At 61.3% G+C, this 57,671-nt stretch carries 39 protein-coding genes and 1 pseudogene (1 of these 40 running past the window's edge); 22 read left to right on the top strand and 18 right to left on the bottom strand.

Features of this window, described 5'->3' with window-relative positions:
- The first annotated feature begins 1,619 nt into the window (after positions 1–1,619).
- Positions 1,620–2,351 carry a GNAT family N-acetyltransferase gene (locus tag ACFRFQ_RS09275; protein ID WP_378655968.1) on the top strand — a complete coding sequence of 244 codons (732 nt, stop codon included), beginning with the start codon at positions 1,620–1,622 and terminating at the stop codon, positions 2,349–2,351.
- 96 nt (positions 2,352–2,447) lie between these two features.
- Here ACFRFQ_RS09275 and ACFRFQ_RS09270 read toward each other — a convergent pair whose 3' ends face one another.
- Positions 2,448–3,206, bottom strand: coding sequence for a hypothetical protein (locus ACFRFQ_RS09270; RefSeq protein WP_378655965.1), 759 nt, complete (start codon positions 3,204–3,206; stop codon positions 2,448–2,450).
- Positions 3,207–3,647: 441 nt separating this feature from the next.
- A complete protein-coding gene (locus ACFRFQ_RS09265) occupies positions 3,648–4,532 on the bottom strand; it encodes a LysR family transcriptional regulator (protein WP_378655963.1) in 885 nt (294 codons plus the stop codon).
- Between the two features lie 130 nt (positions 4,533–4,662).
- On the opposite strand from ACFRFQ_RS09265, the gene ACFRFQ_RS09260 reads away from it, so the two are divergent.
- Together ACFRFQ_RS09260 and ACFRFQ_RS09255 are read left to right on the top strand one after the other, a co-directional pair.
- On the top strand, positions 4,663–5,517 hold the full coding sequence (locus tag ACFRFQ_RS09260) for an amidohydrolase family protein (RefSeq protein WP_378655961.1): 855 nt from the start codon (positions 4,663–4,665) through the stop codon (positions 5,515–5,517).
- 113 nt (positions 5,518–5,630) lie between these two features.
- Complete coding sequence (locus ACFRFQ_RS09255) at positions 5,631–6,464, top strand: mycofactocin-coupled SDR family oxidoreductase (protein WP_378655958.1); 834 nt, start codon at positions 5,631–5,633, stop codon at positions 6,462–6,464.
- A 232-nt stretch (positions 6,465–6,696) separates the two neighbouring features.
- Here ACFRFQ_RS09255 and ACFRFQ_RS09250 read toward each other — a convergent pair whose 3' ends face one another.
- Positions 6,697–7,326, bottom strand: coding sequence for an NAD(P)-dependent oxidoreductase (locus ACFRFQ_RS09250; protein ID WP_378655956.1), 630 nt, complete (start codon positions 7,324–7,326; stop codon positions 6,697–6,699).
- Positions 7,327–7,438: 112 nt separating this feature from the next.
- Between ACFRFQ_RS09250 and ACFRFQ_RS09245 the strand changes: the two genes are divergently transcribed.
- Positions 7,439–7,825, top strand: coding sequence for a winged helix-turn-helix transcriptional regulator (locus ACFRFQ_RS09245; RefSeq protein ID WP_378655953.1), 387 nt, complete (start codon positions 7,439–7,441; stop codon positions 7,823–7,825).
- Between the two features lie 249 nt (positions 7,826–8,074).
- Here ACFRFQ_RS09245 and ACFRFQ_RS09240 read toward each other — a convergent pair whose 3' ends face one another.
- From ACFRFQ_RS09240 to ACFRFQ_RS09225, 4 genes are all read right to left on the bottom strand, one after another.
- A complete protein-coding gene (locus tag ACFRFQ_RS09240; RefSeq protein WP_378655951.1) occupies positions 8,075–8,872 on the bottom strand; it encodes a DUF5984 family protein in 798 nt (265 codons plus the stop codon).
- Positions 8,873–8,959: 87 nt separating this feature from the next.
- Entirely contained in the window at positions 8,960–9,814 is an 855-nt protein-coding gene (locus ACFRFQ_RS09235) for a DUF1206 domain-containing protein (RefSeq protein WP_378655948.1), read from the bottom strand.
- A gap of 72 nt (positions 9,815–9,886) precedes the next feature.
- Positions 9,887–13,111 carry an HAD-IA family hydrolase gene (locus tag ACFRFQ_RS09230; protein WP_378655945.1) on the bottom strand — a complete coding sequence of 1,075 codons (3,225 nt, stop codon included), beginning with the start codon at positions 13,109–13,111 and terminating at the stop codon, positions 9,887–9,889.
- A gap of 831 nt (positions 13,112–13,942) precedes the next feature.
- A complete protein-coding gene (locus tag ACFRFQ_RS09225; protein ID WP_378655941.1) occupies positions 13,943–14,296 on the bottom strand; it encodes a carboxymuconolactone decarboxylase family protein in 354 nt (117 codons plus the stop codon).
- A gap of 149 nt (positions 14,297–14,445) precedes the next feature.
- Here ACFRFQ_RS09225 and ACFRFQ_RS09220 point away from each other — a divergent pair, with 149 nt between their 5' ends.
- Positions 14,446–15,000: a hypothetical protein gene (locus tag ACFRFQ_RS09220; RefSeq protein ID WP_378655939.1), complete on the top strand. Its 555-nt coding sequence runs from the start codon at positions 14,446–14,448 to the stop codon at positions 14,998–15,000.
- Between the two features lie 7 nt (positions 15,001–15,007).
- Here the strand turns inward: ACFRFQ_RS09220 and ACFRFQ_RS09215 are convergent, their stop codons facing one another.
- Complete coding sequence (locus tag ACFRFQ_RS09215; protein ID WP_378655936.1) at positions 15,008–15,880, bottom strand: TIGR03620 family F420-dependent LLM class oxidoreductase; 873 nt, start codon at positions 15,878–15,880, stop codon at positions 15,008–15,010.
- A 734-nt stretch (positions 15,881–16,614) separates the two neighbouring features.
- Here ACFRFQ_RS09215 and ACFRFQ_RS09210 point away from each other — a divergent pair.
- The 3 genes from ACFRFQ_RS09210 to ACFRFQ_RS09200 all read left to right on the top strand — a co-directional run bounded on the left by ACFRFQ_RS09210 (position 16,615) and on the right by ACFRFQ_RS09200 (position 19,808).
- Positions 16,615–17,541: a hypothetical protein gene (locus ACFRFQ_RS09210; protein WP_378655933.1), complete on the top strand. Its 927-nt coding sequence runs from the start codon at positions 16,615–16,617 to the stop codon at positions 17,539–17,541.
- Positions 17,542–17,682: 141 nt separating this feature from the next.
- The gene (locus tag ACFRFQ_RS09205) at positions 17,683–19,176 is read left to right on the top strand and encodes a hypothetical protein (protein WP_378655931.1); all 1,494 of its coding nucleotides are present in this window, start codon (positions 17,683–17,685) and stop codon (positions 19,174–19,176) included.
- A 131-nt stretch (positions 19,177–19,307) separates the two neighbouring features.
- Positions 19,308–19,808, top strand: a complete 501-nt coding sequence (locus ACFRFQ_RS09200; RefSeq protein ID WP_378655928.1) for a hypothetical protein — start codon at positions 19,308–19,310, stop codon at positions 19,806–19,808.
- Positions 19,809–20,122: 314 nt separating this feature from the next.
- On the opposite strand, the gene ACFRFQ_RS09195 is transcribed toward ACFRFQ_RS09200, so the two are convergent.
- Genes ACFRFQ_RS09195 through ACFRFQ_RS09185 form a run of 3 tightly spaced genes read right to left on the bottom strand, consistent with a single transcriptional unit; the run spans position 20,123 to position 23,752 of the window.
- The gene (locus ACFRFQ_RS09195; RefSeq protein WP_378655926.1) at positions 20,123–21,484 is read right to left on the bottom strand and encodes a metallopeptidase TldD-related protein; all 1,362 of its coding nucleotides are present in this window, start codon (positions 21,482–21,484) and stop codon (positions 20,123–20,125) included.
- Positions 21,481–23,007, bottom strand: a complete 1,527-nt coding sequence (locus ACFRFQ_RS09190) for a TldD/PmbA family protein (RefSeq protein ID WP_378655923.1) — start codon at positions 23,005–23,007, stop codon at positions 21,481–21,483. The genes ACFRFQ_RS09195 and ACFRFQ_RS09190 overlap by 4 nt, the downstream gene beginning before the upstream one ends.
- Before the next feature lie 4 nt (positions 23,008–23,011).
- Positions 23,012–23,752 carry a TSUP family transporter gene (locus tag ACFRFQ_RS09185; RefSeq protein ID WP_378656322.1) on the bottom strand — a complete coding sequence of 247 codons (741 nt, stop codon included), beginning with the start codon at positions 23,750–23,752 and terminating at the stop codon, positions 23,012–23,014.
- An 87-nt stretch (positions 23,753–23,839) separates the two neighbouring features.
- Between ACFRFQ_RS09185 and ACFRFQ_RS09180 the strand changes: the two genes are divergently transcribed.
- Positions 23,840–25,003 (top strand): sensor histidine kinase, encoded by a 1,164-nt coding sequence (locus ACFRFQ_RS09180; protein WP_378655920.1) that lies wholly within the window; start codon positions 23,840–23,842, stop codon positions 25,001–25,003.
- A 78-nt stretch (positions 25,004–25,081) separates the two neighbouring features.
- Here ACFRFQ_RS09180 and ACFRFQ_RS09175 read toward each other — a convergent pair whose 3' ends face one another.
- Positions 25,082–26,476: an MFS transporter gene (locus ACFRFQ_RS09175; RefSeq protein WP_378655918.1), complete on the bottom strand. Its 1,395-nt coding sequence runs from the start codon at positions 26,474–26,476 to the stop codon at positions 25,082–25,084.
- Between the two features lie 119 nt (positions 26,477–26,595).
- Between ACFRFQ_RS09175 and ACFRFQ_RS09170 the strand changes: the two genes are divergently transcribed.
- Positions 26,596–27,261, top strand: coding sequence for a TetR/AcrR family transcriptional regulator (locus ACFRFQ_RS09170; RefSeq protein WP_378655915.1), 666 nt, complete (start codon positions 26,596–26,598; stop codon positions 27,259–27,261).
- A gap of 152 nt (positions 27,262–27,413) precedes the next feature.
- On the opposite strand, the pseudogene ACFRFQ_RS09165 reads toward ACFRFQ_RS09170, so the two are convergent.
- A pseudogene (locus ACFRFQ_RS09165) lies at positions 27,414–27,740 on the bottom strand (transglycosylase family protein); the annotation flags it as partial.
- 804 nt (positions 27,741–28,544) lie between these two features.
- Here ACFRFQ_RS09165 and ACFRFQ_RS09160 point away from each other — a divergent pair.
- The 3 genes from ACFRFQ_RS09160 to ACFRFQ_RS09150 all read left to right on the top strand — a co-directional run bounded on the left by ACFRFQ_RS09160 (position 28,545) and on the right by ACFRFQ_RS09150 (position 30,850).
- A complete protein-coding gene (locus ACFRFQ_RS09160) occupies positions 28,545–29,231 on the top strand; it encodes a TetR/AcrR family transcriptional regulator (RefSeq protein WP_378655913.1) in 687 nt (228 codons plus the stop codon).
- A complete protein-coding gene (locus tag ACFRFQ_RS09155; protein WP_378655910.1) occupies positions 29,228–29,917 on the top strand; it encodes a hypothetical protein in 690 nt (229 codons plus the stop codon). The genes ACFRFQ_RS09160 and ACFRFQ_RS09155 overlap by 4 nt, the downstream gene beginning before the upstream one ends.
- Before the next feature lie 447 nt (positions 29,918–30,364).
- A complete protein-coding gene (locus tag ACFRFQ_RS09150; protein WP_378655907.1) occupies positions 30,365–30,850 on the top strand; it encodes an acetyltransferase in 486 nt (161 codons plus the stop codon).
- A gap of 53 nt (positions 30,851–30,903) precedes the next feature.
- Here the strand turns inward: ACFRFQ_RS09150 and ACFRFQ_RS09145 are convergent, their stop codons facing one another.
- The 3 genes from ACFRFQ_RS09145 to ACFRFQ_RS09135 form a co-directional block, all read right to left on the bottom strand.
- On the bottom strand, positions 30,904–31,917 hold the full coding sequence (locus tag ACFRFQ_RS09145; RefSeq protein WP_378655905.1) for a hemolysin family protein: 1,014 nt from the start codon (positions 31,915–31,917) through the stop codon (positions 30,904–30,906).
- Positions 31,917–33,302: a hemolysin family protein gene (locus ACFRFQ_RS09140; RefSeq protein WP_378655902.1), complete on the bottom strand. Its 1,386-nt coding sequence runs from the start codon at positions 33,300–33,302 to the stop codon at positions 31,917–31,919. The genes ACFRFQ_RS09145 and ACFRFQ_RS09140 overlap by 1 nt, the downstream gene beginning before the upstream one ends.
- Before the next feature lie 137 nt (positions 33,303–33,439).
- The gene (locus ACFRFQ_RS09135; protein ID WP_378655899.1) at positions 33,440–34,063 is read right to left on the bottom strand and encodes a class I SAM-dependent methyltransferase; all 624 of its coding nucleotides are present in this window, start codon (positions 34,061–34,063) and stop codon (positions 33,440–33,442) included.
- A 162-nt stretch (positions 34,064–34,225) separates the two neighbouring features.
- Between ACFRFQ_RS09135 and ACFRFQ_RS09130 the strand changes: the two genes are divergently transcribed.
- A complete protein-coding gene (locus ACFRFQ_RS09130) occupies positions 34,226–34,948 on the top strand; it encodes a hypothetical protein (RefSeq protein ID WP_378655897.1) in 723 nt (240 codons plus the stop codon).
- Positions 34,949–34,984: 36 nt separating this feature from the next.
- Positions 34,985–35,644, top strand: a complete 660-nt coding sequence (locus tag ACFRFQ_RS09125; protein ID WP_378655894.1) for a response regulator — start codon at positions 34,985–34,987, stop codon at positions 35,642–35,644.
- Between the two features lie 38 nt (positions 35,645–35,682).
- On the opposite strand, the gene ACFRFQ_RS09120 is transcribed toward ACFRFQ_RS09125, so the two are convergent.
- Positions 35,683–36,372: a hypothetical protein gene (locus ACFRFQ_RS09120; RefSeq protein ID WP_378655892.1), complete on the bottom strand. Its 690-nt coding sequence runs from the start codon at positions 36,370–36,372 to the stop codon at positions 35,683–35,685.
- A gap of 231 nt (positions 36,373–36,603) precedes the next feature.
- On the opposite strand from ACFRFQ_RS09120, the gene ACFRFQ_RS09115 reads away from it, so the two are divergent.
- From ACFRFQ_RS09115 to ACFRFQ_RS09095, 5 genes are all read left to right on the top strand, one after another.
- The gene (locus ACFRFQ_RS09115; protein ID WP_138868606.1) at positions 36,604–37,167 is read left to right on the top strand and encodes an FxsA family protein; all 564 of its coding nucleotides are present in this window, start codon (positions 36,604–36,606) and stop codon (positions 37,165–37,167) included.
- Positions 37,168–37,185: 18 nt separating this feature from the next.
- Positions 37,186–38,784, top strand: a complete 1,599-nt coding sequence (locus tag ACFRFQ_RS09110) for an amidohydrolase (protein ID WP_378655889.1) — start codon at positions 37,186–37,188, stop codon at positions 38,782–38,784.
- Positions 38,774–40,375 (top strand): apolipoprotein N-acyltransferase, encoded by a 1,602-nt coding sequence (gene lnt / locus ACFRFQ_RS09105; protein ID WP_378655886.1) that lies wholly within the window; start codon positions 38,774–38,776, stop codon positions 40,373–40,375. Before ACFRFQ_RS09110 ends, lnt begins: the two co-directional genes overlap by 11 nt.
- A complete protein-coding gene (locus ACFRFQ_RS09100) occupies positions 40,368–41,675 on the top strand; it encodes a TerD family protein (protein ID WP_378655883.1) in 1,308 nt (435 codons plus the stop codon). Before lnt ends, ACFRFQ_RS09100 begins: the two co-directional genes overlap by 8 nt.
- A gap of 66 nt (positions 41,676–41,741) precedes the next feature.
- Positions 41,742–42,539 (top strand): hypothetical protein, encoded by a 798-nt coding sequence (locus ACFRFQ_RS09095; protein ID WP_378655882.1) that lies wholly within the window; start codon positions 41,742–41,744, stop codon positions 42,537–42,539.
- Between the two features lie 404 nt (positions 42,540–42,943).
- Here the strand turns inward: ACFRFQ_RS09095 and ACFRFQ_RS09090 are convergent, their stop codons facing one another.
- Complete coding sequence (locus ACFRFQ_RS09090; protein WP_033232034.1) at positions 42,944–43,282, bottom strand: RNA polymerase-binding protein RbpA; 339 nt, start codon at positions 43,280–43,282, stop codon at positions 42,944–42,946.
- A 201-nt stretch (positions 43,283–43,483) separates the two neighbouring features.
- Between ACFRFQ_RS09090 and ACFRFQ_RS09085 the strand changes: the two genes are divergently transcribed.
- Together ACFRFQ_RS09085 and ACFRFQ_RS09080 are read left to right on the top strand one after the other, a co-directional pair.
- The gene (locus tag ACFRFQ_RS09085; RefSeq protein WP_378655878.1) at positions 43,484–43,825 is read left to right on the top strand and encodes a hypothetical protein; all 342 of its coding nucleotides are present in this window, start codon (positions 43,484–43,486) and stop codon (positions 43,823–43,825) included.
- A gap of 341 nt (positions 43,826–44,166) precedes the next feature.
- Positions 44,167–57,671: the 5' portion of a non-ribosomal peptide synthase/polyketide synthase gene (locus tag ACFRFQ_RS09080; protein ID WP_378655875.1), read on the top strand. Its footprint extends 13,081 nt past the window's final position; only the first 13,505 of its 26,586 coding nucleotides appear in the window; its start codon is at positions 44,167–44,169; the stop codon falls past the right edge of the window.

The following is a 57,671-nucleotide window of genomic DNA, read 5'->3' as shown; positions in this document are numbered from 1 at the left end:
GAGCGTTCTGGGCTCCATGTGAATGCCGCTAGGCAGAGGCGACTGGTCGCTGGCGTTCAGGACAGGCTATTCGGTGTGTTCAATCAGAAATTAGTGGAACGGTTCGAAGGCGTCTGTTTGGTTCGATTTTCTCGAGGATGATCCCGCTCCAATCAAAATCTGGGAGAGTCGCTATCGGACCGTGCTCTCTGTCTACAAGGACGGGGAAGCTTCGCCTTTTCCTCGGGCGTCCGACCGGTCCCTCGACTTTATAGGCATGATTGCAGAACTCTGGCCCGAGAACCGCTCGGGCCCAGCCTTCTGCTTCGTTTTCGGGGAGCGCAACTGTCTGCCCATTGATAGCGTTGTAACCGATGATCACTGCTTGGAATATTAGTACTCTATTGGACATTCCGAGAGTTCCGTGGCGACCTGCGTAAGCGTAAGCAAATTCAAAACGGACAGAGGCGTCTGGAAGTGTGATCGCCGGGCGGAGTCGTCCACCTTCTCGATTCAAATCGACTCGTTGCGCGTGTTGTTGACCAGTAGCGATGATGTAAGAAATTTCTTCATGCCGTTCGTTCAGTTCGCTCGGGTATCTTTCATGCACCATCTCCGCTATACGTTCGGCTGTAACTTCTGGCGTCACCGGCATCTCCCGATTATGGATTACCCGCCTATCCTCGCGGCACGACACCCGAGCTGCGACTACGCCACCTCAGCGAATATCCAAAACGCAGTTCGTTGCGATGGAGGAACAGATGCCGACCGGATGCATGGAACAGATGGATGCTCTGGATGGACGACGACGGGCGTCTACCTAGCGCGTTTGGCATTGTGGTGCAACAGAATTGGGGGAGTTGGCCAATCGGCAATTATGCACAACTGGAGTCTCTCATCACACCATTTCAGAGTAGTTGCATTCGCGTCGGGTAAGCTGTTCAGCGTAGCGACGGATTCAATGCCGACCAAGTTCCGAGCGCGAGACGGTCTTCGGCCGACTGCAGTACCCGCAGACTTGTCACCCTTGAAGACTTTCAACTTCAGGAACCGCGGTTGGCGATGCTTCCGGTGTTTGCGATTGAGGCAATGCGGGCGAGGTCTTCATCGGTGAGCGTCACGTCGGCGGCTTCGATGTTCTGGGCCATCGGCGCTTGTGTGCTTCGATCTCGCCCTGACTACCTGGGCAGAGTCCGATGACAACACGCGCCCTGTCGACTTCCTCAATTTGGCGTTCGCGACGCTCAGATCGACCTGACTCCGCGGGATTCGAAGCCACAGCCTGTCGATCGACGCCGTACCCCCTTTGCGTCTTCCACCCTCTGGCCGCGCCGCACCCTCTGGCCGCGCTGCGTCAACCGCTGAGGCCCATCGCTGACCTCTCCCGCATTTCGGCACCGGACCTACGGCTAAGTCGCCGTCAATTTTGGAGTGATTCCCACCGCGCGAGGCATCGCGATCAGGAGGATGCTCGTTCCGCTTCTCGACGACTTCAGGACCGGCGCACTAGATTTCGACTGCCTTCAAAAGCTAGGAGCCGAAATCATCTTGATTTTATCCGGCGACATCGACATCATCTGTTTCTAACGTGGTTACGAAGGCAAACGCCGTTAACCCCATGCACGGCAGGAAGAGGTTCGATGACCACGGAGGCGACCTTCGCGTCATTTGTCGAGACTGCCGACGTGGCAGCGGATTCTCATCCACTGGATGACCCGGTGCGGCAGAGTCTTCGCGGCCACCACGCCAAATTCGCCCAGTGGGCAGGCAGAGTCGCGCGATACGCCCCCACAGTGGCCCCTTTCGTTGGTCATCCACCCGAGTTGGAAGGAAAAGACTGGGAGGACTTGCGTCGACTGGTCGGTCCGGGCGGCACCGTGGGATTGCGAGGATTCGATCACCAGCCTCCGAGTGGGTGGACTGTGGTTGATCAGTTCGGATCGGTACAGATGGATGGTTCTGCGCTCGAGGTATCCGTCGATGCCTCCGTCGAACTTCTCGGAACACGTGATGTTCCCGAGATTCTGGCGCTGATCGAACGTACTAAACCCGGACCCTTTCTTCCTCGTACGGTCGAGATGGGGAGCTACTACGGTATCCGTGTCGACGGCAGACTTGTGGCCATGGCGGGAGAGCGACTGCATCCTCCGGGATGGACGGAAATCAGTGCCGTCTGCACCGACGGAGATTTTCGTGGGCGAGGATTTGGTACGACGCTGATCCGAGCAGTTGCGGCCGGAATTCGTGAGCGCGGCGAATTGCCGTTTCTTCATGCGGTGCAATCGAATACGAATGCGATCAGGCTGTACGAATCACTGGGATTCGTCATACGGAAGAGATCTCTGTTGACGGCGCTGCAAGCGCCGGCCTGATCGAGGTCGCCGCTGACTCTGCACGCGAGACAGGTAAACAAGAGCGGTTCCGGGTCAACCGTTACCGACCCGGAGCTGGACCAGGCCCACTGTCTCTCAGTCGGCGAAGTTCTCGGTATAGCCGAGGAAGAGTGTCCGCCTGCGAGTCAGGGTGTTCACGAGGCGAGCCCATCCAAGCGCGTCAATACTGCCGTAGATGGGCTTCAACTCCTCGATGAGCTCGTTCGCCTGAATGAGGGACAACGGCGTATTCCGTTCGAATCCAATCCAGGAAGCGCCGATACCAAGTGGGCGATATCCGTAGGCGTCGGCGAGATGACGGGTGACGGTGTAGTTCTGGAACGTGTCCCAGTCGACGCTGAAGTACCCATTCGGGAAGCCTGCGATTGCCGCCAAGCTGTCGCGGACCGGCACATGGAGAACGCGGATTTCGTCGTCGAGAATAGTGGACGGTGCGTCGTTGACTTCGGCCATTCGGTCGATGCAGTCGGGAGGGCATTCTCGAGTGCCGTGTAGCTCGCCCCAGCTCGGTATCAGTTCGCTCTTGGTGAGCTGAGCCGCCACATGAGCAACCTGCCGGAGTTCGAAGCGCCGTTGAGCGTCTATGTCGTTCAGAAAATCGAGATCGTCTGTCGCGACTTCGAGATCATCGGCCTCGCCGGCGTGCATGCTCGTATACGACGCTTGGGCAAGATCGTCGAGGGTGATGAAGACTCTGGCGTCGAGATGTGCGGCTCGTTCTGCGGACACCAGCGTCAGAATGTCATCGATGTCCTGAACGTCACTTAGTCGAGCACGAGTCAAGACGCTCATACGGGGGTTTTGGGCTCCGGCGGGAATTCGGTCGATCTTCATCGACCCATGCTAGGTTGTACGGCCCGTCGCTACTATTACCGCCGCAGCGAGACTGGCACAGCTGAACACACTGATTGTAGATTCCGAGTCACCTGGCCTTTCGGATTCGGTGTCGCTTGCGAATTCCGGTGAGTCTCGGATTCTTCGATTAATCGGTGGCCTCTGAGACGAATGAAACTCGCGTTTATGCGCGGACACCGAACAGGCAGAATATGCAGCTTCGGATAGATGCGAACCCGCGCCGCCTGCGAACGCGGCGGCAGTATAGTTGCCGAGTCTGTGTAGCTTGGCGCGCGATCCGCCCGCCGGCCGGATTCGTCACGGACGATCTCTACATATCTCATTGCGAGACAACAGAAACAACGCAAACTCGGCCCGCGATACCGACCAGAGTATTTCTTCAAACAGTCTCGGAATCGTGCTCTCTCTTCGTTGGGACTGTCATTGCTCGTGGCCGGCGAGTTCGGTGGTGACGGTTTCGATTATCCGATCCGTGGTTGTGTCATCCCGTCCGTTGATGTACCAGTCGGTGCTGAGGGTTGGGGTTATCGGTCGCCATAATCGGTGAGATGGTTGTACGGTCGCCATGGATTCGACGCAGACGAGAACGGTGCGGTTGTCGTCTACAGTGTCTGCGCCGGTCGCCGCACCAAAGGTTGTGGTGCGGCTCCATGTAAGTGCAACGCCCGCGGATTCGAAGGCCCTTTCAACGAGAGTGTTCCATCGGCTGAGTGTGTCGTCGATTGACACGATCGGGTAAGTAGCGAGATCGGATAGGTTGATTACGCTCTTGAGTGCAAGCGGATGTTCGGCGGCGAGGATCGCTCCGACGAATTCACGTGCGAGCAGTTTCGTTTGTATGCCCGGAGCACGTACGACTTCTCCGACCGAGAGTGTCAGTGAGCCGTTGACGAGCCCTTCACGGACTTGGCTGTGTGGCTGAGTTGTTTGCCGGATCGCTTGATCGGGAAAGGCCGTACGCAGTAGAGCGAGAACCTCGCGGGGAATTTTCAATGAAGGTTCTGAGACATGCACATGCAACACCGGCGGTGGAGCACCTCCTGCGCGCCGGGTGGCGGCGAGGGCATCGGTGACTTCTATGAGTATCTGCTGTGCGCGGGCGGCCAGGAGCGCACCTGCGGAAGTCGGGGAGACTGTGCGACTTGTTCGGTCGAAGAGTGTGACTCCGAGTCGGCGTTCGATTCGCAGGATCGCTTGGCTGAATGCGGGCTGGGCAATGTGCACGCGTTGAGCTGCGCGAGTGAAGTTGCGTTCGGTCTCCAGCGCTGCGACGTATTCGAGGTCACGCAGGCTCACATCTAGCATGTGAACAGACTAGATGTAGGCGGGCAAAGTGTTGGCGTATCTCGTTGAATCAGCTCACTATTGCTGTGTCGAGTTCATCGAACAATGCTCTACGAGGTGAACGGTTTACACAATCATTGGGAGCTGAGTTATGACGTTTGATGTCGTCGATGCGCATATGCATTTGTGGTCCGTGACGGACCATGCGTGGTATCCGGCCCTTAGCCGGCTGGCTGAGCAACTTGATCGCACGGATCTGTTCCGAGACTTCGCAGTATCCGACTACACCGAAGCTGCTGGCGAGTTCACTGTGGGCGGTTTCGTTCACGTGTCTGCTACGACGGCCGAGCGCGCCTACCTCGAGGAGCAGCGATGGGTCGAGACTCTCGCCGAGCAGGCCGGGTTGAATCTCGTGACGATTGGAACTGTCGACTCCACCCTGTCGTCGGCTGAGCTCGTCGCCGACCTCGAGGAGCAGGCGCAGAGCCCCAGGTTTCGTGGGGTGCGGGTGCTGTACGACTTCGAACCAGACAGCTCTGCTGCGGATACGGTCCTGCGGTGGCTCGATGAAGGAGGGTATGTGTTCGATCTCGTCGCCCAACCGCGGGGTATGGCAGGGTGGCTCGCGGCGTTGAAACGCCACCCGGATCTAACGGTGGTGTTAGAACATTGCGGTTGGCCGCAGTCCACCGCAGCTGCCGATTTCGCACTGTGGAACGAGGCGATCCGTGCATGTGCGGAGCAGACGAATGCGCTGTGCAAGATCTCGGGCCTAGGCATGGTCACCGGCGATCTGTCGGAACCAACGTTGCGCCCATGGATAGAAGCTGCGATCGATCAATTCGGCTGGAAACGAGTAGCTTTCGGTTCCAACATGCCGATCGAGACGATGGGCGGATCCTTTCGGCAGCTCATCGAATCTTTCGAGCAGATCATCGGCGAGGCATCGAATGCAGATCAGAAGGCGTTCTACGCGGACAATGCACGCCGTTTCTACAAACTCTGACCACCCGCTCGACGAGCCCCGAAAGAATCACGCCTCGCAGTACGCAACACGCCGGATCCACACGCCAGGAGATTCGGTTCACACAAGACAATTGGGGAAGGACGATAATTTCTATGTCTGAGTTCACCGAAAAGATCGCCCTGATCACGGGCGCCGCTCGCGGTCAGGGCCGCGCACATGCACTGGCCCTAGCGGAAAGAGGTGCGACGGTCATCGCACTCGACAGCTGCACGGACGCCGAGACCATCCCGTATCCACTCGCTCGAGGCGAGGACCTGAAGGATACTCAGCGACTGGTCGAGGCAACTGGATCCAGATGCCTGACCTTCGAAGTCGATACCCGCGACAGCGAAAGCCTGAAATCCGTAGTGGCCCAGTGCCTGGACGACTTCGGCCGACTGGACATCTGCATTGCCAACGCCGGTGTCGTCAGCTTTGGAAAAGTGTGGGAACTGACCGACCGTCAGTGGGCGACGATGATTGACATCAACCTCACCGGCACCTTCAACACTCTCCGCGCCGTCGCGCCGCCGATGATCGAACAAGCCTCAGGACGCATCATCACCGTCGCTTCCGCGGCCGGGCGTGGCGGCGCCTCGAATCTCGGCCACTATTCGGCCTCGAAATGGGGCGTGATCGGATTGACGAAAACCTTGGCACTCGAAACAGCAGGAACAGGAGTGACCGCCAATACCGTGTGTCCAGGAACTGTATCGACAGACATGGTGCACAACGAAGCGATGTACTCGCTTTTCGCTCCCGACCTCACAAACCCCACCCGCGACCAGGTACAAAGTCGATACGCGAGTCTCAACCCGATGCGGGTGCCGTGGAGCGAAACTTCCGACATCACTGCCGCTGTGCTGTACCTCGCATCCGAGCAGGCCCGGCACGTCTCGGGAATCACCCTCGAAATCAATGCCGGAGTCTCCGCTCGGAACCCGTAGAGCATCGCGCATTCGGTGAGGGGCTACTGCTGGGGTCTCGTATCATCCCAATCCACGCAGTCCACCGGAAATTGCGGTGAGTGTGCGTGCACCGACATCGATAGACAGGACCGTGCTGCATACCGTCGATACATTGCCTGTCCCTTTCCACCGCTGACTCCTTCTCGGCGCGAAGACGACCTGAGTATCGCCCCTTCGGCCACAGCGCGAGGCCGGCGAACTGGACTCACTCTCAGCGTCTGATCACGGCGATCTGTGTTCGGTGGTGTGTCGCGTTGTCGATTTCGTCAACAGTCGCGACGGCGAGGTCGGTGTAGGTGAAGGTTGGGTCGGATGAAACCAAAAGTTCCGGACCGGCATTGACCAGAAGCGCGCCACCGGTTTCGGCGTGCTCGGCCAGGACCACCGGAGGCGGCGTGACTACCACCCAATCGAGTTCGCCCGGGCTCTGCTGTAGGAGTTCGAGTTCGAGGGCGTGGCCTACGGTGAACGGCTTCGCTTCATCGGGAAAATCAGGCGTGTCGATCAGCCGTATCCCCGGTGTCGGTTCGAGAGTTGTTCCGATCCCGATCACGAGTAAGCGCCCAGCCTGCAGCCCTTCGATCAATGCACGAGTGGATGCGGCGAAGAACTGGTCCGGCGATGTGTCGATGCGAGCGCTGGCGTTGATCACCACATCTGCCCCTGCCGTGAGCCGACGTACGTCGGCGACATTGGTGACGTCACCGGCGACACCACCGATGTCGGGGTGTGTAGCTGGGTTGCGCAGCACCGCAACCACGTCGTGGCCGCGGGAACGGGCCTGTTGCCAGATTTGGCGACCGGCTCGCCCTCCGGCTCCGAACAACACAATCCGGCTCATTAATTTCTCCGTTCGACTGCGTCACCGAGGTGGCGACGGGACTCGTTCACGGTAGGACCTACCCCCTCGGTTACCGCAACGTAAGCGACTCGACGTCCGTATTGTGGATTTCATGACAGGACCTCTGGATTCAGAACTATTCGCCTCGTGCGGGACAGTTCGTCCTCCGATACAGGTAGGAGGTAAATGGGATGCTCAGATCATCTTTTGTCTCCTCGGTGGAGCCCGGCGATTCTCCGAGATGCAAGTCCCGATGCGGCATGTTGCGCCGAAGGTCCTCACCGAATCTCTCCGAACCATGGAGCGTGACGGATTTGTCCGTCGGACAGTGCATTCGGAGTCGCCGCGCCACGTTACCTACGCATTAACCCCACTCGGATACACGCTCACGCAACCGCTGCAAGCTGCTTGTGAGTGGTCTCAACAACACCTTTCGGAAGTGATCGAGTCCAGGCAGCAACGTGAAACTGAACTCGCTCGACGCGCCGAGCATAGGTAGATATTTTATCCGGGTTGTCTGCGTGACAATGTAATTCGGCTGTTAGATCGGAAGTTGATCTGGACTGCGGTCGAGTTGCCTTCGACCGACAACTGGTGCTCGCGCCTCGGGTGGAACCGCTCAGAGCCGATCGAAGGCGATTGCAGTATCAGGGCATCGCGATAACCGGCAGGGGGTTGTGGGGTACTCGCGATAACCGATCATCCGGACTTCTTCCTGTGTGAGTGCGGTCATGACCGAACCCAGAGGTCACTGTGAATGCCGCGCGAGGATCGAAATGCCTGCTCGTACCGCATCCCAATCAGTGCTCACGCGGTGCGCCATCGCCTGTGTCAGCCAGGTCCGCCGCTCGGCCTGTTCCCGGATCAGACTGGCGACGTCGATGTCGATCTCCGGGGGAACGCCGGCCGCGGCGATCGTGTCCACCCGCACCTGCATCGCTTCAAGTAGGCGGCGGTCGAAATCGGTTACCGCGGATACAAATTCATCGGTTCTGACCGACGCTCTACCCGATAGCGGCGCAGTGAATGCGATTTCGCGGTCGGGGTCGATAGGGAACCGCCATTCCACGTTGACGGTGTCCACCGGTTCGAGTGTGCGCCACCACTGTAGTTCGGGCCCGAAACGCAGATAGCCCGTATCGATGCTTCGATCAGCGTAGGAGTCGGTTACCGCGTCGATCGCTGGGTCGTCGAGGAGTTCTGCGTTGTCGATGTCGTCGAAGTCGATGGACCACCCGGTAGTGACTGTATCCACCAGATCATTCGGCACAGATTCGAGGATGTAGGGCAACGCCTGCAGCATGTCTTCCCAGAGGCGGGCCACGTAATAGTCCGCCCACGGTGGGGCCGTTCGCCTGCCAGCAGAGGAGCGCCTGGCTGTGGTCTGCTCGGTATATCGCAGCAACTCGATGCCACTTACATCGAGGCAGTACCAGCCCCCGGTGAGTCCGAACCAGTGCAGGTTCCGGTTCTCTCCCCATGGTTCGACCTCGTCTACCGGGACCAGCTCGAACTGGAAACGCATCATGGCACGATGCAACCTCATAGCCGTACGTTTTGTCCATCGACTTTTGCCGGAGAGCATTTGAGAACCCAGGGATCATGCCGCCGTTCACTCATCACGATGAGTTGACTACATCTTGGCGGACCGGGCCATGGCGAAGGAGTAGAGACCGTAGGTGATGATGCCGATGCCGGCAATTACCAGGAGTGCGACTCCATAAGGTTGGGCGCCGAGGGTTTTCAGCGCGCCATCGAGGCCGGAAGACTTGTCGGGAGCGGATTGGCTCACCGCAAGGATTACCAGCACACCTATCGCCGCGATGGCAAGGCCCTTGGCGATGTAGCCGATCGTGCCCAGGCGTCGAACCAGATCACTGGTGGAACCTTCGAGATCCTCGAGGAAGTTCTGGCTGGCTCCTTTGTATACGTGGTAACCACCGATCGCGATAATGACGAGCGCACCGACAACGAGCGCGACCGAGCCGGCACCGGATTGCATCAGGCGCGCAGTGAACCCGGTGCTCTGACTGCTACTGGATATACCGATACCACGGGCGAATCCCCACGCGGAGAATGCAAAAGCAAGATAGACCGCCGCCAGAGAGAACGCCTTTATTCGATCGAATACCTGCGACAGCGTGCTTTCTGAATCAGGTCTGGAGGAACTGCCGAGTACGGCTTCGACAAGCCGCCACATGCCCATCGCAGCGAACACGACGACGCCGATCCACAGTGCTACGCCCCCGCCCGGCTTGTTTGCCAGTTCCGCCATCGCCCCGGATTGGTCTGCGGTTCCTCCTGCGCCCCCGAGAGCGAGGCGAATTGCAATGTAGCCGATGATCAGGTGAACGATGCCGCTCCCGATGAAGCCGGCACGGGCAAATTGCTCGAAGATGCTGTTTTGAGCGACACGGCCAATCGTGGACGACGAGTTGTTGTATTCCGTCGACGCAGTGTGCGAATCGCCTGAGTTGGTGTCAGACATGTTGGGTGATCGTCTTCCGTTGTGGGCATCGTCCTACGTTGGTGAGTGTACTGCTCATCGGTATGTCGAAAGCTACTGGGCGGCGACAGTCACAGACGTACCCGGGAACACGGTGTGGCTGCGGCTTTGGATTGAAAGTGCAATCGGTGCAGCATCTTTCGTTTCCGAGGTCACGGTCACTGAAGAATGCGTGCATTGAATCTGCAACCGATGGCCACGGTAATAGATCGTGAAGACGAGTGCACTCAGTTCGAGCGGCAATTGCGGGTGCAGCCAGAGAACATCTTCGCGGAAGTCGAGGCCCGTATAACACCGTTCGAGAATATCTATCGCGCCGGCCATCGCAGCGAGGTGAATACCCTCGCGCGTGCGGCCACGCTGGCTGTCCGAGAGATCCGACGCGAGCGCGGTACGAAGCATGTCCCATGACTGCGAACGATTTCCTCGCACCAGCACCCAGGTATGTGCGATTCGGCTGAGAGTCGATCCGTGCGTAGTGCGGGACAGATAGTAGTCGATCATGGACGGAATCGACGACGGATCGAAGTGGTAGCCCAACCGTGCGATCAGATCAGTCAGTTCCTCGGCGGAAAAGATGTAGAGCAGCATGAGTGTGTCAGCTTGCTTTGACGCCTTGTAGTGGATGGTTGAATCGCCTTCGGCTTCGAGAATGAGATCGAGCCGACCGATATCGATGTACCGGGAGCGGTAGTCCGCCCAGTCCAGTTCCTCGAGTGCGTCGAAACCCTCGAATTGCGCGAGCAGTCCACTCGGAAGGAAGGCGAGGCGTAGGCGTCGACTCACCTTTTCCCAGGTGGCCAACTCGGCTTCCGTGACCTCGAGATCGTCGGTGATGGATAGGCTTGTGCGGCCGAGTATCTCGACTGCGTCGAGCGCGCGCATCAGTGACCACTCCGTCATGATGTTGACGTACGTGTTGTTGTCGATGCCTTCGCCGGGACGGTCCGGATAGCCGTCATGAAATTCATCTGGACCCATGACGCCCCGGATGTCGTATCGGTCGTCGGTGGCGTCGTATTCAGCTCGACTGATCCAAAAACGCGCATTCTCGACAAGAAGTTCAAGCCCGTGATTCCTGAGAAACTCGAGATCGGTGGTTGTTTGCCAGTATTGCCACACGTTGTATGCGACAGCAAGGTTGACGTGATGCTGACGTCGGGAATTGTCGGGCATCCAGCGCTGGGAACGAGGATTGAACAATGCTGGAGGCGTTTCCTCGCGCCCATCGCTACCGCTCTGCCACGGAAACAGAGCGCCATCGTGGTCTAGTTTCCTGGCGTTGCGTTGCGCCTGTCGAAGACGCCGACTTCGATACAGCAGCAATGATCGTGTCAGTTCAGGTAGGCGCAAGGTCAGGATTGGCGTCACAAACAATTCGTCCCAGAACACGTGCCCGCGGTAGGCTTCGCCGTGCAGTCCCCGCGCGGGCACGCCCACATCGAGATCAATAGTGTGCATGGACAACGTCTGGAGCACGTGAACGATCAGGACGTTGGCAGCCAACGATGTCGTGACATCGGAGCCCAGGCTGATGGCAAATTTGTGCCACAGAAGATCCCAGGCGATGCAATGGCGGCGGAACAACTCGCTGTAATCGGTGGCATTGATCGCGTGTTCGCGCGCCGCGTGTTCAGGTTCAACCGTCGCATGGTCACGAGACGTGAAGAGTGACATGGTCTTTTCGAAAACAACGGGCTGACCTGCCGATGCCGCGTATGTGACAACCTGTGTGACGGCGCCGCCACTGACGTCCACTCGCCGTGTGTGTTGCGGCGTCGACCCATCATCGAGACGGACTCTCAACCGTTCACATTGCGACACACGGATATGCGACGTCGACGTTTCGACGGTCGACGAAACACAGTCGTGATCAACAGCTTCTGCGGCGACTACAGCGTGATGACGCTTCGCAAGCAAGGAATAATCCGGGACATTGTTGTTGCACACATCAGCGTTGATTCCCGAACGCACATGGACAGTGCCGTCCCAGTTCTGGGGGATGATCGTCGTGCTTATTGCCGCGAGGTGAGGATCGTCCATCGAGACGAATCGTCGTTGGCGAATTCTGGTCACCCGGCCGGCGATGTCGCGGAAAGTCGTCTCGCGGCGAACCGTCCCGCTGCGTAGATCGAACTCTTCATGGTGGTGATCGATCAGATGGGACCCGCTCCCGAGCCAATCACCGTCGGGTCCAGCCACGGTGAAGACCGTCCAATCCGGAATATTGACGGCACTCTCGTCATCGCGAGATCTACCTGCCACCTCCGAGATCAATCGGTTGTAGCACCCAGCGACGTATGTGCCGGGGTAATGCACGCCGTCGTCGTACGATTCCGAGCGCGTTCCGCGGGTGGCGAAATAGCCGTTTCCTTGTGTCAACAGCGTTTCCCGCACCCCAGCGGCGTCGGGGTTGAGACCACGGTATTCAAGCGACCACGACGCGTCGGCACCGTCAGTACACAGTTCGCATGCAGCGTCGTCGTTGTCGCCCTCTGCCAATGCGGAGGTGACGAAGCGGAAGTCGATCTCGCTGACGTCGGAGACCACGAGATCGGCTCCACTGTCAGTCAAGTCTGCAGCATTTTCAGCCGGTCCAAGGCCGACACACATGCCGAAGCCGCCGCAATGGGCGGCGCGGATTCCGGCGGTCGCATCCTCGACGACAACACATTCAGCGGGTGGGATGGACAGGCGCGCCGCTGCTTCCCGATAAGTGTCGGGGTTCGGTTTTCCCGATAAGCCCAGCTTCGCTGCGTCGATGCCGTCAAAGCGGATGTCGAAGAGATCAGCGAGGTGGGCGCTGTCGAGTACGAACTTCGCGTTCCTGCTTGCCGAGACAATCGCCGTGTAGACGCCAGCCGACCGCAACTGCTGAATCCACCGAACCGTAGGAACAATCACGTCGACGCGATGTCGGGCAAGTTCCTCGAGGAAGTACGCGTTCTTACGACGGAGAAGGCTGCTGATGGTGACCGCGTCCGGAGAATCATCCGAATTTCCCAGCGGGAGAACCGCATCGCGTGAAGTGAGATACGACTGCAGGCCGCGAGCTCGTTCTTTACCGTCGATGTACTGCCGGTAGTCGTGGTCGCTGAGTTCGACGTCGCCGATCCCACCGTGTTCGGACAAGTAGTGGAAGAGTCGACGCCAGGCCGCGAGGTGAACTTTGGCGGTGTCGGTGACCACACCATCCATGTCGAACAAGACGGCGCGCAAGGCCTTGCCGTCGATGACGATCGACGCCCGAGGAGTTCCGTCCGAATGCCAGATCGTCATGGCAGCTGCGCAGACGATCTGGACATATGGATCGAGGTAGACAGGACTTCGCGCTTTTCAGGCATCGAAGTGCTTGCGCGGATTTCCAATCTCGCTCCCTCCGGCAGTGCGGTTCTCTTCACGGTAACGGATATTTCGGACAGAGTGGCGGTGCGCGCGTGGTGCCGCGTGTTGTTCATGTCCGAAAGATTCCGACACGCGGGGTCCGATAAAACTTTTCCGAAGATTAGCTTGAATTTATTCACCACGCATTTCAGATGGGATTAATGTGTAGGTTAAAGTCGATTGAGCAGGCTGTATGCGCTAAATTAGCCGAGGTCTTGCTGATTGTCGGAGTTTCGACTCTTCAGTTGGGTTGGCGTGCGAGATGGCAAAATATGATCTACGTTCTGTGTTGTAAGGATTTGATTCAACCTCGACACGAAGGGAAGATTGAAATGGGAAGTTTGGAAGATTTCGATATCTCGGCAGTGCTGCAAAAGTTGATCGCATTTGTAGATTCCTTCTCATCGGACTCGCCGGAGACCCCAGAATAGAGTAAGCGACAAATGGTGCTGTGTGGGCCTGTTTTATTGGGCCTACGCAGCACCTACTGTCGTTTTCTGTGCCTCGAGTGCTTGCCTTGTGTCGATTCTGATTGAATATGGAACCTGTTTTTCGGTCAAGTCATCTGCATCCCAAAATGCGGACCTAATTCTGATCCGCCAAGCATTAGAGCGGGGTGAGCTCCTGATGGGTTGAGATAGCCAGTCGGTTCCATATATTGATCGCTGAGATTGCCATCAGTAGGCGAACAATCTGGTTTTCGGTGTATGACGCCCGCATTCGCGTCTATACTTCATCAGATACTCCACCTTTTCCTATCAGCGTCACCTGTTCCGTAAACTCCAGCACTGCTTGTTCAGCCTCGCTGAACCATGACGACGCTTCTCGCCACGCTGACAACACGTCCAATCGGCGTTGATCTTCGCCATCTTTTCGAGATTCAGTTGTGTGCATGTCGAGGCAGTATGCGCAGCCGTTGATCTGCGAGGCACGGATTTTCAGGAGATGGAGGGTTTTCGGTTCGAGGTCTCCGGCGTGGACATATTTCTCGATAGCCAGCATGCCTTTGTACGCCTCAGGGTCTACGTCGCTGACGGACAGTCGTTGTGTGGCCTCTGGTTGACTTTCGATGGTGCTCACGTGAACCTCCTTCGCGTCGGTAGGGGAGCGAGCCGCGATCGCTCCGAATCCCACGTTAGTGACGAAGCAGTGCTTTTCACACCGCCCACGCTCGACGTGATGTGTCCTGTTTCGGCACTGTGTGAAGCTTCCTATGTCAGAGTCGGTAGATGAGGGAAGATGCTGGCCCGGCGGACTGGTGGACCGTGCTCGTCGGCATCACAGCACTGCTCGTTGCCGGCGCTTGTGGTGTTGTTCTGTGGAGTGTTGTCCCACTTGTTTCGTATGCGTACTACGCGCTCGCCATAGTCGTGCTCGCCGTCCTGGGTGCAGTGTGGTTGATACTCAGCGTGATTGGCTGGTTCAAATTTCGAGCAATGCGGTGGAGTCTCATTGCGCCGGGACTTGTTCTCGTCACGGGCGCACTGGTGATGCTGTCCGTGCCGTCACGAGTGGCGTTCATGGCGTCGCAGAGCTCACTGGTTGCCGAGGCTCAGGAATGCTCGACGTCGTCGACTGACCGGCGGATAGGCGCGTATCAGGTTCGGCGAATCGAGCCAGTCGGCGACGGGTGTCTCTTCTACCTCGAAGGCGGGCTGATCAATTCGATTGGTCTTGCGTACCTGCCGGACGGAGCGCCGTACCTCGGTGATCCAAGACATGACGGTGACATCGGCTACCAGGCGTTCGACGGCGATTGGTACACGTTCGTGCAAGCGTTCTAGGTGGCTGTCAGACGATCAATGCCGTTGCGAGGTTCCGATATTCGGCGGCGGGAAAAGCAGTCGCATCGGCGGTGAGTACCTGGATGGCGACTTCGTCGGCGCCCGCTTCGTAGTGCGCTTCGATGCCGGCGCAGACACGTTCGAGGTCACCCCACGGGATGAGCTTGTCCATCAGGCCGTCGCTGCCGCCGTCCAACAAATCCTTGTCCGTGTAGCCGAGACGGCGGAGGTTGTCCGAGTAGTTCGGCAACGACAGGTAGCCGCGCATGTAATCGCGGGCGATCCTGCGCGCAACGGTTTCGTCCTCTTCGAGGACAACGGCAACTTCAGGTGCGAGCAGTGGCTCGGTTCCGAGTATCTCTCGTGCAAGGGCTGTGTGTTCTGGCGGGACGAAGTACGGGTGTGCTCCTGCGGATCGTGCCGCTGAAAGCTCGAGCATGCGAGGGCCGAGGGCCGCCAAGACCCTGCGGCTGGCGGGGACCGGCTCCGGTGCGGCGTCCAAAGCGTCGAGGTACTGAACCATGTGAGTGTAGGGCTTGGTGTACGTGTGTTGAGCCTTCACATCGACGATCGGTGCGTGGCTGGTTCCCACTCCGAGCAGAAAGCGGCCCGGGTATTCGCGCTCGAGTGCACTGACAACGTGGGCGGTTTCAGTGGGTTCGGCATGCCAGATACTGGCAATTCCGCTGGCAACACCGATTCGCGTTGTCGCGGATAGCACCTCTTCGTACACTCCGGGGAGGCCTTCTCCGAAGCCGCCCGACGTCCACAGACGGGTGTAACCCAACTCGTCGAGCTCGCGAGCAGCATCGAGTGCTTCTTTGCGATGCTGCGGGCTCAGCCAGAGCGCCCCACCCCATGCGCTTACCTGTCGTGTCATACCGTGAGCCTAGCTATTGATCGGGTCCGGCTGTGATGAATTCAGCGCGTTAAGTCACTGCGCCTGCATCTTAGTTTCCCAGCCGTTCTCGAACTGGTCGGTGGGATCTGACCACGGCTGACGACCAGATCCGGCTATGGAGCGAAAATGTGCGCGCTGTCGCGTTTGTCGTACGGCCACGCTGCTAGGTCGGGTACATCGTTCCGGTGAGATTGAAAAGTTGCAGATCATGCGGGTGATCGCCGCGCGGCAATTGCGCTCACGCAGGGCTGATCACGCGCGCGTGCGCACAATCGGCGAGCGACCTCGGCGAAATCCCGACACGCTGCCGGGGGCCGATTTCCGACAGGGCATCGGGACGGCAATTGTCGGGCAGCAGAAGCAGCAGAGCCCAACATCGCGCTGCTGCCAGGTCCGCGCGGAGCCAATACGGACTGCAGGATCACCCGACGACTGATCGTCGCGCTATTTTTCAGCGCAAGGTAGCCCCGCTCCCGATGTCGTTCCCCTCGCCGCGCAGTCTCCTGACGGCATCCGCCGACGAGTCGATGTTGACGTGCGTTGTGGCACGGTGCATTGGATTCAGTCGGACCCGTATTGATTGGCGCCCAGTCACCGATCCCCAATTGCACCCTGTGAGTCGAAATTGGCAGTGTCGGACTTATTGGTCTGCGGTCCCTGGCACACTCGCAGTAATGGCGACCAGGGTCCCTGGTCCTCACGATTAGGAGCTGATGTCAATGATGAGGCTGGGAAGAAACGGCGCGCGGCTTCGATCAAGCAAATCGAAAGTCCTCGTTGTTGCAGCTCTTACCATGGTCATGGGCACCGCCTGTAGCAGCCCTGAACCGGAACGTGATGTGGCGACAGAAATCATCGCCTTCGCTGATGGTGATGGTGATGGTTCGATTTACACGATTAAGCCGGACGGGAGCGGCCTTCGCCAGCTCACCACTAGCATCACTGACGACAACTACGCCGAATACGCGTCAGACCCTGCGGTGTCCCCGGACGGCAGCAAGATTGCTTACACACGAGGATCGGGGATCGCGGTGATGAACGTCGACGGAACCGAGCAGGCAACCGTGACCGATCGCGGCGGTTCACCCAACTTCTCGCCGGACGGTTCGAAGATCGTATTCGGCTGCGTCGGTGGGATTTGCCTGGTCAACGCGGACGGTTCCGAGCGGCAACAACTCTCACCGGAGGTCAATGACGATCGGAGCATCCCGAGTAGATCCTTTCCGTCGTTCTCCCAGGACGGCACGAAGATCATCTTCAATGAAAATGGTTACATCGCAGGGTTTTCAGCAGATGGCACCGGATGGTTTCAGGTACTGCGTGACCAGTATTGGAACTCCGACCCCGCCTATTCGCCGGACGGGTCGACCATCGTGTTCTCGAGCAACCGAGGCGGGAAAAACCAATCCGAGACATATGTGATGACAGCCGATGGTAAGGATATTCGAGCACTCACGACGGAACATGATGTCGGAGCAGTGTATTCGCCGGATGGCTCGAAAATCGTCTATACGCACGGGGTGACTGAACCTCGTACCCTCGTCGGAATCTGGGTAATGAACCCTGACGGAAGTGAACCACGTCTGTTGACCTCGAAGTCTCTGATCGCTCAAGCGCCTAGTTGGGGTGGCCATGCGTAGCGTCGCCTCTTTGCGGTAATTGTCGCGATTTTTCGTGAACAGGCCTGGCCGCAAACAAATGTGTGGTCGACTCGAACCGCACATAGCGCGGGGTCTCTGTCTGTCGTCCGCGAAATCACTTCCACTACGTATGGAGATGCGATGCAGAAGGTGCGGGGCGGGACGAGCGGTCGACTGGTTCTGACAGCTCTTACTGCGGTACTCATTGCCGCTGCCAGCGGAAATGCATCCGCTCAGCCGTCTTCATGGGGCCCACTCGCCGATCCCAACCCGTTCCTGGGACCTATGGGTACCTCGACGATGCACGGCGACGCGGGTTCCTCCGACGCAACACCACTCAGCGGCCCGGGAACTGGGAAACTGGCTGTCGACCCGCTTCCCTTGGCGGCCGCGTGTCCGACGCTGCTCGAAGGTTCCGACGGATTGGTGCTAGCGCTGTGCACCAGCATTCTCGGCCAGATTCCAACTGTGCACCTGATAGATACCTCGAGCCTCGGGACGGGCTCGGCGGGTTCGTCAGCCGGATCACTCTCACCGGCTGCTTCCGTCGCACAACTTGAACTTGCAAAAGGCAGCCTCCTCGGAGGTGTCTATGCGTACTTGGACAACCAGAATCGTCTGGTTGCGGTGGATGGTGACCGCCAACTGGTACGGGTGCAGCACGAGCGGATGGCAAACGGTGGTTGGCGGCTGTTCATCGACCAATCCGTTGACCTTGCTTCGTCAATTCCGGATGGAGACAACGTCACTGGCCTTGCTCCGGACTGGCAGGGCAATGTGTGGTTCGCGACCGGAGCCGGTCGCGTCGGGCGCGTTGACGGGGAAGGGGTCGCTCGCACACTGCAATTGCCGGCGGGTGAGGAAGTACAGAACAGTATCTCCACCGCCACTTTCGGTACCGCAGTTGCGACTACTCATGCGCTGTACCAGTTCAGCGCCGGGCAGGACGGCACCCCGAAGATCGACTGGCGTGCACCGTACGACCGGGGCAGTGCCCGCAAACCAGGTCAACTGAGCTGGGGGACCGGTTCGACGCCGACGTATTTCGGTCCCAATGGTGATGATTACCTGACCGTTGTCGACAATGCAGACACCCAGGTGTCTGTGTTGGTCTATCGCGCTGCAACCGGTGAAATGGTGTGTAGTCACAAGGTTCTCACTACCTCGGGTCCGGGCAGTGAGAACTCGCCAATCGGCATCGGCAACTCGGTGTTCGTTGCCGGCACCTACGGCTATCCCTATCCGACAGTGCCGGCGGGCGCCGGTCCTGCTGTACCCGCGACCGCACCGTTTGTCGGCGGGATGACGCGCGTCGATATCGATGGTGCCGGAACCGGATGCCACACAGTGTGGGACAACGATGTTCGCAGCTCCGCTGTTCCGCACCTGTCGACAGCCGACGGAAATCTGTACACCGTTGTCCGTCAAGGCCTTCCGCTCTCGTCTGACGGCACCACTCCGCTCGATGGGTTTGCGTTTACCGTGATCGATCCGAATACGGGTTCCGTACTTGCGACGCGGGATCTGCCCGGAACAATCGTCAATGACACCCTGCAGATGTCTGCCCTGATCAATTCGAGTAGCGACTACCTTCAGGGAACGATCAGTGGGGTGATCCGAGTCCGTGGACAGTAACGGCGTCGGTACATCAACGACGCTCTTGACTGCGTTTATGTGGCAAAAAGTACGCTAAAGATTGCCGTACCCGTGAGTTCGTTGTTGCTCAACGACTGCGCGGTCGTCAGTTCGTGTGCCAGGCTCAGATGATGGTTTGGTATCAGAGATTCATGCCGCCCGACGCCAAGGAGTTGGGTGCAATCGCACACGGTCCGAGGCTGCTGGCCCAAGTGGATGGGGTGACGGTGGGGCTACGGTCGATTGTGGCCTACACATCGGGGCTCGAACTCGCTGTTGTCGTGGTAGCGACAGGCGTTCATGCTGACGCGCTGCTGCGCCAGTACACGGCTCCTGCAGTCACCGATCCTGAAACGGGTCGACGCCGGCCCGGCGCGACATATGGGCGCCCCTTGCGGTTGAGAGCTCTCGAGGACTCGGTGCTCCAACCCACTCGGCATAGAGATGGCCAGGGATACGTGAACTCCGAGATACAACAGCGTGAGTATCTGTTTGAGCTCACGCCCTTACCTGACACAGAGGATCTGCCTCTCATCGCAGAGTGGCCGGAGATCGGTCTCGAACCCGTCACGACGCATCTGAAGTTGCCACCGCCCGCTGTATTGGCGGCAGCGATCATTCCGCTGCCCTAGTCACTCCAGTGTGTAACTCTCACGCGTGTTGTGTCGAATTCGATACTTGCGGTTGATTTTTCGGTTGAGCGGAGGGAACGCAATGCAGCCAGGTCGGTATCAATTTTCCGGTGCTGTCGATCCGCGATACCGAGACGCTGTCACTGCATCCGTGATTCAACTTCACTGCGTGGGCGATAGCGTCCCGGTCGGATTCGAATTCACCAACCGTCGAGGTGCCTTCCGGGAGGGTGATCTTGTACTTCTCCATTGCAAAACTTCTTCGTGTAGTCCTATCCAATGGCCTACCCCGAGGGAGTTGGAGAGAAACGTTTCTACTGCGCCGCACTGACTGACGACATGTGGAAGTCGGGAATGCGCAGCGGTGGCATGGCGGTGCGGGTGAACCAGTCTTTCCACTCGCGGGGGAGAGTGATCTCGGTGCGTCCAGCCTCGGTGACACGGCGCAAGAGGTCCAGGGGGCTCTCGTTGAACCGGAAGTTGTTGACCGCGCCGACGATCGTGCCGTTCTCGATGAGGTACACACCGTCGCGGGTCAGCCCGGTGAGCAGCAGCGTTGTCGGATCAACTTCGCGGATGTACCAGAGTGTGGTGAGGAGGAGACCGCGTTCGGTTTTTGCAATCATGTCCTCAATACCAGTGTCATCGCCGCCGGTCAGGATCAGGTTGTCGCCGGGCACGGCAACGGGTCGATCGAATTCGCGGGCAGCGTGACGTGGATACGCGAGGGCGGAGATCGTGCCGTCCTTGATCCAGTCGACGCGATCGATGTCCATGCCGTTGTCGAAGAGGGATACGGATTCACTCGACGACGTGGTGACTACGAACGGCGCGGATTCCAGGCCGTCGGCGCCGGGGTCCGAGGTCAGCGTCAAAGCGAGCGATCCGAGGGTTTCGCCGATTCGTGTGCCACCGGTTTTCGACAGCGCGGTGTGGCCTTCCTCGGCTCCGCGGCCTTCCATCGTCCACATCAGGTAGATCATGAGGTCGGCAACCGCGGAGGGCGGAAGAATTGTTTCGTAGCGCCCAGCCGGCAAGGCGACCGAGTTTTTCGCCCAGTCGAGACGAGTGGTCAACTGGGTCAATAGATTGGGTACGGAGATGTCGGTGAAGTCGACTGTCCCGGATCCGACCCAGGCGCTGGCGTCGCCGCGTTTGCCGTTGATCTCGATCGAGCCGGTGGGCTGCACGGTGCGGCGACGAAGGCCGGCGGAGGTTCCGAGCCATGTGGTGTGCAGTTGATGATGGGCGAAGCCGAATAGTTGGTCTTGTCCGTCGAATCCGACTGAGAGGTCGGACGCAAGGCGACCGAAGACGGCGATGTCCGTGAGCGCGGGACCGGATTCCCACCCCGAATCTGCCGGACCTTCCGGAACGAGCTCGGAGGCGTCGTCGGCGGGTGTTGCACTTCGGGCAGCGTCCTCGCTGGCCTTCACAACGGTCTCGATCTGTGCTGGATCAACGCTGCTGGAACTGACCGTGCCGACGCGGGCGATGTCACCGTTCCGAACAATGGAGATGACGGTCCAGGTCCTAGAAAGTGAGACGCCGTTCGTGGTCATGGAATTGTTGGCCCACCGCAGCGACGCTTCGCTGGCGTCGGTGACGATGACGATCGATTCGTCGACAGTTCGCGCGGCCAGCGCGCGTTCCACTACCTGCTGCGCCGTGATCACTGCTGGGCCTCCGAACGGGTGTTGAGGATGTTGACGCCGCGGAACAATGCGGACGGGCATCCATGACTGACGGCTGCGACCTGTCCGGGTTGTGCCTTGCCGCAATTGAATGCGCCGCCGAGTTTCCACGTCGACGCTCCGCCGACGGCTTCCATCGAGCCCCAGAAGTCGGTAGTCGTGGCCTGATATGCGACGTCGCGAACCTGGCCGTCGAGTTTGCCGTCCCGGATCCTGAAGAACCGCTGACCCGTGAACTGGAAGTTGTAGCGCTGCATGTCGATTGACCAGGACTTGTCTCCGACGATGTAGATGCCGTTCTCAACGCGAGAGATCAAGTCGGCCGTCGACGTGTCGGTCTCCGGATCGGCGGAGAGGGAAACGTTTGCCATGCGCTGGATGGGTACGTGGTGTGGCGAATCGGCGTACGAGCATCCATTGGAGCGATCTAAACCCAGACGCGGCGCGAATGCGCGGTCGAGTTGATATCCGACCAGCGTGCCGTCAGCGACGAGATCCCAGCGTTGGGCGGCGGCGCCGTCGTCGTCGTACCCGATGCTCGCCAGTCCGTGTTCGACGTTGCGATCGGCGGTGACATGCATGATGTCGGTGCCGTACTTCAGGGTGCCGAGCTTGTCCGGGGTCGCGAACGACGTGCCGGCGTAGGCAGCTTCGTATCCGATCGCCCGATCGTATTCGGTTGCATGCCCGATGGATTCGTGGATGGTAAGCCACAGATTGGTCGGGTCGATCACGAGGTCGGTCGGGCCAGGTGTCACTGACGGCGCCTTGACCTTCTCTGCGAGCCACTGCGGGATCTGCGCCAGTTCATCCGCCCAGTCCCACGTGCTCTCGGCGCCGAGATACTCCCAACCCCGCGCCACCGGCGGCGCCAAGGTGCGCATCGATTCGAAGCTGCCCGCCGATTTGTCGACGGTTGTTGCCTCGATTTCGGGATGCAGGCGAACCCGCTGCTGCGTGATCGACGAGCCGGCCAGGTCGGCGTAGAACGTCTGCTCCTTGACCTGCAGAACTCCGGCGGTGACATGGTCGACGCCGTCGGATGCCTGAAGACGGCCCGAATAGTCGAGGAGGAGATCTACCTTGTCCGACGTCGGAGTGGTGAACGGATCTATCTCGTAAGGAGACACCCAGGTGGAGTCGACGTAGATCGGTTCGTCGGCAAGAGTCACCGGATCACGATTGAGAGAACGCAATGCCCTCGCCACCTCGACGGCTTGCTGCGCCAACGCGGATGCAACTGTGGGAGAAACCTCGGCATGTGAGGCAAACCCCCAGGTTCCGTCAACGATCACGCGGACAGCTACTCCCACTTCGTCGCTGTCCGAAACGGATTGAACCTTGCCGTCGCGCAACCTGATCGACTGCGTCAGTAACCGGTGCACACGCACATCTGCGTGCTCAGCTCCGGCGGCGCGCGCAGCGGACAGCGCGGCATCCGCTACTGCCTTCAGCGGGAGGGCGAGGAAATCTGCATCGACATCTCGGGTGACGGTCACGGTCATGACGCTAGCCGAACTGCTGCCACCCCAGGCGAATCACCATGGCAATCACGACAACCAGCAGCGTTATCCGGACAAAACCAGAGCCTTTACTCAACGCCATGCGCGAACCGATGACCGCGCCGAGGACATTGCACACCGCCATCGCCAATCCCAGGCTCCACCACACATGGCCGGTGACGGCAAAGTACGTCAAAGCACCGAAGTTGGAACCCAGATTGATGACCTTGGCCATCGCGGCGCTGCGGACGAACTCCGTTCCCAGGAAAGTCGCGAAGCTGATGATCAGGAACGTGCCTGTTCCGGGGCCGAGTAAACCGTCGTAAAGCCCGATGAGTCCCGCCGACAACAGGATCACCAGAGCAGACTTGCGTTGAGTCGGGCGGTGGGTGGCGAGCGTTGTCCCCAAGCTGGGACGCAGCGTGACGAACAACGCGACGGCCACCAGGACAACCATCACGATCGGGATGAAGTACTTCTTGTCGATCAACGACACTGCAGCCGCACCGCACGCCGCAGTGATCGCAGCGAGGATTGCTGCTGGGATCAACTGCCGCCATTGCATCGGAATTCGGCGTGAGAACGTCCACACCGCAGCGCTGGTACCGGTGAACGCGGTGAGCTTGTTGGTGGCGAGTGCAGCTTGGGGCGTCAACTGGGGCGCAACCAGGAACAGTGCCGGTAGCAGAATCAGTCCGCCGCCGCCGACAACGGCGTCCACCCATCCGGCCGCCGTTGCAGCCGTCATGAGTAGGCCCCAGTCCGCAATATCCACGGCGGTGACTCTCTCACAGTGTGACGAGCAATGCGGCCACGGTGTGGGAGTCTTGACCGCATGAGGAGGTTCAGCCTGTGGCTGCGAGGTAAGCCGATGATTGCCGACGGTACGTTGGCGCTGCTGTTCTTCGGCCTGGAAATCATCTCGTACATCGGTTCGGAGCGTGAGGAACACTGGCCACAACTGGCCCTCGGCTTTCTGATCTGCCTTCCCGTACTCTGGCGTCGCAAGTATCCGCGAGTGTCAGCGGTAGCGATTCTTCTTATGTCTTTCACCAGCACTTTTCTCATGTGGATGAGCGGGAATGCATCGATCGAACATCCCGGTTTGCTGGCGCTCGGCGTTGCTCTCTACACACTGGTCATGTACGTGGACCGCCGCACCGCCGCGATTTATCTCGGATTCCTCTTTATCGACTCGACTCTGGCGATGCTTGTGGTGCGAACCGACATCGTCCTGGACCTCATCGTTACCGCAATGCTGTTCGCCCTGGCCTGGATCAGTGCCGAATTTGTCAGTGCCAGACGCGCGTACGACGAAGAAGTGGCAGCGCGACTGGAGGTCGCCGAATACGACCGCGACCGCCGAGCCGAGGAAGCCGTGGCCGCCGAGCGCACCCGCATTGCCCGTGAACTGCACGACGTCGTTGCCCACGCGGTGAGCGTGATGATCGTCCAGGCCGACGGGGCGGGCTACGCCCTCGACACGAATCCGGCGCTCGCGAAGAAAGCCCTTGGCAACATCTCGAGCACCGGACGTGACGCGCTCGCAGAACTACGACGCACGGTTTCACTGTTGCGTACCGAAGTCAACAACGACGCGATGCCGCAGCACGGGTCTGCAGGCATCGCGAAGGTTGTGGAAATGATGCGCGCAACGGGTTTGAGTGTGCGGCTGGAGTTGACGGGCGAACTCGACGACATCACGCCGTCCGTGAGTTTAGGCATTCATCGGATCGTTCAGGAGTCACTGACCAACGTGCTTCGCCACGGCGGTTCCAGTCCGAAGGCCCGAGTAACTGTGCGCCGTACCGAAACCTCTGTTCTTGTGGAAGTCACCGACCGGGGGACAACGATGTCGGCCTTCACGGGCGGTTCCGGCAACGGCCTGGTCGGAATGCGTGAACGTGTCGCAGTTCTGCAGGGAACCCTCGAGACCGGTCGACGTCCGGATGGCAGTTGGCGCGTGTACGCAGAACTTCCGCTCCAGATCAAGGATTGATGTCAGAGCGCACTGAAGGCTGCCCAACGTGCGTCGGCGCTGATGCCGAGAGCGGGTTCGGGTGCTGAACATCTGAGATCAACGATCCGTTCGTGGGAAGAAGAAGGACAAGACGGTGCCGGCCAGCAGGAGACCTGCGCAGACGAGCAGAGCTTGCGAGTATCCGGAAACCAGCGCTTCCGTCGGTGTGCTCTCGGACCGTGCGGTCACCGAAGCTGCGACGCTCACGAGAACGGCAAGTCCGAGCGAACCACCGATCTGACGTGACGTACTGAGTAGCCCGGATGCCATGCCGACTTCTTCGGGAGGGGCGTCGGCGGTGGCGACGTTACTGAGCGGCATGAACGAGAGACCGATGCCGATGCTGGTCAGCAGTGACGGCGCAATGAGCACAGCCCAGAAGGAACTGTCGACGTTCATGGACGAGAAGACGAAGATTCCGACCGCTGCGAGTGCTGTTCCGATCACGAGTAGTGGCCGAACCCCGTATCGCGGAAGGAGTTTGGTGGATGCGAGGATTCCGACAACCAGGCCGACACAGAACGGCAGGAAAGCCAGACCGGTGGTGGTCGGCGAGTATCCCAGTCCGCGTTGCAGATACAGCGAGACGAAGAAGAACGCACTGAACTGGCCTGCACAGACCAAGCACATGATGGCGTTGGCCAGCCCGATTCGGGGACGAAGCAGAGTGGACAGTCGTACCAACGGTGTGGCGCAGCGGCTCTCGACCACAACAAATGCAGTGAGCAGGACGATCGTGAGCGCGAATCCGCCCAGAACGTAACCCGAAGTCCAGGAATGCGATTCGGTGGCGATGACGGCGCCGACCAGCGCGGTGATTGCGGTCGTCGCCAAGATCGCGCCGGGAAGGTCGAGGGAGCCGCCGCTACTGTGCTGGCCGGCGGGTAGGCCGCGGGCACCGGCAACCGCTGCGACCAGCGCAACCGGTGCGCCGGCGAACATCACCCATCGCCAACTGAACCCTTCGGTGAGAACTCCGCTCAGGACGACACCTGATGCACCGCCAAGCGCCGACGTCATAGCCCCGATTCCAAAGGCTTTTGCCCGCTCACGGCCGGCAGGGAAGGCCTGACTGAGAGCGGCGAGCCCGGCAGGAGCGATCATCGCGGCGCCGACGCCTTGAAGGGCACGCGCTCCGACGAGCATCTCGGCAGAGTTCGAGAAGGTCCCGACAATGCTGACGAGAGCGAACAGCAGCAGCCCCGAGACCAGGACTTTTCGAGTGCCGAGCACGTCGCACAGGCGACCACCAAGGAGAAGGAGTCCACCGAATGCGAGTGCGTAGGCATTGACGACCCACGACAGCCCGGCGTCGGAGAAGCGTAGTGATTCCTGGATGTCGGGCAGCGCGACGTTGATGACTGACATGTCGAATGCCACCAGGAACTGCGCTGCCGCAGCGGTGGCGAGGACCAGGGCAGGCGCGGTTACAGCACGAGTTGTCCGCGTCATTGGGACCGCCTAGTTTGTATACATGTTCTCATAAGTAGTTAGGTTTACCTTGCAAAGGAGGGAGATGCAAGGGGTTCCCCAAGCGAGAGCACTGTGGCAGGGACGCGCACAATCGACGGATGGGCGAAAAGATGGAGCCGAGATCACCACGGCTCGGACGTCCGCCGACGATGACGGCGGAGCAGATAGTGGACGAGGCGAAGCGTCAGCTGGCGTCGGGCGGCGCCGACGCGCTGAGCATGCGCGCTGTGGCAAAGTCGCTCGGCACTACGCCGATGGCGCTGTATCGCCACGTTGGAGATAAGGAACAGCTGATCAGTGCGGTTCTGGACGCATACTCGCAGAATCTCGGCGCCTTGGTGTTGCCTCAGGATCCTGCGGAGTGCCTGCACGTGATCTTTGCCGCCATCTTCGACACTTTGGCGTCGGAGCGCTGGATCATCGAATTGCTTCAGCGTGGTGGACGAGGCGGGAGCGGCGCTTTGATCCTGGTTGATCGAGCCATGGCCGCTTGTGTCGAGTTCGGGATGTCTCCGCGTCGCTCACTGTTGGTTTATCGAGCGCTGTGGAGTTACACACTGGGATCGTTGCTCAATATCTACGACAACGATGCGCGGCCGGAGGGCAGCATGTCACCTCTTGCGATCAAGATCCGGGAAATCGGGTCCGCGGAACTGCCTGTACTCAGCGAGGTGCTCGAAGACTGGCCGGTGGGGACGACGGCTGACGGTTATCTCGAGGGTCTCGACATATTGATCAGCGGATACCTTCGTAGCCCTGTCTGATATCGCTTGCAGTTGGGCTATGTCTCGTCGGGAATCTACTTGAGCTGTGCAGTTTTTCGAGGCTGGATGCTGTTGAAATGGCTCTGCCCGGTGACCGTCGGAGTCGACGGTCACCGGGCAGAGCCGCAATGATTGAGGGTTGGGGATCAGCGCAGGTACTGTCCGCACACCGGCCATGCGCCGGCGCCCTGACCGGCGAGGACGTTTTCCGCGACACGTTCCTGTTCTGCCTGGCTGGCGGTGTGTGCACTGCCCGAGCCGCCGTAGGCCTGCCACGTGCTCTGACTGAACTGGAGTCCGCCGTAGTAGCCGTTGCCGGTATTCGCAGCCCAGTTGCCCGACGATTCGCATTCTGCAACGCCCGACCAGTCGTGGCCGGCAGCAGATGCGGTGCCCGTGCTCAGGCCGAAGGCCCCGGCCGTGAGGGCGCCGGCGGCGGCGACGGAAGCAAGGACGCGAGTGACAGTGTTCTTCTTCATGTAGATAATTCCTTTCCATTTCCGCCAGCGAAGGACGGTGACCGTCTCAGCTCCCACCACAGGGGATGTTGTCGAATCCGAATCACGGGGTGGGGCTGGCGGTGGCGATCCGGTAATGCCCGGTTGCTTGGGCTCACTCCAAGGTAGGTCACTGTCACGGATTGGTCACGGGTCGGCGTGTCGACGCGCGTTTGTGCAACGGATATGCATCGGAACGCGTCTTTGCAGGTCGATTGCCGTTATCGGAGCCTTTTGGGCGTTACAGAATTGAATTGAGATGTGATGTATATCACGCTGCAAACGGTCTCGGATCGTCCGATTTGCCTCGATTCGGGTGGGTTGTGACGCTGAAATGACCGTCGAAGTCGACAACCGACCGAACAGATTTTCCTTGTGAGCCAGCAGATTTGGGGTTCTGTCTGACCGCTTCGCGATGCCGTGTCCTTTCGATATCGAATCAGGAAGTCTGCGGCCGGCAGTCCAGTGGTGGAAGAGGGCAGAGGCCCAGCGATCCATCGCGTTTTCAGTAGCTCAAATGGCAGACGGTCCGTCAGCGCAATTGCGTGAAGGGAGGTTCTTGGAGTTGCAGTGCAGACGAAAATGAACCGCGCTGTCCATTCTGTTCACTCAGGTGCAGTGTCTCGCGATCGTTTGTTGGTGCGGCACCGATCGTGAGACAACCCCACATTCGATTGAATGCGGCCTTGGCCGCGGGATTACCACCCTCACTCTGGTGACGGTCAGGACACGTCGTTCTGCGCTTTCACCTTGCCGTCTACTGGTTATTCATATAAATTTCTGGTTGTGCGTATAGCAACAGCAGATGACCTGCCTCGCGTGTCCTTCATCGAAGCTGCCCGGCGTGCACAGATTATTGATGCGACAATTTCGGTTGTCGCCGAAAGCGGCTACAAGGCAGCGTCATTCGCCCGCATCGCGAAACGTGCGTCGATCAGCCCAGGGCTGATCACCTACCACTTCGACAAAAAGGAAGCACTGATGCGGGCGGTGCTCGCGACCGTCGAAGCACGACTGGACGCCGCAATGGCCGATCAATCAGATGCCGGCGATGAAGACAGCTACCCCGCCGCACTCGAAGGCATGCTGACGCGCTTCGTCCATTACTGCGCGCGCGATGGTGACCAGGTCAGCGCAATGACCGAGATACGCAGGGAGGTTGCCGTCGCGGAGGTCCGCGATGCGGTTGCGGCCAGTCACCGATCCGGCACCGGCGAATTGGTCAGCTTCATCGAAGAAGGCCAAGCCTATGGCCAGTTCCGTGAGATCGATGCTGCGCTCTATGCATCGGTGCTGACGTCAGGGATGGGTGAAGTGCCAGGGCTCTTACGCGGCCGAGAGCCAGAACAAATTGCGGTGTTTGCCGAGCAATGGTCCTCGCTGTATGTCCACGCGATCGCTTCGAACGCTACCGAGGCTGGTTCTGCAGGCGTTCGGCCTATCGACAAACAACCAGGAGTGGATCGGATATGACTGCCACACTCGACAAGACAACAGTGCGTCACTCGACAGCTCTGCACCTAGCGCTGTGGACGATATTGCCGGCGGTCGGGGCCCTGGTGGGCTTCGCTCTCAGCCGCGTCCCCACCTGGATCGCAGCGTTGGCTTGGTTTCCGAACCAAGCCAAGATCACCGAACTCGCTGATGTCATCGGATTCAAGACGACACTGGTACTTGTCATCGTTGGCTCTCTGGCCGGCTGTTTCCTCTCCGTCATGGTCTACGACCACATCGTGTCCGTCACGATCGACGACGAGAACGTCACGATCAAGCGAAGCGACAAGGAAACGACACTCTCCGCCACTGATGTGAACTGCGCATTCGTCGACGAGGGGCATCTGGTCCTGTTGGGCTCCGCGAGTGAGGAACTCGCGAGGGAAAAGACGGGTCTATCACTCGCCGCACTTCAAGTTGCATTCGCTTCACACGGCTATTCGTGGCGCGAGCGCGACCCATACGCCGATTCGTTCACACGGTGGGTCGACGGGGCGTCCGGGCTGTCCCAGGATGCGAACGCGATACTGAGGGCCCGCCAAATTGCTCTGGACGGCGGCGATTCAGCGGATCAACAAGAGCTGCGAACTGAACTGGCTCGCCACCGCATTGTCGTTCGCGATGGCGGCAAGCGTCAGTACTGGCGCCCTCTTGCGAGCAAGTGACCGGACATATCGCCCGGATCTCGTGATCAGACAGCGCGTAACCGCATTCCTTCCAATCGCAAATGGACACAGGGGCCCGCAGAAAACCGGGCGCGAGAGCACCTTCACTCGTACACCAGAGAACACGGCGGAGCTACCTTCGTCACAACTGTGATGCCGAAACGGTGTGGGTGTTGCTCGCGTGCCGCGTCAAGGTCACTTCTGCGGTCAGCGGCCTTGTCGCCGCGAGTCCGAAGTGAACGCCGGCGGGAGTACGCAGGCCGATCCAGGTGTGTCGATGGCTGTCAGGTTGCTCATGCGTTCCTTGGCTCGGTGAGTGCGGTGTACCAGTCGTTCTTCACACTGACGGGTGGGGTGAACGCAGCTGTCTCATCGATCAGAGAATACTTGGCGGAGGCCGTAATTCAGTTGACGACCCGTTGCCGGCCGTCCGTAATATCGAACTTCATGCGCACGTCGAAGGAATTCGTTCTCCGCCCGTGTGAGGCCGAAAGTGAGTGGCCGGCGCTCGTTCGCATCTGGCGGAGCGCCGTCGAAGCAACCCACGACTTTCTGACCGCCGAGGATGTCGACTTCTATGAATCTCGGATGATCAGTGATTATTTCCCAGCGGTCGAACTGACGGTTGCAGCGGTTGAGGAAACTCCCGTGGCGTTCTCAGGGCTTGTGGGCAATTCACTCGAGATGCTGTTCGTCGACAGTTCCTACCGTGGGCATGGTGTTGGTTCCGCGCTTCTGGCGCGTGCGATCGACCGCCATCCGCATCTCCGTCTGGACGTGAACGAGCAGAACCCGCAAGCTGTCGGCTTTTATCAGCGCCACGGTTTTGCCGTCCTGAGTCGATCGGCAACCGATGCAGACGGGCGCCCGTTCCCGATCCTTCACATGGGGCGGTCAACCATTGGGGCTGACACCCCGATCGGACTTGGCTGACCACCCCGCGAGATGCACTACGCCGCACGGAGAACCCGGTGAAAACGATCACTTCACGCCGCTTGTTCAACCTTCGGAAACAGCCGAGCGAGAACGTCAGCCAGAGTGATTATCCCAACGGTTGTCCCGTTGTCGGTGACGACCGCCAGATGATTTCGGGTTTCCCGCATCGATGCGAGTGCGAGGTGGACCGGGGTATCGGATGCGAGCGTGAACGCCGGTCGCATGATGTCTGCTGCGCGGGCGTCGTCGGGCTGGAGCAGGGTATCTCGGACATGGAGAATTCCGAGAGGAATACCGTTGTCGCGAACCAGGATTCGTAGATGCCCTGATTGCTTCGAAACCCTGCGAACCTGATCGAGTGGGGTGCCTGAAGTGACCGAGGTGGGCTCCTTGTCGCTGCGCAGAAGGTCGCGCACTGTCAGCGTCTGCATATCGAGAGCTCCGGACAGCTGAGCCGAGTAACTGGCGTCGAGTGCTCCCACATTCGCCGAGTGTTCTACCAAGTGCCGCAGGGCCGCGGGATCCTGCCCGCTGCCGATGTGTGCAACGGGTTGAACACCAACTTTGATCAACAACCAGTTCGCCATCGAGTTCAAAGCCTGAAGCAGCGGCCGTGTGAGCCACATGAACCCGCGCATCGGTATGGCAAGCATCGTCGCCGATTTCTCGGGGTGGGCAATGGCCCATGACTTCGGGGCCATTTCACCGACAACCAGATGGAGGAACGTCACGATGATCAGGGCCAGGACGAAGCCTGCGACGTCCGCCACCCAGAGCGGCATTCCCCAATTCGAAAAAGCGGGGGTCAGCCAGTGGTGGACGGCAGGTTTGGTGATCGCGCCGAGCGCCAGCGTGCAGATGGTGATGCCCAGCTGGGAGCCGGCGAGCAGCACCGTCAATTCGGATGAGCTGCGTAAGGCAGCGCGGGCTGCGCGACTGTTCGGCGCTGCATCCTCGAGACGGTGCCGTTTGGCGGAGATAAGCGCGAATTCGACGGCGACGAAGAAAGCGCTGAGTGCGATCAGTGCGACCGTGATCGAGAGAATTATCCAGGGGTTGTCCATCACTTCGCCTCCTTGGCGGTCGCGTCGGCGGACTGAGGTATGTCGTCGACCTGAATGCGCAGCGATGACGGGACATGTCGATCAACCGAGAGAACCTCGATGACCACTGAGCGGCGGGGCGGGTTGTCGTCGGAGATAAGGTCGGCAGGGTCGGGCGGCAGCTCGACACGGATCTGCGCGCCAACGGGCGGCAGTTCCCCGTAGTGGGCGATGGTGAACCCGGCAATCGTCTCGTAGTCGCCTGCGGGCAAGTCGCGGCTGATGGTGCGTTCGACCTCGTCGAGGTGTGTGCCGCCGGCGACAATCCACGGTCCGTCCGCAGAGGGGAGTTCGAACGGAAGGTCCGGATCGTGTTCGTCGGTGATCTCTCCGACGATCTCCTCGGCAATGTCCTCGAGCGTGATGACACCAGCGAAACCTCCGTATTCGTCGATGACACAGGCGAGTTGGTTTTTGGTGTCAGTGAGTTCGGTCAAGGCTTTCGGGAGCGGCAATGTGGTGGGGAGAACGAGAGCGGGACGGGCCAGGGAGCGCACCGTCGAGTCGCTGGTTGCTGTCATCGTGAGCACGTCGTGCAGATGGATGACACCGACAATATCCTCCGAATCGTCGCCGACGACAGGGTAACGGGAGTGTCCCGTTCCCATACGTGCGATGACGTCGTCGAGGGAGTCGTCGACGCGGACTGTGTCCACGTGTGTGCGAGGAATCATCGCGTGCTCGACGGGGCGGGTGGGGAAATCGAGAATACGGTCGAGCAACGTCGACAACTCCGGCGGCAACTCGCCGGTTTCACGGGACTCGGCGACGATGTGTTCGAGGTCGCGGGCAGAAGCAGAGTGTTCCACGTCATGCACCGGTTCGATCTTCAAGGCGCGCAACAGCACATTCGATGCTTGGTCGAAGATCCAGATCAACCACCCGAACAACTTGAGGTAAATCGTGGTCGAGCGGGCCAGCCACCGAGCCACCGGCTCTGGCCGAGCGATCGCAAGGTTCTTGGGGAAGAGCTCACCGAAGAGCATCTGTACCAGTGTGGAGAAGAGAAGCGCGAGGACGGCGCCGATCGCCAACCCGACTGCTGTCGGGACGCCGATGCCGCCGAACATCGTCCCCAACGAGTTACCGATGAGTGGTTCGGCGACGTAACCGACGAGAAGTCCGGTCACTGTGATCCCGAGTTGGGCGCCGGAAAGCATGAACGATGTGCGACGGGTAACCGCGAGAGTTCGTCTGGCTCCGGCGTCGCCGCTTTCGGCGAGCGAGTTGAGGCGGGAGCGGTCGACGGCCATGTAGGCGAATTCTTGCGCGACGAAGTATCCGGTCACTGCGGAGATAAGCAGTACGACCACTACTCCGAGCAGCAGTGTCAGTGCGATCATCATGAGCCGGACACCTCGTCATCACGTTTCGCTACGCAGTGGGTGGTATCCGGCCGGGGTCTGTGTCTGTCCATGGTGCTCTCTGTAGGGGTGTGAAAACTTCTCCTTTACTCTACGTTTACCGTGAGCTGAAAGTTCCCTCAGGGGATCATGGGTGCGGCACACCCGAGCGAGAGGGCGCCCATGATTTTCGGGACGCCCTTTTGATAGAAGGTATCGAGGTCGCGGATTTCGAATCCAGCGGCTCGGACAAGTGCAGGGATCTCACGGGTGAGATGGCAACCGCCCGCGACAGCTTTCTGGATCGGTTCGAAGCGGTGCTGTCGGCGTCGAACATTCTCGTCCGGAGCCAGACCGTGTTCGACAAAATGCAAGGTACCGCCAGGTTTGAGGACCCGTCGAACCTCGCGCAGCGCGGCGTGTGCGTCGGGGATCGTGCACATCGTCCAGGTGGACAGTGCGGTGTCGAAGGTGTTGTCGGGAAAGGGAAGTGACTGGCCGTCGAGTCCGGAGCGCTCGACGGGTATCGGCGACGCCGCGAGCCGTGCGCTTGCCAGTTTCCAGCCGAGGTCGGCCGGTTCGACAGCGCTGACGGAATCGATGGTGTTCGGATAGAACGGGACGTTGAGTCCGGATCCGAACCCGATTTCGACTACTCGGCCGTGTAGGTCGGCGCAGACTCGCTTGCGGGACGGTTCGGTCAGCGACATCCCGCAGGTGATGTTCACCAGCCGTGGAACGAAGTGATCCTCGTAGAACCTCATGACAGCCTTCCCATCTTCCGGTTGCTGTACATCCAGCATTTCAGAATCCCGGCCGATGTTGCACCCGCTCACGTCGCTGGATTTGTGCACATCGCAGCACGCCGGTGTCGACGTCGAAACGGGGTAACCACCGAAAGGGGATGGATTCGGAGAGGACGAACAATGACCGACAATCCACGTTCGATTGCTGAGCGCGCCAGAGATGTTCCTCCCGGCGATGGACAAGAACGGTTCGCCGGATACGGAGTAATGGGGCAGCCGTTTGCAAGTGGCCACTACCTGGCGTTGCGGCATTTTCCCGCCAGTTCTGTCGGGGCCGGGTACGACGCGGTGTGGCATCGAGATCCCGCCGGAAGCTGGGTCATTTACAGCAGCAACCCACCCGAGACCAGCTGTGCCCGCTACTTCGGCTCGGATCTCGCGGCCGCACGAACAGCAGAGATCACGGTGACGTGGGCGGGCCCGTCGACCTTCACTGCCCGGGTGGACGAGTCACTCGTCTGGGAACTCGAACTGGGCCGATCAGTTGCCACTGCCGCAATGACGGGCCTGGGCAGGCTCATGCCGGAGGCGTTATGGCGCAGTGATGGCGTCCTGTCCGCGATGGGACGCGCCGCTGGACCTGCGCTGGGCGTCGGCCGGGTGAAATTGACCGGCACGACCCCGAACGGTCAGTGGTTTAGAGCCAATCCGCGGATGTTGTGGACCGTCGAGCGAAGTCGGGCGAGTATCGACGGGGTCGACATCGGACCGCCCGGTCCGCTGCCTCAACAGGCGCGCCTCGGAGACTTCTGGCTTCCGCAGCGCGGCATGTTCGTGGTGGGCGAATCCTACTTCGAGGCCTACGACGCCACCCGACATCAGCCGGCCCGGCGGAGTGGCTGAGTCGCATCAGCTCTGTCGGCCCGATAGGTTTACGCGGTGCCTATCTCCGTGCTGATTGTCGACGACCAGGAACTCATGCGAATGGGCCTCAATATGGTCCTCGCGGCAAACGAAGATATTTCCGTCGTCGGTGAGGCCGGGGACGGCGCGGCTGCCCTTGCCTCGGCGATCGCGCTGAAGCCGGATGTCGTGCTGATGGACGTTCGGATGCCGATCGTCGACGGGGTCAGTGCAACCGAGCAGATTCTGGCGTCGGGGATCGATTCGCGTGTCCTGGTGATGACAACGTTCGACCTCGACGAACATGCGCTCGGCGCGTTGCGGGCCGGCGCCAGTGGGTTCCTGCTCAAGGACACCCCGCCCGAGGATCTCGTGTCCGCGATCCGCAGCGTTGCTGCCGGGGATGCTGTGGTGTCGCCCAAGGTGACGCGAAGGTTGTTGTCTCGCTTTATCGTTGACGGCCCGGCGCCGCGGCGCGATCCGATTGTTCTCGATGTGTTGACCGAGCGTGAACGGGAAGTGCTCAGCCATATCGCGACAGGTCGATCCAACACGGAAATCGCTCAGGAGCTGTTTCTGTCCGAATCGACGATCAAGTCTCACGTCGGGCGCATTCTGACCAAGCTGGATCTTCGTGACCGTGTGCAAGCAGTCGTGCTGGCCTACGAGACCGGGTTGGTTACTCCCGGCTCGTAGGCGGCGGTCGCCGGCCCGACCAGCCAGTCGATTCAGGCTCAGGCGTCGAAGGAGCCGACCGTCGGAAGCACGATGCAGGATTTTCCGTCGGTGTAGTCGACTTTGCCGAACATCGCGGCGAGAACCTTGCCGTCGCCGGTGTCGACCACTGTCGACATCAGAGGAACGTCGCCGAAGGATTCGTCGAGAGGAACAATGCCGCCCTTGAACGTGCTGGTGTTGATCCACGCGACACTCAACTCGGATGTCTCCGGAATCCCGATGTACGCGGGAAGCGCTTGGAACCGGAGTTGGTTGTCTTCCACCCACGGTGGCAACGGAAAGTTGGGTCCCGACTGCGCCGTTGCGAGAGTCACGGTCGCCATCTGTCCGTCGAGCCCACAGCCGACCGTCGGTGCGGGATACATGAACGATGCCGGTGTGGTGACGCCGAAATCGGGGAGGTCGAAAGCTGACGCGATCTGGTCAGCTGCCGCCGTGCCGATCAATTGATTCAACGCAGCAGTTGCCTCGGGCGAGATTGCGGCGGCTTGACCGATCAGTGCTGCGAGGTCGGTGGGCACATTGATCTCGATAGGCACCGTGAACTCGGCAGGTGCCTCGGGATCTGCTGCCGCGGTACCGGCTCCGAACAGGGCAGATCCTGCAGTCAGGGCTACGACGGCGGCAGCGCCGGCAAGCGCAGCGGGTAGACGTCGGGAAAGTCTCTTGCCGGGGAGTCGGCTCATGTCGGGCTCCTTCACGTTCACTGGGTCCGCTGGAAAGCGGGCTGAAACGACTTGACCACATGCAGAGTCTAAAGGTCAACTTTAGGGTTAGATCGTTAGCGGAGCGTTAGTTACCGCGACGCACACCGATTGAAGCGCCGAAGTGACTCACTACACAGGCAATGTCGGGGGCTCGGGAGAAAAACCGGACCGTCGTGCGTTGTACTGGTAGACCGTCTGAAAGGGGACGTCATGATCGCCGCCTTGTTCCTGCTTTACGTGATCGTCGAGATCGCCGCACTTGTCATCGTGGGCAACGCCATCGGCATTGCCTGGACGATCCTGCTCTTCCTGGCCGGTTCACTGGTCGGGTTGGTGCTCATGCGTTCACAGTGGCGCAAAGTCATGGACGGATTCCGCAAAGCAACACGCGGCGAAGGTTCGCCATCGCTTGCTGTCGCAGACGGCGCCCTCGTGGCCGCTGGTTCTGCGTTGATGTTCGTCCCCGGCCTTGTCACGTCGGTCCTGGGTCTGCTTCTGCTGATTCCCCCGACCCGGTGGGCACTGCGTCCTCTGGCTGTACTTCTGGCGGGTAAACGTGCGGCAGCGTTCGCAGCAGGTGGTGACGCCTTTGCCGGCACCGTCGGATACGCAGCACGGATGCGCGGAAACGGTGAGGTCATCGACGGCGAGATCATTGTCGAAACACCTACCGCGACCACCGAATATGTCGCAAGCAACGGCAAAGAACTCGTCCTCGAAGGTGAGATTCTCGACACGGATACACCTACCCGTTCGCGGGGGCCGCAGTACTAGCAGGCAGACTTGGCGTTTGTGACTACTCGACTGCTGGTCAACGGCCGGATCTACAGTTCCTTTGCACCTGACGCGACTTCACTCGCCATCACCGACGGCACCGTCGTCTGGGTAGGTGACGAACGCGCCGGAAGGGCACTGCATCCCGGCGCCGAGATCGAAGATCTAGACGGTGCGTTTGTCACCCCGGGTTTTGTCGACACTCACGTCCACATCACTGCTCTGGGATTGTCGATTGTCGGACTTGATCTCGTCGGCACGCAGTCGCTTGACGAATGCCTTTCGCGGGTAACGGCATTCGCTGACGCCAACCCGGACGCCGTCATCTGGGGACACGGTTGGGACGATACCGAGTGGGCCGACAGTACTGCGCCGTCGACGGCTGACCTCGATACAGCAGCTCCCGGTCGCAAGGTGTATCTCTCCAGGATCGACGTACACTCGGCAGTCTGCTCCAGCACACTGCGGGACGGGATCGAGGGACTGGCCAACGAGGCCGGTTACTCGCCCGACGGCCCGCTCACCTTCGACGCTCACCACCTCGCCCGCGCCGCCGCACGCAACCTCCTCACAGCAGATCAGCGTGCCGCGGCACGCACCGCGGCTCTCGATCTCTGCGCGTCACGCGGCATCATCGCCGTGCACGAGTGCGGCGGCCCGGACATCTCGGGCCTCACCGACTTCCAGGAACTCCTTGCCCACGATCACGGCGTCGAGGTCCGTGGTTACTGGGGTCAGCACGTCAGCACCGCGGAAGACGCGCAGGCGCTCCTCGACAAGACCGGCGCTCACGGACTTGGCGGCGACCTCTTCATCGACGGTTCACTGGGATCGCATACTGCCTGGCTCACCGAACCCTATGCAGATCAACCGGATTCGACCGGTAACGCCTACCTCGGTGTCGACGGCATCGCAGCGCACATTCGCGCCTGCACCCTCGCCGGCATCCAAGCCGGTTTCCATGCAATCGGTGATGCCGCCGTCTCGGCTGCGGCGCAAGCCTTCCGGCAGGTTGCCGATGAACTCGGCGGACCCAAGGTTGCAGCACTGGGGCACCGCCTCGAGCACGCCGAAATGATGTCGATCGCCGACGCCGAAACCTTTGCCTCGCTGGGCGTCATCGCCAGCGTCCAGCCGGTTTTCGACGAGCTGTGGGGCGGCACCGACGGCTTGTACGCCACCAGGCTGGGCAGCGAACGCGCCGTTGCGCTGAACCCGTTTGCCCCGGCAGCATCCACCGGCGTCTCCCTCGCCTTCAGTTCCGACGCCCCGGTCACTCCGGTGGAACCGTGGGCGATGCTGCGCGCCGCTGTGCATCACCGCACCGACGGAAGTGGCATCTCACCTCGCGCAGCGTTCTCAGCCGCAACCCGCGGCGCCTGGCGCGCCGGTGGCGTGCGCGACGGCGCGGCCGGAACTCTCAACCCGGGCGCACCGGCGTCGTACGTCATGTGGGAAGCGGGCGACCTCGAGGTGAGCGCTCCCGCCGACTCGGTCCAGCGATGGTCGACCGATCCGCGCTCGCGCGTCCCGGCACTACCGAAGCTCGACGCCGACGCGCCGGCCCCGGTGTGCGTTCGATCGGTGCATCGCGGACGCGTCGTTTATGAGCGTTGAGCCCGTTGTCGGTGAACGCACCCGACTGACGGCCCTGTTGACTGATTCGATCTGGTTGCGGTCGCTCTACTCGGCTGCCGGTGGATTTCTGATCTTCGCCGGATTTCCGCCACGGCCGCTGTGGTTTCTCGCTCCGGTGGGCATTGCTCTCCTGACGTGCGTGCTCACGAACTTCGGTCGCGGGGGACTGAGGCTGCGAGCCGGCTTCGGATACGGCTACCTGGCGGGTCTCGGGTTCCTGATTCCGCTGCTCCCGTGGATCGGTGTGTTTGTCGGCGCGATGCCGTGGCTAGCTCTTGCCGCGGTGGAATCACTGTTCATCGGATTGTTCGGACTCCTGGCAGTATTGGTGTCGCGCTTGCCGTGGGCGCCGCTGTGGATTGCCGCCACCTGGACTCTGACCGAGTGGCTTCGCTCGAGCGTTCCGTTCGGCGGATTCCCCTGGGGCAGGCTTGCATTCGGCCAATCCGAAGGCTTGCTTCTCCCGTTGGCCAGTATCGGCGGAGCGCCACTGCTCAGTTTTGCGGTTGCACTCACGGGGACAGGGTTGGCTGCGCTGGCAATTGCCGTTGCAGGCAAACGCTGGGACAGGGGAGTCATCGGAGCTGTTGCCGCGGCCGTCGTACCGGTTCTGCTGGCTGTAGTCGTGTCGCCGTTTCTCGCGACCATGGACTCCAGTGAGAAGACGATTACCGTCGCCGCAATTCAGGGCAGTGTCCCGCGGTTGGGGTTGGACTTCAACTCCCAGCGCAAACAGGTGCTCGACAACCATGTTGCCGAAACCCTCAGGCTCGCCGACGAGGTCGACGCCGGACGCGTCAAACAACCCGACATTGTCATCTGGCCGGAAAACGCGTCGGACATCGATCCGTTGCGCAACGTGGACGCAGCCGCCGACATCACTCGCGCGTCCGTGTCGATCGGTGCGCCGATCCTGGTCGGTACCGTGCTGGTCAACGCCGATCGGACGACCACCAACTCCGTGATCGTCTGGGACGGAAACAAGGGGCCGCAGGAACAGCACGACAAGAAAATCATCCAGCCGTTCGGCGAGTACCTGCCGTACCGCGATTTCTTCCGGAAGTTTTCCGAGTATGCCGACCGGGCAGGCAACTTCGTACCCGGCGACGGCAATGGCGTTGTTCACGCTGCCGGCGTGCCTATCGGCATCGCCACGTGTTACGAAGTGGCCTTCGACCGGGCCTTCCAGGAATCCGTCCGTAACGGCGCTCAAATTCTTGCCGTACCGACCAACAATGCGACGTTCGGCGATACGGAGATGACGTACCAGCAGTTGGCGATGTCGCGTGTACGTGCCGTCGAACACGGCCGAGCGGTTGTCGTCGCAGCTACCAGCGGTGTCAGTGCCATCATCTCGCCGGACGGTTCCGTCACCTCGGAAACTGATCTGTTCGTACCCGAGTACCTGGTTGCCGACGTGCCACTCTCGACCGGCACCACCTTTGCAACAAAGCTCGGCCCCGCGCCCGAGGTAGTCCTGTGCCTCCTCGCTGCGGGCGCCATAGTGATGGCAGTGATTTCCCGACGACGTGACCCAGCCCTTCCCGAAACAGGAGAGAGCAATGACTGACGTAACCAAGGGCTCGAAAACCGATCTGGTCGATTCGAGTTACACCATCGCGCTCGACACCGGAAGCGTTCGTGGTGTTGTGGACATCGCGGCGGTCCTGCTCGGCGCCGATGGCAAAGTCCGGACCGACGACGACTTCGTCTTCTTCAACAACCCGAAAGCACCGGGCGTTGCACTCGTGTCGGACGAGACGATCACCATCGACCTCGCGGCTCTGCCCGCCGACGTTCACCGCGTGCTGATGACCGGCAGCACCGAGGCGCAGGGCAAGAACTTCTCGGACGTCTCCTCGATCCGCGTCGACGCTCATGGCACGTCGCAGCAGTTGTCTTTTGTGCCAACAGGTTTGACCACGGAAACGGTGCTGCAATTGGTAGCCCTGTATCGCCGCGGCGCAGGGTGGCGTCTGGACGCCGTCGGACAGGGGTATAGCGCCGGTTTGGCAGCTTTTGCCGCCGAACACGGTATCGACGTCGATGACGACGAGCCAAGTGCTGCTGTGGCACCAGAGCCACCCGTTGTCAGTGCGGCTCCGACGATCAGTTTCGAGAAAGTTTCCGTCAGCCTCACCAAGGATTCACCGGACAAGACAGCGCGCATCGACCTGCGTAAGAGCCAGGGCGATCCGAGTTGGGTACTGACCGTCGGCCTGGAATGGGACGGCCGCGGGGCGACGTACGACGGAAACGGCAAGGTCAAGAAGTATGGCGAAGGAGACCTCGACGTCTACTTCTTCTGCCGCAACGAAGAGACCAACGACTACGTTGTCATCAGCGGAGAGCCGAATCATCGCGGTGGACTTGAAACGTGGCCGCACATCTACCACTACGGCGACAGCGCCGGTCCCGGCAAGGGAAAGAAGCCGGCTGTCGAGCAGGTCCGCGTGCTGCCACAAGAGAACGGCGATCTGCTGGTCAACGTCTATCAGAGCGTGGACAACGGGGCAGGTGCCATCGACTCGTTCGGCAAACCTCGCGTCGCCATTCGCTACGGCAAGGCCGGCAAGGACGGGCTCCCCGGTCCCGACGCCGACGAGATCCTCGTGTTCGTCGGCAACGGCAAGAACTCGTTCTGGGCGACCATCGCGCACATCGACGTCCAAGACGGAGTTCTGACCGTCGACGGCGAGACTCGGTACAGCCGAACGCTCAGTGAGCGCATGCCAGGTCTGGACGCCGACGGTCAGTGGGTGCAGCGGCCGAAATCGGGACCGACCGGACGCAGTAAGAAAGCGAACAAGGGCATCGGACTCGACAAGTACGCCGGCAAATGCGAACCAGGGGGTAAGAAACGCCGCTAAAAGGGGCTTGCGGTCTTCTATTTCGGGTATTCGCCATGACACCGAGCCGAGCAAAGGGCGTTTCCCATGATCGAAGATCAGAGTGTCATCCGCAAAACCAGCGTTGTCGACGAGGTTCTGCGGTCTCCACTTGCTGGACTGTCGCCGTGGATTCTGCTCTCGTTGTTGTCCGGACCAGGGCGCTTCGAAGAATCCGCGGCGGCGGCACTCGGGCTATCGCTGCTGATACTGGCCGCAAATCATCGGCGGGGCGGCACTCTGAAACTGCTGGAACTGTTCGATGTCCTCTTCTTCGGCGTTCTCGCAGGAATCGGTCTGTTCGCGTCGGCAAATACGATCGAGTGGTTCGAATTATGGGGCGGTGAGCTCACCAATGTCGCGCTTGTTGTCTTCGCTTTCGGATCGATACTGCTCCGCAACCCGTTCACCATGCAATATGCAAAGGAATCCACCCCGCAGGAGTACTGGACCACGTCACTGTTCTTGCGGATCAATTACGTCATCACCGCGGTCTGGGCGCTGGCCTTCACCTGGTCCGCGATTGTCGGACTGATCGGCGACGCAGTGTTAGGCGACAGCGGCAATTTCTGGACGGGTTGGATTCTGCAGTTGGCGGGCACGTTCTTCGCTATCTCATTCACCGAGTGGTATCCGAGCTACGCCCGGAGCAAGGCCGGCCAAGCACTCGGGTTTCCGGTCGAGCCACCGGAATCCATTGCTCGACTGTTCGATTTCGTCCCTGTTTTCGTAGCAGTCACCGGCATGGCGGGATTGGTGACGGACTCGACGCCGGTCTCCCTGGGAGTCGCGCTGATTGTGGTGGGAGCAGCGGGATACGTGGCGATGCGTCGCTGGACGACCTAAGCGCACTCGAGCAGGCAGCTGGGTCCCTTTTCCTCGAGTGAGCATGGCTTTCACGGCGTTGGAGGCGGTGCTCACTTCGAAGAAGATGTGTTCACTCGCGTACTGACTGTGCTCGGTCTGTGACGTTTGGCATTCGAGCCGTCCGGGGATACAGCAAACACTGGTACAGATATCCGTGTCGATGGCTTTCCCCGCGCACAACGCGAGGAGCGCTACCGGCACGGGTGCTTGTCTGACCGATGAAAACTGCTGAGCGGGAGCGCTTTCGGAGGACGTCGGCGTCGAAGAAGGGTTCGTGAACAATGGCTGCAACACAAGGACCGCATCGGCATCGAACGCAACGAGAAAGACCGCCCGGCAACTGGCCGGACGGTCTTCGACGTGCAACTTGTGGTGCTAGCGCATCACGCTCCGCGGCGCTTGGCCTTCAGAAGATCGAGACGCTCTTTCAGAAGTTCTTCGAGTTCTTCGACGGAACGACGCTCGAGCAGCATGTCCCAGTGGGTACGCGGCGGCTTGACCTTCTTGGCTTCGGGCGCAGTGCCCTCCATGAGGGAACCCTCGAGGCCGTTACGGCACATCCACGTACCGGGGATCTCGGCGTCGTCGGCGAACGGGATGTCAAAGATCTCACCGTTGTCGCACTTGTACTTCGCCATACGACGGGGGGCGAGGTCATGGTCACGGTCGGTCTCGTAGCTCACAGCTCCGAGTCGGCTACCTCGAAGTACGCGATCTGCCATGGTGGTGTCCTCTCTTCGTTCGTCACCGCTGGTGGGCGCCCTGTCTTGGGGAGTAGACGCTCACACTCATCTACAACGCCACGAGCACCGGATTGGTTCCCGTGTGGCGAGAAGACGCAACCTCCCCATCTTACCGGGTACTGCGCGCGCACATCCGAGTGGACATCGAGGGCGTCGGAATCTCGAGTAAAGTGTCATGCCATGACCTCGAGCACGCGCCCCAGAAGCGCCGGTAGTCCTTGCGCGTGGTGCGGTCGTGGCGTGGCAGCTGTGGGCGTCGGCCGGCGGCGTCGTTACTGCTGTCAGTCGTGTCGTCAGCGTGCGTACGAGCAGCGCAATGCGGTGAAAGGCACCAGCGTTCCAGCGGATGCGGTCATTCTGACGGCGACCGAGGCTGTCGAGCTGGTGGACCGAATGTTCGAAGTACGGTGTGCTGCCGAGGATGTTGCCACTGCGGTCGCCGAAGGCGCTGATTCCGCCGAACTTCTCTCGTTGTGCGAGCAGTTGACGGCACTCGCGCGCGAAGCCGAACGCTTTCGATGAACCCGTGATTTCTTTGGATCGACGCGGTGTTTCGATCCTCCCCGTCTGGGCAATCACTTCGTAGCCGTGTGCGCAGCACCGTGAATAAGCGGTGGGTACACGAGGCAACACAACTTAAATCCTTCAGTTCGGACCTTCGGGGAGGTTCGAACTGCGAGCCGACCCAGAATCGCGCACGTATCGCAATCAATCACGAATCGCGATCAATGAAGTCCGGTGGGCTCGCACAGGGTCGTTCATGGTTTCCACTCTCGATGTCGAGGCGGTGCGATGTACTTCTTCAATCCCCGAACCACACCTTTCGGTCGCCATTCCCAGCGAAGCACGCGGGGGTGGTTGTGATGAGTACCGACAACCTGAGTACCGACAACACAGGCGAACAGTCTCGAACTCTGCCGGCGGGGGCGTTTCCGTTGTCTGCGGTGCAGCGGAGTATGTGGTTTGCGCAGCAGTTGCACCCGGCAGTTCCGTATTTCATCGCGCAGTACATCGAGATCCACGGCGATCTGGACATCGACTTGTTGTCGCGCTCAGCGGTGACGGCAGCGCACGAGTTCGAATCACCCTTCTTGCGGTTGATGTACCCGGACGGCGAGCCGTGCCAAATTGTCGACCCGACGATCGGCGCGGAGGTCGACTACTTCGACTTCCGCGGTTGCGACGATCCGCGTGACGCCGCGGCAGAGTGGATGGACAACGACCATGCGACGCCGCTCGATCTGACCCGAGATCGCCTCGTCGAAATGACGATCCTGCAAACCGGGGATCGAGATTACCTGTGGTACACACGAATTCACCACGTGGCCCTGGACGGCTACAGCGGCATGACCATCATCAACCGCATCGCGGCGCTGTATACCGCGGAACTGGAGGGGCGCGAGCCTGCGCCGAACAAGGCGCTCGATGTGGTGAAGCTGTCGGAGCTGGACCAGGCGTATCGCGCGTCGAGCCGATTCGACGCTGACCGACAGTACTGGGCGCAGCGCATCGCGGGCGTGGACCACGGATCGACGCTCGCCGACCGGGAAGCGCCACCGCATGCACATTCCCGGATTGTGACGGGCGCGTTGTCGGAAACGTCCGTCGCAGCGCTGGACGAGTGGAGTTCGCGTTCGGGCGCAACACCGGCTGCTGTGCTGATTTCGGCGTTGGCCTGCTATCTCTCGCGTCGCACCGGACATCGGGACGTGTTGATCAACTTGCCGGTCTCGGCCCGCACCACTGCGCCACTACAGCGTTCGGGCGGAATGTTGGTCAATGTTGCCCCGCTGCACATCGAGGTGCTTCCCGGAGACACTGTCGACGATCTGGTGGGGCGGGTGCAGCTCGAGCTACTCGGCGCGCTTCGGCATCAACGGTGCAGCCTCGAGGACATTCGTCGTGATGCCGGACTGTCGGTGGAAGACCAGCGGTTGTCCGGGCCGATGATGAACGTGATGCTCTTCCGTCAGGAGATCACATTGGGTCCGATCGTCGGCGAGTACCACATCGTGACCTCCGGTCCGGTGGAAGATCTGCTGGTCAACATCTATCAGAGCGGCAGCCCGGTCAAAACGCTGATCGAGTTTCGCGCCAACCCGGATCGCTACGAGCGAGCCGAACTCGACGAGCATCACACGCATTTCGCCGAGTTGATACGTGAGTTGATCGCGGCCGGTCCGGGCACACCGCTCGATCGGATTCATCACAGGACCGCTGAGATCGGTAGGGAGCGCACCCGCGCCCGCGAGCTCGAGCAGTTCTGGGCCAGGGAGATGACGGACGCCCCCGAAGGCGCATCGCTTGTGCTCGACCGTCCGCGCACCGCTGATCGCCGCGCGGAGATCGGTACTTTGCGCACTCCGATCGCACACGAGTTGCATCTGCGCATGCGCGCAGCGGGCGCCGACGCGTTCAGCCTTGTTCACGGCGCACTGGCGATCGTGCTGTCTCGGCTGACGAACACCGACGACATAGTGATCGGGGCTCGATTTGCACCGGGCGCACCGCTGGTGCCGCTCCGCAGCGCTGTCGAACCAGCGCAGGCCTGTGCCGCTATGCTGAATGATATTGCCGCCCATGACAATATGGTTCGTCAGAATAGTGGTGTTGGCACCCAGAGCGCCGCCGGACTTCATGTCGTCCTGAACGACGGACCTACCAACCGCACCATCGCGGGCGCAGACCTGGCGATCGGTCTCGTCGACGACGCGGGAACACTGACCTTGGACGCCACCTACGACCAGGCCCTTCTCGACGAGCACACTGCGCGGCAGGTGCTCGAGCGAGTGCAGCGGGTATTGGTCCGGGCGCTGGAATTTCCCGACCTGGCAGTCGGTGACCTGCCGATACTCGACGGCACCGAAGGGGAATTGCTCCGCCCGGTTCCCGGTCCCGCAGCGGCGAGCCCTCGCACACTCGCACACATTCTGTGCGCCGCTGCAGAATTGAATCCCGACGCCGACGCGATAGTCATGGGCGAGAAGGTGCTGACGTACCGCGAGCTCGACGCCCACTCGAATGCACTGGCGCGAGAGTTGATTGCGCGCGGAGTCGGCCCGGGGACGTATGTGGCGCTCGCGCTCGCACGCTCGCAGGAATCGGTGATCGCGATCTGGGCTGTGGCAAAGGCCGGGGGGGCGTTCCTCCCCGTCGACCCGCACTATCCGGCTGACCGGATCTCGCACATGCTGACCGACTCCGGGGCGACGCTCGGGATCTGCACCGACGATGTCCGGGGCGGGTTGGGCGATACGGTCGACTGGATTGTGCCCGCCGACGTGCAGCTCGGTTCGACGGACCCGATCACTGGCGCAGATCTGCTCAGGCCGCTGCGACTCGACGATCCCGCGTACCTGATCTACACGTCGGGTTCGACCGGTGTGCCCAAGGGCGTTGTGGTCACTCATCGCGGTGTGAGCAGTTTTGCCGAGGAACTACGAATCCGCTTCGGCACCACCCCCGATTCACGGACCCTGCACTTCTCCTCGCCGAGCTTCGACGCATCGGTTCTCGAACTCCTGCTCGCGTTCGGGGCAGCGGCAACGATGGTGATTGCGCCACCCACCGTCTACGGCGGCGAAGAACTGGCGGAGGTCCTGCGCGCCGGCGAAGTAACGCACGCATTCATCACCCCGGCAGCCCTCGCGACCGTTGATCCCGACCACTTGCCACTACTGCGTGTGATCGCCACGGGCGGTGACGCGAGCTCGCCGTCTCTCGTCGAGCACTGGGCTGGTCACCGATTGATGTTCAACGCGTACGGGCCCACCGAGACGACAGTTGTCGCCACCATGGCCGGTCCACTGCGCAGCGATGCGCCGGTCACGATCGGGCAGCCCGTCCGCGGAGCGTCGGTGATGGTGCTGGACGCACGGTTACACCCCGTGCCACTCGGAGTGGCCGGGGAGTTGTACGTCAGTGGCGTCGGGCTCGCCCGCGGCTACCACGGACAGGGCGCCACGACGGCTCAGCGTTTTGTCGCCGCTCCGAACGGGATGGCCGGCGAGCGGATGTACCGGACGGGCGATCTGGTTCGCTGGACCGCCGACGGTGAGTTGGAATACCTCGGTCGCAGCGACTTCCAGATCAAGGTCCGCGGTTTCCGCATCGAACTGGGCGAGATCGACGAAGTGCTGCGCCAGCACCCGAGCCTCGACGACGTTGTGACAGTCGGTGTGACCGGCAGCAGCGGCCAGACGATGCTGGCGTCGTACGTCACGGCTGCACCGCGGATGCGTATCGAGGTACCGGAGGTGACGGCGCATGCCGCGGCCGCCCTGGCACCGCACATGGTGCCCTCGCGCATCGTGGTGCTGGACGCGATTCCTCTCACACCCGCCGGGAAGATCGATCGCAACGCCCTCCCGGCGATCGACGAGGCGTCGGGGATCAACGAGTACCGCGCGCCGGAAAGTTCCACCGAGAAGCGCGTGTCGGCCGTGTATTGCGACCTACTCGGTATCGCGCGCGCCGGCACCGACGACAGCTTCTTCGACCTCGGCGGCGATTCGCTGATTGCGACGCGGGTAGTGGCGCGGGTGAACGGTGCGCTCGGTACGTCGTTGAGCGTGCTCGACCTGTTCGAGGCGCCGACCGTGGCCGGATTGGCTGCGCGCGCGGATTCCTCGAATTCACGTGAGACCCTTCTCCCACCGCTCACGCGGATTTCGCGACCCGAACCGATTCCGGCGTCACTGGCGCAGCAGCGCATGTGGCTGATCAACCAACTCGACCCGGCGTCACCGGCGTACAACATTCCGATCGCCGTGCACCTGACGGGTCCCCTGAACGTGGCGGCGTTGTCGACGGCGCTGCGTGACGTGCTGATCCGCCACGAGTCGCTACGCACGGTGTTCCCGGCGACCGCGTGGGGCCCGGTGCAGAAGGTTCGGGGCGTCGCCGAGGTCAACCAGGAACTGACCGTCGAGACCATTCCCGCCGGCGCGATGCGTGCCCGAGCTGGTGAGTTGGCGCGTCTGGGGTTCGACGTCACGTCGGCGCCTCCGGTGCGGGCGGTGTTGCTCGAAGCCTCGGAGCACGACCACGTGCTGGTACTGGTGGTACACCACATCGCCGCCGACGGACTGTCGATGACGCCGTTGGCTCGCGACGTCATGGTGGCGTACTCGGCTCGGGAGTCCGGACGGGTTCCGGCGTGGTTGCCGCTCGAGGTGCAGTACGGCGACTTCAGCGAGTGGCAGCGACGCGTTGTCGGTGACGCGGCAACGCCCGATTCGATTCTCGGGTCGCAGTTGGATTTCTGGCGCGGAGAACTCGCGGCCCGCGACGACCTTCCGGAACTTCCGATGGACCATCCGCGCCCGGCGCGTGGATTCCTGCGCGCCCACGACGTGAACTTCACGATCGACGCACCGACCTATCACCGCGTCGCGGATATCGCGGCCAAGCATGACGCCAGCGTGTTCATGGTTGTGCATGCTGCGTTGGCGGTCCTCCTCGCGCGGGAGTGCGGCGGCAACGACATTGTCATCGGCACACCCGTTGCCGGGCGAAGTGAGCGTGCGCTCGACGACGTTGTCGGCATGTTCGTGAACACACTGGCCCTCCGCACCGTCGTCGACGCGGCCGCGAGCTTCGAAACCGTCGTCACCCGCACGCGCGCCACCGATGTGGCAGCACTGCGGCACAGTGACGTTCCCTACGACGTGCTGGTCGACGCCCTGAGTGGTCACGGTGGTGACTCGCCACTGTTCCAGGTCATGCTTGTCATGGAGGGCGCGACGCCCACCGAGGTCACACTGCCGTCACTGAACGTATCGGTGGACGAATTAGACACCGGCGCAGCAAAATTCGACCTCCAGGTCATTGTCACCGAGCGCGGCGATCACCTCGAGGGGCGATTGAACTACGCGAGCGATCTGTTCGACTCCGACACCATGTCCGGATTGGCCGATCGATTTGTCACTCTTCTCGACACTGCGACGCAGCATCCGGATTCCGTCGTCGGAGACATCGACCTGTGCGCAGTCGGCGAGCGCGCGTTGGTACTCGAGCGGTGGAACACGACGTCGCGACCGCTCGAGGCACTCACCCTCGACGATCTGACCCGCACCCAAGCCGAGCGAACTCCCGACGCCGTCGCGCTGCGCTTCGGCGGCGCCGCACTGACCTACCAACAGTTCGACAACCAGGTGAACGCACTGGCACGAACGTTGATCGATCGCGGCGTCGGACCAGATCAGCGCGTCGCGGTGGCGATCCCACGCTCGCTGGAACTCTTGGTGGCAATCCATGCGGTGATCCGCAGCGGGGGCGCCTACGTCCCGGTTGACCCGGATCATCCTGAGGAGCGAATCCGGTACGTCCTGTCCGTGGCATCCCCGGTGTGCATCCTCGGCAGCAGTGGACACCACGGTCACCTGCCGGCGGACATCGACGTTGTCGACGTCGAACTCGGGGCAGCGCCGACCCGCCCGATTACCGACGCCGATCGGATTTCTCCGCTCCGCCCGGACAACATCGCCTACGTCCTATTCACCTCAGGCTCCACCGGTCGACCGAAAGGTGTTGCCGTATCGCATCGTTCGATAGTCAACCGGCTCAAGTGGATGCAAGGCGCCTACCCGCTCGAACCGTCGGATGTCGTGCTGCAGAAAACGCCCATCACATTCGACGTCTCGGTCTGGGAACTGTTCTGGCCTCTGCAGACCGGTGCGGAGCTGGTGATCGCGGCGCCGGACGGTCACCGCGATCCGAACTACCTGTCGACGTTGATCGCCGAATCGCGCGTCACCGTGGCCCACTTCGTGCCCTCCATGCTCGCGGAGTTCGTTGCTGCCGCGTCCCGCGCCGACTGCGTCAGTCTTCGCCATGTCTTCAGTAGCGGCGAAGCACTACCGCCGGCCACCGCGATGGCCCTGACCCGCGTGAGCGATGCCGCCCTCCACAACCTGTACGGACCGACAGAGGCTGCTGTGGACGTCACCGCGGCCGAATACCTGCCCGGACCAGGAGTGTCGGTTCCGATCGGCGCTCCGGTCTGGAACACCGCGGTGTACGTGCTCGACTCGCGCCTGCATCCGGTTCCGGTCGGCGTTCACGGCGAGTTGTACCTCGCGGGCGTGCAGTTGGCGCGCGGATATTTCGGCAGGAGCGAGCTCACCGCCGACCGCTTTGTCGCCGATCCCTACAGCCGAACCGGGGCCGCTCGCATGTACCGCACGGGCGACATCGTGCGATGGCGGGTGGACGGTCAACTCGACTACATCGGCCGAAAGGATTTCCAGGTCAAGATTCGTGGCTTGCGGATCGAGCTGCCCGAGGTCGAGTCGGCGATACTGCGCACTCCGGGAGTCGTTCAGGCAGCGGCACGTGTTCATCACGATGGCACCCTCGGTGATTCTCTCGTCGGATACGCGATCGGAGAGAAGGGGGCTGCGCTCGACGCGGATCGGATTCGACAGATGCTTCGGGACGAACTCCCGTCGTACATGGTTCCGTCGTCGATCATCACGATGGACGCTTTTCCTCTCGGATCCACCGGAAAGCTCGATCGAGCGGCATTGCCTGATCCCACCTTTACGAGTGCGTTCGCGTTTGTCGCACCCCGCACGCCGCTCGAGCAGACCGTGGCAGACGTCCTCGTCGATCTCCTCGGTGCCGACGAGATCGGTGTGGACGACAATTTCTTCGACATCGGCGGCAACAGTCTGATTGCGGCCCGCGCGATCGCCCGCGTCAACGACGCACTCGGGGTGAGCCTGTCGATCCGCGACATCTTCGACGCACCGACCGTCGCCGGTTTGGCACTGATCTGCGAGAGCGCGGCACGCGCGGCGACAACACTTCCTCTCGAACCGCAGGTGCGTCCGGACCGAATCCCGTTGTCTCTGGCCCAGAAGCGCATGTGGTTCGTCAACCAGTTCGATATCAGCTCGTCAGCGTACAACGTGACGATCGCTATCCGGATGCGCGGCGACCTCGATCGTGGCGCCCTGCACAGTGCGCTCGGTGACGTACTCGATCGGCACGAGTCGCTTCGCACGTCGTTCCCGATGATCGACGGCGTTCCCGCCCAGGTTGTCGCGACGACGGAAGACGTGTTGCCGTCACTGCCCCTGATCCGCTGCTCGTCCGACGAGCTCCGCAGCCGGATCAACGACGTGGCCACGGCCGGATTCGACGTCACTGCCGCGCCGCCGATCCGAGCGGAATTGATCCAGGTATCGACCGACGAACACGTCCTTGTCGTGGTGGTGCACCACATCTGCGCGGACGGTTTCTCGATGGCGCCCCTGGCAATCGACGTGATGACCGCATACTCCGCTCGCTCACGAGGTTTCCTGCCGAATTGGTCCACGTTGCCAATCCAGTACGCAGATTTTGCCTTGTGGCAGCAGAGAGTGCTCGGCGACATCACCGACCACGGGAGCGAACTGTCCCGCCAACTCGATTACTGGACACACCGACTCGAAGGGCTCCCAGAAGTTCTCCAACTGCCGACGGATCGTCCCCGTCCGCCCGTTCAGGATCTGTCCGGCGCCGCTCTGCGGTTCGAGATCGACGCGGACGTGCACCGACGACTGCTTGCCACCGCGCAGAATTCTCGCAGCAGCCTTTTCATGGCGATGCACACAGCGTATGCGCTGCTACTGGCGCGACTGTCCGGGATGGACGACATCGCGATCGGTTCACCGATCGCCGGCCGAGGAAACGCACTGCTCGACCCGTTGGTCGGCATGTTCGTGGGAACACTGGTCCTGCGCACCGGGTTCGATCCCGCTCGCTCCTTTGTCGACGCACTCAGCCAGGTACGTGGCATCGACCTCGACGCCTTCGACAACGCCGACATCCCGTTCGAACGCGTCGTGGATGCGCTGGCACCGCAGCGGTCGACGTCGCACTCGCCGTTGTTCCAGGCGATGCTCGAGTTCAAGAACACCGAGCGGCCGACCCTGACCCTTGACGGTCTGGACGTGGAACTTCTCGACCTCGAGACAGTGGTGTCCAACTTCGATCTCCAGTTGACGCTTGCCGAGACATTCGACGAACACGGCGAACCAGCGGGTATCGAAGCCGGATTCACCTACGCGAGCGCACTGTTCGAGCGCTCCACCATCGAGCGCTTTTCCGAGTATCTGATTCGAATCACCGACGCCGTCACCCGTGATCCACATGCGCCGGTCGGTGACATCGACTTGCTCGGCTCTGCCGACGGTCACGCCGCCGACTCGCGCACACTTCCCGAACCCGCATTGCTTCCGGACCTGATCTCGGCGAACTACCGTAGCGATTCGATCGCGATGGCCTTCGACGGAATCGAGATTACCTACGACGCTGCCGATCGGCACGCCAATCAACTTGCGCGAGTGCTAATTTCGCATGGTGCAGGACCGGAGACCGTCGTGGCGCTGGCCCTGCCTCGATCAGCGACATCAGTGCTGGCGATCTGGGCGGTTGCACGAACCGGCGCAGCGTTTGTTCCCGTCGACCCGTCGTACCCGGCGGACCGGATCAAGCACATGATCACCGACTCCGGCGCGTGTGTCGTCGTGACCACCACAAATGACACACACACCATTCCGTCGGACGTGAGCACGGTTGTTCTCGACACGATGGATGTCCGCGCAGAGTGCGCTGCGGCGTCGGATCAACCGATCCAGGATGCGGAACTGCGCGCACCCCGATCGCTCGACCATGTTGCCTACGTCATCTACACGTCCGGCTCGACGGGGCTCCCCAAGGGCGTCATGGTCAGCCACCGGGGCCTGGCGGCGCTCGCCGAGCAGGAGCGCACCACATTCGGAGTCGGTGCACAGTCGCGGACCTTGCATTTCAGTTCACCGAGCTTCGACGCCTCGATCCTCGAACTGCTGCTCGCGGTGAGCGCGGGCGCAACGATGGTGATCGCGCCGGCGTCGATGCTCGGCGGCGACGAACTCACGGCACTACTCCGTGACGAGCATGTCACTCACGCCTTCATCACCCCCGCCGCGCTGGCCACCGTCGACGGAAGCGGCCTGGACGAACTCGAAGCCGTCGGGACCGGCGGCGACGTCTGCCCACCGGAACTGGTAGCTGCCTGGGCGCGCCCAGGGCGGATCATGATCAACGCGTACGGGCCGACCGAATCGACCGTCGTCGCGAGCATCACCGAACCGTTGGCGCCGTCGCGACGCGTCAGTATCGGGCGGCCGTCGCTCGGGATCACCGCATCCGTTCTCGACGCGCGTCTGCACCCCGTACCGATCGGTGTGGCCGGCGAGCTGTACGTCAGCGGCGACGGTGTGGCGCGCGGGTATCGAAACCTCACCGGTGTGACAGCCGAACGCTTTGTCGCCGATCCGGGCGGAGCCCCAGGGGCCCGGATGTACCGGACCGGTGACCTGGTCCGCTGGAACGGTGGGGGCGAACTCGAGTACCTCGGGCGCAGCGACTTCCAGGTCAAGATCCGCGGCTTCCGCATCGAACTCGGCGAGATCGAAACAGCACTCACCCAGTGCCCAGGGGTCGCCCAAGCCGTCGCGACCACGGTCGAGCGTGACGGTGGACCGGCACGCATTGTCGGATACGTCATCGCCTCGGACACCGAAGTCTCGCTCCTGAGCCCGGACGACGTCATTGCGGTGGTCAGTACCCAATTGGCCCCGCACATGGTGCCGTCGACGGTTGTCGTCCTGGACGAGTTGCCGCGCACGTCCAACGGAAAGCTCGATCGCCGCGCACTCCCCATCCCGGACTTCGCTGCCGCCCGAACACACTCGCGAGCAGCAGAAACCGAACTCGAGGCATCCCTTACCGCGCTGTTCGCCGACGTACTCGGGCTGGACTCGGTCGGCGTGGACGATTCGTTCTTCGCGCTCGGCGGCGATTCGATCATGTCGATCCAACTGGTGGCACGCGCACGTACGAGCGGCATAGTGTTCTCCCCGCGTGAAGTGTTCGAAGCCAAGACCGTCGCTGCTCTGGCAGCACTGATCGAGCTCGCTGACGACGCCGCCCCCATCGTGTTGGAGGAACTGCCAGGTGGGGGAGTGGGGTCCATGCCGCTGCTGCCGGTGGCGCACTGGTGGCTCGATCGATTTGCCGAGAACACGGCGGGCCTGGATTCGTTCTCGCAATCCGCACTGCTCAACGCCCCCGCGGATCTGAATCGCACCGAACAGCTGACTGCCGCAGTACAAGTCGTTCTCGACCGGTACGGAACACTGCGTGCTCGGCTCGAACTGCAACCGCACCGGGCATTGGTGGTCGGTGAGGTCGGGAGCGTCGACGCGGCCCAGGTATGCCGGCACATGCAGGTGGACGCCGAGCCTGGAACCGAGGAGTTCGACACTGCGATTGTCGCCGCACTCGATGACGCCCGTGACGCCTTGGATCCACGCAGCGGGTCGATGATCAGAGTCACCTGGTTGTCCGGCCCCACCGGTACCGGACGCTTACTGTTCGTCATTCACCATCTGGCGGTGGACGGTGTCTCCTGGCGGGTGCTCGTGCCAGAACTGGCGGCAGCATTCCATCAACTCGACGCCGGTCTCTCACCCGCCGCAACGTCGGCCCCCGGTGAGACGTCCCTGCGGCGCTGGGCAACCGCACTCGCCGAGATCGCCCCGACCCGGCGTAGCGAGATCGACCTCTGGCGCTCCATGCTCGCAGGCTCGGATCCGCAAATCGGTTCACGGCCGCTGGACCCCCACCTCGATACGGACTCGGCGTTGGCGCGTATCTCTGTCGACGTTCCGGTGGAGGTGTCCGAAACGGTGTTGACCACATTGCCCGCGCTGTACTCGGGCTCCGTCAACGACGGACTGCTGGCAGCGCTGGCACTGGCGGTTACTCAGTGGCGATCATCGCGCGGAGTTCGCGCCGACGACGTACTGGTCTCGATGGAGGGGCACGGCCGCGAAGCGCACGTTGTCCCTGGGGCCGACGTTCTCCACACACTCGGTTGGTTCACCACCGTCTTCCCGGTGCGTGTGAATCTCTCCGACGTCGATACCGCCGCGCTCCTCGCCGGAACGGGGGATGCCGGACCGCTTCTCAAATCCGTCAAGGAACTTCTGCACGGAATTCCGGACAGCGGAATCGGATACGGGCTGCTCCGCTATCTCGACGATGTAGGGCAGCAACAACTATCGGGGCCGGCCGCACCTCAGATTTCCTTCAACTACCTGGGCCGATTCGGCGGCTCCGAATCCACCGAGGGTGCAGGCGACTGGGCGTTGACCGTGGATGTCGATCTGGAGGCATCCGCGCGGGGATCCGACATGCCGCTCGCGGCTGTCCTGGACGTCAATGCCGTCGCCACCGACATCGACGGGCGGCCACAATTATCAGCGACGTGGGCGTACCCGTCCGGCATCCTGTCGGCCGGCGACGTCCGTGAGATCGCGGACCTGTGGGTTACTGCGCTCACCGCGCTGGCCACCCACGCCGAGAACTCCGAGCGCGGAGGGCTGACCCCGTCGGATCTCCCGTTGGTGGACCTCGACCAGAACGCTATCGACCGCTTCGAGGAGCAGATCCCCGATCTGGCCGACATCTGGTCACTGTCACCCCTGCAGGCAGGTTTGCTCTTCCACGCGCGGTACGCCGAACACACCGTAGATGCCTACACCGTGCAATTGACCCTCGACCTCGAGGGCGTCGAGCCCGCTCGCCTCCACCGCTCTGCTCAGGCACTGCTGGATCGGCACGACAACCTGCGTACCTCGTTTGTCACCGACGAGGCCGGCAACTCCGTGCAGATCGTCCACGCGGATGCGGTGGTCCCGTGGACCGAGATCGACATCTCGCCGCTGCCGGTCAACGAGCAGGACACCGAATTCCACGAACTGCTCCGTGCGGACCGCGTCCGCGGGTTCGACATGGCCGTCGCTCCGTTGCTGCGTTTCCTGCTCCTCCGTACGGGGGAGACCACCTATCGGCTGATTCTGACCAACCATCACATCCTTCTGGACGGCTGGTCCATGCCGTTGCTGCTGCGGGATTTGCTGACTCTGTACGCGACGGATTCCGACCAGAGTGCCCTCTCTCGCGTTCATCCTTACCGCGACTATCTCGAATGGCTCTCACGACGGGACACCGATGCTGCACTGACAGCCTGGTCGCACGCCTTGGCCGGGATGGACGAACCGACCTTGGTCACGCATGCCCACACGGCGGAGGATCTGACCACCACGTCGCGTGAGACCTTCCTCGAACTCGATGTCCAGCGAACCGAAGCCATACGCGGTTTCCTTCGATCTCGCGGACTCACCATGGCAACGCTGATTCAGGTGGGCTGGGGGATCGTGTTGAGCGAGTTGCTCGGACGCGACGACGTCGTCTTCGGCGGCACGGTGTCCGGGCGTCCGCACGAGGTGCACGGCATCGAGTCGATGATGGGACTGTTCATCAACACCGTTCCCATCAGGGTGCGCCTAGACGCCCGAGAGTCCTTGGCCAACTTGTGCATTCGCGTACAGGATGAACAAACCGCACTACTCGACCATCATCATGTCGGCCTGCCCGACATCTCGGCCGCGGTGGGCGGCGCTGCCACGTTCGACACATTGACCGTCTACGAGTCGTACCCCGTCGATCGTACCGGGTTGTCCGCCGGCATCGACATCGCCGGAATGCACGTACTCGACGTTCACGACGCGCAGGACGCCGCGCACTACCCGTTGGCCGTCATCGCTTCCACCGACGGCGGCATGTTCAAGCTCAAGTTCGAATACTTTCCGGGCGCACTCGCCGACCCGGACGTCGACGCGGTAGCCGACCGGTTGATGCGGACCCTCGAACTCATTGCCGCGCAGCCCGACCTGCCGCTCGCTCACCTGTCCCTGATGCCCGAACACGAAATGCGCGAACTGGTTCCTGCGCGTGGGACACCGGGCCGATCGAATCGCACGCTTGCCGAACTGTTCACCGACGCAGCAGCCCGTTTCCCGGACCGGATCGCGGTCGCCGCCGGCGAGCGCCAACTCACCTACCGTGAACTGGACGCCGCCTCCGATCGTCTCGCCCGGATGCTGATCGCCGACGGCGTCGTACCCGAGGATCGGATCGCGATCGGCATCAGTCGATCCGTGGAATCCGTCACCGCGATGTGGGCGATCACCAAGGCCGGTGCCGCCTTCGTTCCGGTTGATCCGCGCTATCCGCGTGAGCGCATCGAGTTCATGCTCACCGACTCCGCCGCACACATCGGCATCACCACCACCGAGCATTCCGGTGAACTACCTGCCGATATCGGATGGATCGAACTGGACTCACCCGACACGCAGGCCCGTCTGGGCACCTTCGCATCGGGCCGCAACGTGAACCCCACTCGCTTAAGCAACGCCGCGTACGTCATCTACACCTCCGGATCGACCGGGCAACCCAAAGGCGTGCTCGTCACGCACTCCGGACTCGA

Origin of the sequence: Rhodococcus sp. NPDC056743, assembly GCF_042790355.1 — a bacterium.
Classification (GTDB): Bacteria; Actinomycetota; Actinomycetes; order Mycobacteriales; family Mycobacteriaceae; genus Rhodococcus_F.
Note: the sequence above shows the minus strand (reverse complement) of the source record. Positions and strands in the feature narration are given on the sequence as shown.

Coding starts and splice junctions, on each gene's coding strand:
- ACFRFQ_RS09275 (WP_378655968.1), top strand. CDS start 1,620: ATGACCACGGAGGCGACCTTCGCGTCATTTGTCGAGACTGCCGACGTG.
- ACFRFQ_RS09270 (WP_378655965.1), bottom strand. CDS start 3,206: ATGAAGATCGACCGAATTCCCGCCGGAGCCCAAAACCCCCGTATGAGC.
- ACFRFQ_RS09265 (WP_378655963.1), bottom strand. CDS start 4,532: ATGCTAGATGTGAGCCTGCGTGACCTCGAATACGTCGCAGCGCTGGAG.
- ACFRFQ_RS09260 (WP_378655961.1), top strand. CDS start 4,663: ATGACGTTTGATGTCGTCGATGCGCATATGCATTTGTGGTCCGTGACG.
- ACFRFQ_RS09255 (WP_378655958.1), top strand. CDS start 5,631: ATGTCTGAGTTCACCGAAAAGATCGCCCTGATCACGGGCGCCGCTCGC.
- ACFRFQ_RS09250 (WP_378655956.1), bottom strand. CDS start 7,326: ATGAGCCGGATTGTGTTGTTCGGAGCCGGAGGGCGAGCCGGTCGCCAA.
- ACFRFQ_RS09245 (WP_378655953.1), top strand. CDS start 7,439: ATGACAGGACCTCTGGATTCAGAACTATTCGCCTCGTGCGGGACAGTT.
- ACFRFQ_RS09240 (WP_378655951.1), bottom strand. CDS start 8,872: ATGAGGTTGCATCGTGCCATGATGCGTTTCCAGTTCGAGCTGGTCCCG.
- ACFRFQ_RS09235 (WP_378655948.1), bottom strand. CDS start 9,814: ATGTCTGACACCAACTCAGGCGATTCGCACACTGCGTCGACGGAATAC.
- ACFRFQ_RS09230 (WP_378655945.1), bottom strand. CDS start 13,111: ATGACGATCTGGCATTCGGACGGAACTCCTCGGGCGTCGATCGTCATC.
- ACFRFQ_RS09220 (WP_378655939.1), top strand. CDS start 14,446: ATGAGGGAAGATGCTGGCCCGGCGGACTGGTGGACCGTGCTCGTCGGC.
- ACFRFQ_RS09215 (WP_378655936.1), bottom strand. CDS start 15,880: ATGACACGACAGGTAAGCGCATGGGGTGGGGCGCTCTGGCTGAGCCCG.
- ACFRFQ_RS09210 (WP_378655933.1), top strand. CDS start 16,615: ATGTCAATGATGAGGCTGGGAAGAAACGGCGCGCGGCTTCGATCAAGC.
- ACFRFQ_RS09205 (WP_378655931.1), top strand. CDS start 17,683: ATGCAGAAGGTGCGGGGCGGGACGAGCGGTCGACTGGTTCTGACAGCT.
- ACFRFQ_RS09200 (WP_378655928.1), top strand. CDS start 19,308: ATGGTTTGGTATCAGAGATTCATGCCGCCCGACGCCAAGGAGTTGGGT.
- ACFRFQ_RS09190 (WP_378655923.1), bottom strand. CDS start 23,007: ATGACCGTGACCGTCACCCGAGATGTCGATGCAGATTTCCTCGCCCTC.
- ACFRFQ_RS09185 (WP_378656322.1), bottom strand. CDS start 23,752: ATGACGGCTGCAACGGCGGCCGGATGGGTGGACGCCGTTGTCGGCGGC.
- ACFRFQ_RS09180 (WP_378655920.1), top strand. CDS start 23,840: ATGAGGAGGTTCAGCCTGTGGCTGCGAGGTAAGCCGATGATTGCCGAC.
- ACFRFQ_RS09175 (WP_378655918.1), bottom strand. CDS start 26,476: ATGACGCGGACAACTCGTGCTGTAACCGCGCCTGCCCTGGTCCTCGCC.
- ACFRFQ_RS09170 (WP_378655915.1), top strand. CDS start 26,596: ATGGGCGAAAAGATGGAGCCGAGATCACCACGGCTCGGACGTCCGCCG.
- ACFRFQ_RS09155 (WP_378655910.1), top strand. CDS start 29,228: ATGACTGCCACACTCGACAAGACAACAGTGCGTCACTCGACAGCTCTG.
- ACFRFQ_RS09150 (WP_378655907.1), top strand. CDS start 30,365: ATGCGCACGTCGAAGGAATTCGTTCTCCGCCCGTGTGAGGCCGAAAGT.
- ACFRFQ_RS09145 (WP_378655905.1), bottom strand. CDS start 31,917: ATGGACAACCCCTGGATAATTCTCTCGATCACGGTCGCACTGATCGCA.
- ACFRFQ_RS09140 (WP_378655902.1), bottom strand. CDS start 33,302: ATGATGATCGCACTGACACTGCTGCTCGGAGTAGTGGTCGTACTGCTT.
- ACFRFQ_RS09135 (WP_378655899.1), bottom strand. CDS start 34,063: ATGAGGTTCTACGAGGATCACTTCGTTCCACGGCTGGTGAACATCACC.
- ACFRFQ_RS09130 (WP_378655897.1), top strand. CDS start 34,226: ATGACCGACAATCCACGTTCGATTGCTGAGCGCGCCAGAGATGTTCCT.
- ACFRFQ_RS09120 (WP_378655892.1), bottom strand. CDS start 36,372: ATGAGCCGACTCCCCGGCAAGAGACTTTCCCGACGTCTACCCGCTGCG.
- ACFRFQ_RS09115 (WP_138868606.1), top strand. CDS start 36,604: ATGATCGCCGCCTTGTTCCTGCTTTACGTGATCGTCGAGATCGCCGCA.
- lnt (WP_378655886.1), top strand. CDS start 38,774: ATGAGCGTTGAGCCCGTTGTCGGTGAACGCACCCGACTGACGGCCCTG.
- ACFRFQ_RS09100 (WP_378655883.1), top strand. CDS start 40,368: ATGACTGACGTAACCAAGGGCTCGAAAACCGATCTGGTCGATTCGAGT.
- ACFRFQ_RS09095 (WP_378655882.1), top strand. CDS start 41,742: ATGATCGAAGATCAGAGTGTCATCCGCAAAACCAGCGTTGTCGACGAG.
- ACFRFQ_RS09090 (WP_033232034.1), bottom strand. CDS start 43,282: ATGGCAGATCGCGTACTTCGAGGTAGCCGACTCGGAGCTGTGAGCTAC.
- ACFRFQ_RS09085 (WP_378655878.1), top strand. CDS start 43,484: ATGACCTCGAGCACGCGCCCCAGAAGCGCCGGTAGTCCTTGCGCGTGG.